This window comes from Reyranella massiliensis 521 (assembly GCF_000312425.1).
Lineage (GTDB): Bacteria > Pseudomonadota > Alphaproteobacteria > Reyranellales > Reyranellaceae > Reyranella > Reyranella massiliensis.
In genome coordinates this window covers 626,502-684,172 of record NZ_HE997181.1, presented here as the reverse complement: position 1 = coordinate 684,172, position 57,671 = coordinate 626,502, and the positions used below count along the sequence as shown (strand labels likewise).

At 62.4% G+C, this 57,671-nt stretch carries 54 protein-coding genes and 1 pseudogene (2 of these 55 cut by a window edge); 14 read left to right on the top strand and 41 right to left on the bottom strand.

Annotated features, from left to right (window positions below):
• Positions 1-1,595, top strand: the 3' portion of a protein-coding gene (locus BN60_RS03365; protein WP_083855938.1) for a sulfatase family protein. 142 nt of this gene lie to the left of the window's left edge; 1,595 of the gene's 1,737 nt are visible here — the last part of the coding sequence; its start codon lies off the left edge, out of view; the stop codon is at positions 1,593-1,595.
• Positions 1,596-1,675: 80 nt separating this feature from the next.
• Positions 1,676-2,431 carry a methyltransferase, TIGR04325 family gene (locus BN60_RS03360; RefSeq protein WP_020694576.1) on the top strand — a complete coding sequence of 252 codons (756 nt, stop codon included), beginning with the start codon at positions 1,676-1,678 and terminating at the stop codon, positions 2,429-2,431.
• A gap of 109 nt (positions 2,432-2,540) precedes the next feature.
• Here BN60_RS03360 and BN60_RS29435 read toward each other — a convergent pair whose 3' ends face one another.
• Positions 2,541-3,233 (bottom strand): HlyD family type I secretion periplasmic adaptor subunit, encoded by a 693-nt coding sequence (locus BN60_RS29435; protein ID WP_202949777.1) that lies wholly within the window; start codon positions 3,231-3,233, stop codon positions 2,541-2,543.
• On the opposite strand from BN60_RS29435, the gene BN60_RS03350 reads away from it, so the two are divergent.
• Positions 3,204-3,773 carry a LuxR C-terminal-related transcriptional regulator gene (locus BN60_RS03350; protein WP_020694574.1) on the top strand — a complete coding sequence of 190 codons (570 nt, stop codon included), beginning with the start codon at positions 3,204-3,206 and terminating at the stop codon, positions 3,771-3,773. The two genes, BN60_RS29435 and BN60_RS03350, sit on opposite strands and share 30 nt — an antisense overlap.
• A gap of 115 nt (positions 3,774-3,888) precedes the next feature.
• Here the strand turns inward: BN60_RS03350 and BN60_RS03345 are convergent, their stop codons facing one another.
• From BN60_RS03345 to BN60_RS03305, 9 genes are read right to left on the bottom strand one after another with little or no spacing between them, the layout of a single operon-like run.
• Positions 3,889-4,359 carry a hypothetical protein gene (locus BN60_RS03345; RefSeq protein WP_020694573.1) on the bottom strand — a complete coding sequence of 157 codons (471 nt, stop codon included), beginning with the start codon at positions 4,357-4,359 and terminating at the stop codon, positions 3,889-3,891.
• Positions 4,347-4,913 (bottom strand): DUF2478 domain-containing protein, encoded by a 567-nt coding sequence (locus BN60_RS03340; RefSeq protein ID WP_020694572.1) that lies wholly within the window; start codon positions 4,911-4,913, stop codon positions 4,347-4,349. The genes BN60_RS03345 and BN60_RS03340 overlap by 13 nt, the downstream gene beginning before the upstream one ends.
• Positions 4,906-5,232, bottom strand: coding sequence for a hypothetical protein (locus BN60_RS03335; RefSeq protein WP_020694571.1), 327 nt, complete (start codon positions 5,230-5,232; stop codon positions 4,906-4,908). The genes BN60_RS03340 and BN60_RS03335 overlap by 8 nt, the downstream gene beginning before the upstream one ends.
• A gap of 9 nt (positions 5,233-5,241) precedes the next feature.
• Entirely contained in the window at positions 5,242-6,078 is an 837-nt protein-coding gene (locus BN60_RS03330; RefSeq protein ID WP_020694570.1) for a peptidylprolyl isomerase, read from the bottom strand.
• A 5-nt stretch (positions 6,079-6,083) separates the two neighbouring features.
• A complete protein-coding gene (gene narI, locus BN60_RS03325) occupies positions 6,084-6,797 on the bottom strand; it encodes a respiratory nitrate reductase subunit gamma (RefSeq protein ID WP_020694569.1) in 714 nt (237 codons plus the stop codon).
• Entirely contained in the window at positions 6,794-7,510 is a 717-nt protein-coding gene (gene narJ, locus BN60_RS03320) for a nitrate reductase molybdenum cofactor assembly chaperone (RefSeq protein WP_020694568.1), read from the bottom strand. The genes narI and narJ overlap by 4 nt, the downstream gene beginning before the upstream one ends.
• Positions 7,510-9,033, bottom strand: coding sequence for a nitrate reductase subunit beta (gene narH, locus BN60_RS03315; protein ID WP_020694567.1), 1,524 nt, complete (start codon positions 9,031-9,033; stop codon positions 7,510-7,512). Before narH ends, narJ begins: the two co-directional genes overlap by 1 nt.
• A gap of 14 nt (positions 9,034-9,047) precedes the next feature.
• Positions 9,048-12,776, bottom strand: a complete 3,729-nt coding sequence (locus tag BN60_RS03310) for a nitrate reductase subunit alpha (RefSeq protein ID WP_020694566.1) — start codon at positions 12,774-12,776, stop codon at positions 9,048-9,050.
• Between the two features lie 34 nt (positions 12,777-12,810).
• Entirely contained in the window at positions 12,811-15,561 is a 2,751-nt protein-coding gene (locus BN60_RS03305) for a nitrate/nitrite transporter (protein ID WP_020694565.1), read from the bottom strand.
• 213 nt (positions 15,562-15,774) lie between these two features.
• Between BN60_RS03305 and BN60_RS03300 the strand changes: the two genes are divergently transcribed.
• The 4 genes from BN60_RS03300 (at position 15,775) to BN60_RS03285 (ending at position 19,066) form a co-directional block, all read left to right on the top strand.
• Complete coding sequence (locus BN60_RS03300) at positions 15,775-16,473, top strand: cyclic nucleotide-binding domain-containing protein (protein WP_020694564.1); 699 nt, start codon at positions 15,775-15,777, stop codon at positions 16,471-16,473.
• 87 nt (positions 16,474-16,560) lie between these two features.
• Positions 16,561-17,754 (top strand): NnrS family protein, encoded by a 1,194-nt coding sequence (locus tag BN60_RS03295; protein ID WP_020694563.1) that lies wholly within the window; start codon positions 16,561-16,563, stop codon positions 17,752-17,754.
• A gap of 420 nt (positions 17,755-18,174) precedes the next feature.
• Complete coding sequence (locus BN60_RS03290) at positions 18,175-18,543, top strand: PRC-barrel domain-containing protein (protein WP_020694562.1); 369 nt, start codon at positions 18,175-18,177, stop codon at positions 18,541-18,543.
• 19 nt (positions 18,544-18,562) lie between these two features.
• Positions 18,563-19,066, top strand: a complete 504-nt coding sequence (locus BN60_RS03285) for a DUF421 domain-containing protein (RefSeq protein ID WP_020694561.1) — start codon at positions 18,563-18,565, stop codon at positions 19,064-19,066.
• 48 nt (positions 19,067-19,114) lie between these two features.
• On the opposite strand, the gene BN60_RS03280 is transcribed toward BN60_RS03285, so the two are convergent.
• A complete protein-coding gene (locus tag BN60_RS03280; RefSeq protein WP_148283316.1) occupies positions 19,115-19,441 on the bottom strand; it encodes a hypothetical protein in 327 nt (108 codons plus the stop codon).
• A gap of 412 nt (positions 19,442-19,853) precedes the next feature.
• Positions 19,854-20,456 (bottom strand): cysteine hydrolase family protein, encoded by a 603-nt coding sequence (locus BN60_RS03275; RefSeq protein ID WP_051150078.1) that lies wholly within the window; start codon positions 20,454-20,456, stop codon positions 19,854-19,856.
• A 73-nt stretch (positions 20,457-20,529) separates the two neighbouring features.
• On the opposite strand from BN60_RS03275, the pseudogene BN60_RS03270 reads away from it, so the two are divergent.
• Positions 20,530-21,070: pseudogene (locus BN60_RS03270) on the top strand (DUF4142 domain-containing protein).
• A 78-nt stretch (positions 21,071-21,148) separates the two neighbouring features.
• The gene (locus BN60_RS31385) at positions 21,149-21,496 is read left to right on the top strand and encodes a hypothetical protein (protein ID WP_020694556.1); all 348 of its coding nucleotides are present in this window, start codon (positions 21,149-21,151) and stop codon (positions 21,494-21,496) included.
• Positions 21,497-21,605: 109 nt separating this feature from the next.
• Here the strand turns inward: BN60_RS31385 and BN60_RS03260 are convergent, their stop codons facing one another.
• The 7 genes from BN60_RS03260 to cnbZ form a co-directional block, all read right to left on the bottom strand.
• Complete coding sequence (locus tag BN60_RS03260; RefSeq protein WP_020694555.1) at positions 21,606-21,785, bottom strand: hypothetical protein; 180 nt, start codon at positions 21,783-21,785, stop codon at positions 21,606-21,608.
• Between the two features lie 345 nt (positions 21,786-22,130).
• Positions 22,131-22,424, bottom strand: coding sequence for an SET domain-containing protein (locus BN60_RS03255; protein WP_342626617.1), 294 nt, complete (start codon positions 22,422-22,424; stop codon positions 22,131-22,133).
• 487 nt (positions 22,425-22,911) lie between these two features.
• Positions 22,912-24,126, bottom strand: coding sequence for a cytochrome c (locus BN60_RS03250; protein WP_148283315.1), 1,215 nt, complete (start codon positions 24,124-24,126; stop codon positions 22,912-22,914).
• On the bottom strand, positions 24,123-24,683 hold the full coding sequence (locus tag BN60_RS03245; protein WP_020694552.1) for an SCO family protein: 561 nt from the start codon (positions 24,681-24,683) through the stop codon (positions 24,123-24,125). Before BN60_RS03245 ends, BN60_RS03250 begins: the two co-directional genes overlap by 4 nt.
• Positions 24,683-25,969 carry a hypothetical protein gene (locus tag BN60_RS03240; RefSeq protein WP_148283314.1) on the bottom strand — a complete coding sequence of 429 codons (1,287 nt, stop codon included), beginning with the start codon at positions 25,967-25,969 and terminating at the stop codon, positions 24,683-24,685. The genes BN60_RS03245 and BN60_RS03240 overlap by 1 nt, the downstream gene beginning before the upstream one ends.
• A gap of 528 nt (positions 25,970-26,497) precedes the next feature.
• Positions 26,498-27,622: a Rid family hydrolase gene (locus BN60_RS28535; protein WP_020694550.1), complete on the bottom strand. Its 1,125-nt coding sequence runs from the start codon at positions 27,620-27,622 to the stop codon at positions 26,498-26,500.
• 17 nt (positions 27,623-27,639) lie between these two features.
• Positions 27,640-28,395, bottom strand: coding sequence for a 2-amino-5-chloromuconate deaminase CnbZ (gene cnbZ / locus BN60_RS03230; protein WP_043283596.1), 756 nt, complete (start codon positions 28,393-28,395; stop codon positions 27,640-27,642).
• 122 nt (positions 28,396-28,517) lie between these two features.
• Between cnbZ and BN60_RS03225 the strand changes: the two genes are divergently transcribed.
• Positions 28,518-29,414: a LysR family transcriptional regulator gene (locus BN60_RS03225; RefSeq protein ID WP_020694548.1), complete on the top strand. Its 897-nt coding sequence runs from the start codon at positions 28,518-28,520 to the stop codon at positions 29,412-29,414.
• 134 nt (positions 29,415-29,548) lie between these two features.
• Here BN60_RS03225 and BN60_RS03220 read toward each other — a convergent pair whose 3' ends face one another.
• The 16 genes from BN60_RS03220 to BN60_RS29425 form a co-directional block, all read right to left on the bottom strand.
• On the bottom strand, positions 29,549-30,166 hold the full coding sequence (locus BN60_RS03220; RefSeq protein ID WP_148283313.1) for a helix-turn-helix domain-containing protein: 618 nt from the start codon (positions 30,164-30,166) through the stop codon (positions 29,549-29,551).
• 31 nt (positions 30,167-30,197) lie between these two features.
• Positions 30,198-30,923, bottom strand: a complete 726-nt coding sequence (locus BN60_RS03215) for an ABC transporter ATP-binding protein (RefSeq protein ID WP_020694546.1) — start codon at positions 30,921-30,923, stop codon at positions 30,198-30,200.
• Positions 30,916-31,647, bottom strand: a complete 732-nt coding sequence (locus tag BN60_RS03210; RefSeq protein WP_020694545.1) for an ABC transporter ATP-binding protein — start codon at positions 31,645-31,647, stop codon at positions 30,916-30,918. The genes BN60_RS03215 and BN60_RS03210 overlap by 8 nt, the downstream gene beginning before the upstream one ends.
• 2 nt (positions 31,648-31,649) lie before the next feature.
• Positions 31,650-32,084 (bottom strand): DUF3830 family protein, encoded by a 435-nt coding sequence (locus BN60_RS03205; RefSeq protein ID WP_020694544.1) that lies wholly within the window; start codon positions 32,082-32,084, stop codon positions 31,650-31,652.
• Positions 32,084-33,088, bottom strand: coding sequence for a branched-chain amino acid ABC transporter permease (locus BN60_RS03200; protein ID WP_043283595.1), 1,005 nt, complete (start codon positions 33,086-33,088; stop codon positions 32,084-32,086). The genes BN60_RS03205 and BN60_RS03200 overlap by 1 nt, the downstream gene beginning before the upstream one ends.
• A 3-nt stretch (positions 33,089-33,091) precedes the next feature.
• Positions 33,092-33,958: a branched-chain amino acid ABC transporter permease gene (locus tag BN60_RS03195; protein ID WP_020694542.1), complete on the bottom strand. Its 867-nt coding sequence runs from the start codon at positions 33,956-33,958 to the stop codon at positions 33,092-33,094.
• 30 nt (positions 33,959-33,988) lie between these two features.
• Complete coding sequence (locus BN60_RS03190; RefSeq protein WP_020694541.1) at positions 33,989-35,248, bottom strand: ABC transporter substrate-binding protein; 1,260 nt, start codon at positions 35,246-35,248, stop codon at positions 33,989-33,991.
• A gap of 84 nt (positions 35,249-35,332) precedes the next feature.
• Complete coding sequence (locus tag BN60_RS03185) at positions 35,333-36,091, bottom strand: SDR family NAD(P)-dependent oxidoreductase (RefSeq protein ID WP_020694540.1); 759 nt, start codon at positions 36,089-36,091, stop codon at positions 35,333-35,335.
• Between the two features lie 4 nt (positions 36,092-36,095).
• Positions 36,096-36,986: a fumarylacetoacetate hydrolase family protein gene (locus BN60_RS03180; RefSeq protein WP_177324752.1), complete on the bottom strand. Its 891-nt coding sequence runs from the start codon at positions 36,984-36,986 to the stop codon at positions 36,096-36,098.
• Complete coding sequence (locus BN60_RS03175) at positions 36,959-39,163, bottom strand: hydantoinase B/oxoprolinase family protein (protein ID WP_020694538.1); 2,205 nt, start codon at positions 39,161-39,163, stop codon at positions 36,959-36,961. Before BN60_RS03175 ends, BN60_RS03180 begins: the two co-directional genes overlap by 28 nt.
• Positions 39,150-41,252: a hydantoinase/oxoprolinase family protein gene (locus BN60_RS03170; RefSeq protein ID WP_177324751.1), complete on the bottom strand. Its 2,103-nt coding sequence runs from the start codon at positions 41,250-41,252 to the stop codon at positions 39,150-39,152. Before BN60_RS03170 ends, BN60_RS03175 begins: the two co-directional genes overlap by 14 nt.
• 114 nt (positions 41,253-41,366) lie before the next feature.
• The gene (locus tag BN60_RS03165) at positions 41,367-42,653 is read right to left on the bottom strand and encodes a TRAP transporter large permease (RefSeq protein WP_020694536.1); all 1,287 of its coding nucleotides are present in this window, start codon (positions 42,651-42,653) and stop codon (positions 41,367-41,369) included.
• Positions 42,650-43,141, bottom strand: coding sequence for a TRAP transporter small permease (locus BN60_RS03160; RefSeq protein WP_020694535.1), 492 nt, complete (start codon positions 43,139-43,141; stop codon positions 42,650-42,652). The genes BN60_RS03165 and BN60_RS03160 overlap by 4 nt, the downstream gene beginning before the upstream one ends.
• Before the next feature lie 30 nt (positions 43,142-43,171).
• The gene (locus tag BN60_RS03155; protein ID WP_020694534.1) at positions 43,172-44,170 is read right to left on the bottom strand and encodes a TRAP transporter substrate-binding protein; all 999 of its coding nucleotides are present in this window, start codon (positions 44,168-44,170) and stop codon (positions 43,172-43,174) included.
• 280 nt (positions 44,171-44,450) lie between these two features.
• Positions 44,451-44,639, bottom strand: a complete 189-nt coding sequence (locus BN60_RS03150; protein ID WP_020694533.1) for a hypothetical protein — start codon at positions 44,637-44,639, stop codon at positions 44,451-44,453.
• Positions 44,640-44,661: 22 nt separating this feature from the next.
• Positions 44,662-45,078 carry an SDR family NAD(P)-dependent oxidoreductase gene (locus BN60_RS29425; RefSeq protein WP_083855933.1) on the bottom strand — a complete coding sequence of 139 codons (417 nt, stop codon included), beginning with the start codon at positions 45,076-45,078 and terminating at the stop codon, positions 44,662-44,664.
• A gap of 309 nt (positions 45,079-45,387) precedes the next feature.
• Between BN60_RS29425 and BN60_RS03140 the strand changes: the two genes are divergently transcribed.
• Complete coding sequence (locus BN60_RS03140; RefSeq protein WP_148283312.1) at positions 45,388-46,359, top strand: response regulator transcription factor; 972 nt, start codon at positions 45,388-45,390, stop codon at positions 46,357-46,359.
• Positions 46,360-46,592: 233 nt separating this feature from the next.
• Positions 46,593-47,435 (top strand): FkbM family methyltransferase, encoded by an 843-nt coding sequence (locus tag BN60_RS28530; protein ID WP_020694530.1) that lies wholly within the window; start codon positions 46,593-46,595, stop codon positions 47,433-47,435.
• Between the two features lie 49 nt (positions 47,436-47,484).
• Here BN60_RS28530 and BN60_RS28525 read toward each other — a convergent pair whose 3' ends face one another.
• Positions 47,485-48,723, bottom strand: a complete 1,239-nt coding sequence (locus BN60_RS28525; protein WP_020694529.1) for a glycosyltransferase — start codon at positions 48,721-48,723, stop codon at positions 47,485-47,487.
• Positions 48,724-48,944: 221 nt separating this feature from the next.
• On the opposite strand from BN60_RS28525, the gene BN60_RS03120 reads away from it, so the two are divergent.
• Entirely contained in the window at positions 48,945-50,396 is a 1,452-nt protein-coding gene (locus BN60_RS03120; protein WP_020694528.1) for an aminotransferase class I/II-fold pyridoxal phosphate-dependent enzyme, read from the top strand.
• 9 nt (positions 50,397-50,405) lie between these two features.
• A complete protein-coding gene (locus tag BN60_RS03115) occupies positions 50,406-51,848 on the top strand; it encodes an FAD-dependent oxidoreductase (protein ID WP_020694527.1) in 1,443 nt (480 codons plus the stop codon).
• Positions 51,849-52,377: 529 nt separating this feature from the next.
• Here BN60_RS03115 and cuyB read toward each other — a convergent pair.
• The 5 genes from cuyB to BN60_RS03090 form a co-directional block, all read right to left on the bottom strand.
• Positions 52,378-53,088, bottom strand: coding sequence for a cysteate racemase (gene cuyB, locus BN60_RS03110; RefSeq protein ID WP_043283588.1), 711 nt, complete (start codon positions 53,086-53,088; stop codon positions 52,378-52,380).
• A gap of 78 nt (positions 53,089-53,166) precedes the next feature.
• Positions 53,167-54,177, bottom strand: a complete 1,011-nt coding sequence (gene cuyA, locus BN60_RS03105; protein WP_020694525.1) for a D-cysteate sulfo-lyase — start codon at positions 54,175-54,177, stop codon at positions 53,167-53,169.
• Entirely contained in the window at positions 54,174-55,439 is a 1,266-nt protein-coding gene (locus tag BN60_RS03100; RefSeq protein ID WP_020694524.1) for a DegT/DnrJ/EryC1/StrS family aminotransferase, read from the bottom strand. Before BN60_RS03100 ends, cuyA begins: the two co-directional genes overlap by 4 nt.
• Positions 55,436-56,770: a histidinol dehydrogenase gene (hisD, locus tag BN60_RS03095; protein WP_020694523.1), complete on the bottom strand. Its 1,335-nt coding sequence runs from the start codon at positions 56,768-56,770 to the stop codon at positions 55,436-55,438. The genes BN60_RS03100 and hisD overlap by 4 nt, the downstream gene beginning before the upstream one ends.
• 33 nt (positions 56,771-56,803) lie before the next feature.
• A protein-coding gene (locus BN60_RS03090) for an N-acyl-D-amino-acid deacylase family protein (protein WP_202949774.1) crosses the window boundary here: on the bottom strand, positions 56,804-57,671 show its 3' portion. 854 nt of this gene lie beyond the right edge of the window; only the last 868 of its 1,722 coding nucleotides appear in the window; its start codon lies off the right edge, out of view; it ends in the stop codon at positions 56,804-56,806.

Below are 57,671 nucleotides of genomic sequence, written 5' to 3'. Positions count from 1 at the left end.
ATCAAGAGCGCTACCATGCGCACTGGCCTGCAGGCCTGTCCCTACCGGGGCACGAGCGGATGGAACGCACCGGCGTTACCTTCGCAAATCATCAGTGCCCGGCGACGATGTGCACGTCGTCGCGCTCGGTCATGCTTACGGGCCTGCAGACAGCCGACAATGGCATGTACGAGAATCTCGACGTGCCTTGGATGCAAAGCCTTTCCTTCAAGCACCCCACCATCGGCCACATGCTACGCAGGGCCGGCTACTACACCGCTTACAAGGGGAAATGGCATCTCTCCCGCGAATTCGACACCCGCGCGGCCGAGCGGTTCATGACTCCCGACATGGAGAAGTATGGCTTCGCCGACAACTTCTCCCCTGGAGATCTGATCGGCCATACGCTGGGCGGATACAGCTTCGATCACTTGACTGCCGGCAGCGCCATCAACTGGCTGCGCACCAAGGGCCGCCCGCTCAGCGACGACGGCAAGCCCTGGTCCATGTTCGTGAGTTTCGTCAATCCGCACGACATCATGTATTTCAACACCGATGCACCGGGCGAGGCGGTGCAGGACACCGGCAAGCTGCGCCTGCATGCCGCGCGAGCCCCCGAGCATGCGCTCTACAAAGCGACGTGGGACGTTCCGGTTCCCGAAAGCCTGCGTCAGCCGTTCGATGCGCCCGGCCGGCCGAAGGCGCATCGCGAGTTCGACCGCGTCTGGGACTATATCCTGGGCAATGTCCCGCTGGAGGATGCACGCTGGAAGCGCTTCAACGATTACTACATCAACTGCATTCGCAACGTAGATCGGTCGATCGAGGCATTGCTCGGCGAACTCGAGGCACTGGGCCTTTCCCGGAATACAATCGTAGTCTTTACCGCCGACCATGGCGAAATGGCGGGTGCCCACGGGCTGCGCGGCAAGGGTCCTTTTGCCTACCAGCAGACCAACCACCTGCCGCTTTACGTCGTCCATCCGGATGGAGCCGGCGGCCAACAGTGCAAGTCGCTGACCAGCCACATCGACTTGGTGCCCACCCTGCTGGCCATGGCCGGCGTGCAGGCGGATCGCGTTGCCGAACTCGCCGGGCGCGAATTGCCCGGCAAGGATCTCTCGCCGCTTCTCCACAATCCGGCCAGCCAGCCGATCGAGGCGGCGCGCCCGGCTACGCTTTTTACCTACAGCGGCCTGGCCAGCAACGATGCGGCTGTCTTCGACTTCGCCGCCAAAGCCGTCATGGCGGGCAAGGACCCCAAGGAGGAGGCGAAGAAGCAGGGCTTCCGTCCGGATCTAAAGAAGCGCGGCCACGTACGCTCGGCCTTCGACGGCCGCTATCGCTTCACGCGCTACTTCGCCCCTGTCGACCACAACAATCCGACCACGCTGGACGAGCTCTTCAAATGGAACGACGTGGAGCTCTACGACCTGCAGAGCGATCCGGGCGAGATGGCCAACCTTGCCAACGATCGCACCGGGAACGCTGCGGTGCTGACAGCCATGAACCGCAAGCTGGAAGACGCGATCAAGGCCGAGATTGGCAAGGACGACGGCCGCGAGCTGCCCGACATCGCAGGGATAGATTGGGGGGTCGACAGGGTGGATCTATAGTATCGACCGCAAACTCGGGATGCCGGCAACGCGCACCGGCGATCTTGGACAGTTTTCGTTGCCTTGATTAGTTTCTGCGCATGAAGTCGAAGCTGAAATTTTTCGCGCTGACCGCCTATGGGCGCTTCCGGGCCTGGCGCCGGGAGCCGGTGCGCTTCCGCGGCGCCTTTGCCTCTTACGAGGCGGCGATGCGCAATGTCCGCAACGGCATGCCGGCTGGATATGACCACGACGCCGTGACCGACGTTTCGCGCGAATTCATGCAGCAGATTGCACTCTGGGACTACCCGATTGTGTACTGGCTCCAACGCTTGCAGCCAACCGCCCTGATAGATGCGGGCGGCCATGTCGGCGTTAAGTACCGTGCTTTCCAGCCCTTTCTCGATCTCGATCGCACCGACTGGATCGTGTACGACCTGCCAGCTCAGGTACGTGCCGGGCGGGCACAGAGGAAGCCGCACGACAGCACGCTCTCCTTTGTCGATCGGATCGAGGACGCGCCTGCTGCCGAAGCCCTTCTTGTCTCTGGCCTACTCCCCTACCTGCAGGAACCATTCACCGATCTCGTTCGTCGTTTGCAGGCTCCACCGCGCCACATCCTGTTGAACAAGGTCGTGACGCGGGACGGACCAACGATCGTAACGCTGGAGAATTTCGGCGTCGCCGAAGTGCCCTACCAGATTCGGAACGTGAAGGAGATTCCCGATGCGCTCGCGACCCTCGGCTACGAGATCGTGGACTCGTGGGTGATCGAGCAGCTTGCACATCGTATCCAGACTCATCCGGAGCTCGGCCGCTGCACCTATCGCGGCTATGTCGCGCGCCGGCGCGACTAGCCGGGAGCTCTCAATCGATTGTTCCGGCTCGGGCTGAGGACGTCGATGTTGCCGAGACATCAACTGTCCCTTGGCTGGCTGGCTGGACAACCTATTGAAGGCCCGGCTACTAGCGCTCCCGGAAAGCTCGGTTCATCTGATCGGTGAATGGCTTTACCAGATAGGATGCCGCGGTCCTCTCCTCAGTTGAGATAAAGACATCGGCGGGCATACCCGGCACCAGCCGCATGCCGTTCAACTGCCCGAGCGCGTCGTGATGCAGCTCAACTTCAGCGACATAGTATTCCTGGTTCGTTGCAGGATCGCGGGCCGACGCGGGTGAAACCATGACCACCGTCGCCCTCATCTCCGGCGTCGTGTTTCGGTCAAATGCCGTGAGCCGAATACGAGCCTGCTGGCCTTGCCGCACCTGGTCGATGCTCGCCGGGGGGATCTTGGCCTCAAGCTTGAGTTCTGCATTCTCCGGCACGATCGTGGCGATCTTCGCCGCCGGCGTGACAACGCCGCCCACGGTATGGATGAACAACTCGTTGATGTAACCGGCAACCGGCGCCCGCATCTCGGTCCGCGACAGGCGGTCCTCGATCGCAAGCTTGCGTTCGTTGAGCTCCGAAATCCGCGCATCGACGGTGCGCAACTCTCGTTGAGCCTCGGTGCTGGCGTTCTGGTCGATCGCGATGACCTGCAGCCTGATCTCGCTCATGCGCACCTTGGCCCGGGCGATTCCCGCCTCGACGTCGCCGATCTCTCCCGATATCCGCGCCCGATCACGATGGGCCGAGTAGACTCGCGTGTCACCCACACGAAGCCCGACATCCTCGTGCTCGATGTCGGCTTACCTGGCGGCGGATTGAATGCCCTTGAGGTGATCGCCTCCAGTTCTCCCGAGACGAAGGTGCTGATGTTGACCATTTCGGTCGACAGGCCCGACGTCCTCAAAGCGATGCGGCTGGGCGCGCGAGGCTATGTCATCAAGGGAGCGAGTGGCCCGGAAATCATACAGGCCATGCGCTCTATTCACAGGGGTGAGCGGCATATCACACCATCGGTCGGCGCCATGCTGTTGTCTGACATCGACCACAGCATGACGAAGACCAAAGGCCAGATGATCGAAAAACTCAATCATCGCGAAGGCGAAATTCTTACGTTGGTGGCGCAGGGCCTCAGCAACAAGGAAATCGGCGCCCGGCTTTGCTTGAGCGACAAGACTGTCAGGCACTACATGACCAACGTCTTTCAGAAGCTGAATGTCCGCAACAGAGTGGAAGCAGCTATGGTCGCCAGTAGATCCGGGCCAGGCCAGCTTCGTCGTGGCTCCGCAGACTTCGAGCGGCCGATCTGATTCCGGCCGGGCCAAACGGAACCGCATCTTCCATCGGGAAGTCGTCCGATAACGATCGCGCCCGACATCGACGGCTGCGCATGACACTTCCTATCGGGCCTCGAGGGCACATTGTTCAGCCCAAGCCTCCGTGTGCGCCCAGGACGGCCGCGCCTGCCACGACGGCGCTCACGGCCAAGAGGAACCAGTGCACGCGTTCCACTCGCCATAGGGTCCGGTCTGGATCGGAATAGCCGGCCTTGAGGAGCTTGCTACCGATCGCCGGTTCGATGACAAACAGGATCGCCATGAAAACCAGCCAGAGCAGTGCCATGGCTCCAAGCCACCATTGCGACGGCTGGACGAGTAGGTGCCAGGCGTCGAGCCGCGCCATCATGTAGAGTCCGCTGGCGCCGGCCAGCGGAACAGACAGTCTCACCTGCGTCGAAAATCGCCGTTCGGCTGCTTCGAACAGGGTTAGCCGCTGCCCGGCGACAACCCAGCGGCGCGCCAGGGGAAGGACGACCAGGGTGACGAACGACATGCCGCCGATCCAATGGACGATCGACAGGACATGGATAGCGCGTGCAATGGTCAAGTCGTCCATGAGCCGGCCACAGCATCCGGCACGGAAGCCGGGTCAGGGATCAACCTATGGGCAGCGAGCCAACGGGAGAGCGCAACATCGTCGGCCGGCAGCTCGATCGCGAGCGACCCGGCAAAGGCGCGCCAACGGTCGAGATTGCGCGCCGGCACGCCCACCAGCACAGGAATACCGAGTTCGACCGCTTCGGCCACGGCCTGGCGCAGCCCGCCGCCGTCGGCCTCGATCTTGCCGAACTTGTTGACGACCAGCAGGCGCGGTTGCTCGTCGTGCAGGCTCTGCAGCACCGCCTCGCCGATCTCCGTCAGCAGCCCGACATCGAGGCGGCAGCCGCGTGCTTCCTGGCCACGGTGCTCGGCGATGGCATGGACATCGCCGCTGGCAAGATCCTCCAGCAGGAGGTCACAGGGATGGCGGCCGACCGCCACCGCTTCGCGTTGAAGAGCTCCCGCCAGAGGCAAACCGGCAGCACGCAACGGTTCGATCGCGCGTGCGATGACGCGGTCGGGATAGATACCGTCGGCGTAGACGATGGCGGCGATGGCAAGCTCAGTCATGACACTCTCCCGTACTGCCGCCAGCGCAGGTGCAGCTGGCGGATTCCTTGCGCAGCGACCAGACGAGCATCTGGCGCAGACAGGCCGCCCCTGGATCGGCGGCGCGCTCCAACGCGGTCACCAGGGCGAGCCAGTCCTCGTCGGAAGCGTGGTCGGCGAAGTGCCGCGCCGCCGCCGCGGCATAGGTCGCAGCACTTTCACCCTGCTCGCGGCCGGCCGCATCGACGTCGACGAGCAACGGGAGATCATCGAGCGACAGCAATGCTTCGGCCGCAAAGGCATCGTCGGCGAGGCGTTCGATCATCTGGCCGAGCAGCATCGTGACCTCCTACTGAACCAGCTGTCCGGCCGAGCTACCGAGATCGACGCCCGTGACGACAGCGCGACCGGCGAGCATGGTCACGTATTGGCGCAGTGCCCGGCGATGCACGGCCTCGTCGAGGTAGTCGGCGATGCGTTGGCGCACGGCTTCATAAGGCAGTTCGCGGCCGTCGATACGCCGCTCGAGGCGCACGATGTGCAAGCCGTAGCGGGTCTCGACCGGCTGCGGATGGATGGTCTCCGGCTGCATGGTCCGAAGCGCCGACTCGAACTCGGCTACGGTCTGGCCCGGTCCGATCTGGCCAAGGTTCCCACCCTGCACCGACGAGGGACAGGCGGAGCGTCGGGCGGCCATCGCCGCGAAGTCTGCCGGACGCTCGCGCAGCTCACCGATCAAGACTTCGGCCGCATCACGGGCGGCCTTGCGGGCTGCCGCGTCACCCGGCGCCGCCGGCAACAGGATATGCGCCACCTCGTAGAGGTCAGGCGTCCGGAAACGGCGCCGGTTCTGTTCAAAGTAGCGCTGACAGGCCGCGTCGTCGGCTTCTGGGACAACCACCTCGCGCTCAATCAGAGCGCGGTCGCGTGCCTCCGCCGGCGTCTCGCGGCGGCCCTCCTCGTCCTCGATCGGTTGCGCTTCGACGCCCAGGCGTTCAGCCTCCTGGCGCAACAGTTCCCGGATCGCAAGGGCCCGCGCTGCGAGGTTCCAAGCCTCGTCGGGATCGGCCGAAGTGTGGTGCTGCGTCTCGCGGGCAATATCGGCGCTCTTGATCGCGACGCCGTTGACGCTGACCGGCACGGGGCGGCCGACGCGACGGCGGACTGGTGTCGTGACAACGACCATGGCCGTCACTCCGCCGGCTGGCGCGATGCCGGCAGATGCCGGCGCGTACGCACGACCTGGTAGCCGCGGCGGCCGAGGTACCAGACCGGCGCCGACCAGATGTGGACCAGCCGGCTGAACGGGAAGACGAAGAACAAGGTCATGCCCAGCACGAGATGCACGAGGTAGGGCCAGTCGAGTCCCTGCAGCGTATTCGCGTCGACGGGATTCAGAGTGACTATGCCCTGCGCCCAGTGGGAGAGAATCAGCATCACCGCGCCGTCCTTGTGCGCGATCGAGAACGGCAACGTGAGCAGGCCGAGGCACAGCTGGACCCACAACAGCGCCAGGATGGCGATATCCATCGCCGAGCTGGTGCGACGAATGCGGAGGTCGAACAGGCGGCGATGCAGAAGCAACGTCAGGCCGATGAAGCAGATCACGCCCGCGATGCCACCGGCCGTGACAGCGATGAGCTGCTTCTGTTCCACGGTGATGATCAGCGTGTAGAGCGACGTCGGCGTCAACAGGCCGACCGTATGGCCCAGCAGCAGGAACAAGATGCCGACATGGAACAGGTTCGAGCCCCAGGCGAGCTGACGCTTGCGCAGGATCTGGCTCGAGCTGGCGCGCCAGGTGTAGGGCTCGCGGTCGAAGCGGATCAGGCTGCCCAGCAGGAACACCGTGAGGCAGATATAAGGGTACCAGACGAACAGCAGGTGAAAGATGTAGTCTCTCATGGCGCGACTCCCCCGCTGGGTTGCATGGCGGTGCGCAGACGGTCGGCCATGCGGTCGACCGGACAACCGGCCGAGCCACCGGCTGCGCCGGCGGCCCCACCCGGCCCGAAGGTCACTTCCTGGTCGGCCCATGCCGCGTCGAGCGCCTCGAGATCGTCGGGCTCGGGATCGGGCTCGGCGCGCAGGGTCTCCAGCGTCGCGGCGTCGAGCTTCGCGCGCGAGAGCGCGAGCAGAGCGGCCATCACAGCTTCATAGGGCGAGTCGCGCTTGGCCAGGCGCTCGCGCAGCGCCGCCAGCACATTGGCCGGCTGGCGCACCAGCTCCAGCGCCGCCCTCGGCTCGCGGGTCGAGGCATATTCCAGGAACAACGGCAGGTAATCGGGCAGCTCCCGGGCGGTCGGCGTATAGCCGTTCTCCTCGTAGAGCTTCAGCAGGTCGACCATCGCCTGGCCGCGATCGCGGCTCTCGCCGTGCACGTGCTCGAAGAGATGCAGCGACAGGGAGCGGGTGCGGTCGAACAGCAGCCCGTACCGCTCCTGCAGGTCGTAGAGATCGCCCGTCGCGAGGTCGTCGATCAGGCGATGCAACGCCGCCCGCGCAGCCCGCGGCACGACGGCCTCGCTGTCGAGCACATCGCGGATCTCGCCAGCGGCGGCGACGAGTTCTGCGGTCGGATATGTCAGGAGAGCGGCGAGTGCGCGCAGGGACTTCATCACACCACCTCCATCGGGTTCTTGGGCCGGAGCTTGCCGCCGGCGAACAAGTTGCCTGTGCCGTCGTCGGGCGAGCAGCCGTTGCCGAAGCTGAAACCGCAGGCGCCGCGCAGCCTGTAGGCATCTTCGGAGCTCTCGCGTTGCGCAGTCGGGATGACGAAGCGGTCCTCGTAGTTGGCAATCGCCATCACATGGTACATCTCCTCGATCTGGCTCGGTTCGAGGCCGACGCGACGGGCCACTGCCCCATCGATCACGCCGTCCACGGTCTTGGCGCGCATATAGGCGCGCATGGCAAGCATCCGCTCCAAGCCCTTCGCTACCGGCTCCTCGTCGCCGGCCGTCAGCATGTTGGCGAGATAGCGCAGCGGGATGCGCAGCGAACGGACGTCGGGCATGGCACCATCGACTCCCATCTTCCCGGCTTCGGCCGCCGACTGGATCGGCGACAGCGGCGGCACGTACCAGACCATGGGCAGGGTGCGGTACTCAGGGTGCAGCGGGAAGGCGACCTTCCATTCCATCGCCATTTTCCACACCGGCGAGCGGCGCGCCGCCTCCAGCCAAGCATCGGGCACACCGTCGCGACGGGCCTGCGCAATCACACTTTCATCGTTGGGATCGAGGAACACGCCCATCTGCGCGTCGTACAGCTGCTTCTCGTCGGGGACTGACGCGGCCTGTTCGATGCGGTCGGCATCGTAGAGCATGACACCGAGATAGCGGATGCGGCCAACGCAGGTCTCGGAACAGACAGTCGGCTGGCCCGCCTCGATGCGCGGATAGCAGAAGATGCATTTCTCCGACTTGCCCGAAGACCAGTTGAAATAGATCTTCTTGTAAGGGCAGGCCGAGACGCACATGCGCCAGCCGCGGCACTTGTCCTGATCGATCAGGACGATGCCGTCCTCCTCACGCTTGTAGATGGCCCCCGACGGGCAGGCCGCGACGCATGCCGGGTTGAGGCAGTGCTCGCAGAGCCGCGGCAGGTACATCATAAAGGTGTTCTCGAACTGGCCGTAGATCTCCTTCTGCACGCCCTCGAAATTGACATCGGCCGAGCGCTTGGAGAACTCGCCACCGAGGATCTCCTCCCAGTTGGGCCCCCACTCGATCTTCTCCATGCGCTGGCCGGTAATCAGCGAACGCGGCCTCGCCGTGGGGAAAGCCTCGAGCTCGGGCGCCTTCTGCAGATGTTCGTAATCGAAGGTAAACGGCTCGTAGTAGTCGTCGATCTCCGGCAGATCTGGGTTGGCGAAGATATTGGCGAGGATGCGCCACTTCGAGCCGATACGGGGTTGGATGCGGCCGTTCTTCTTGCGCACCCAGCCGCCATGCCAACGCTTCTGGTTCTCCCAATCCTTGGGATAGCCGATGCCGGGCTTGGTCTCGACGTTGTTGAACCAAGCGTATTCCATGCCCTCGCGATTGGTCCAAACGTTCTTGCAGGTGACCGAGCAGGTGTGGCAACCGATGCACTTGTCGAGGTTCAGGACCATCGCGATCTGCGCGCGGATCTTCATGTCGGTTCTCCCGTTCACTTGGCCACGGCGTCGCGATGGGGCTGTTCAAGCCAATCCACCTTCACCAGTTTGCGCACGACGACGAACTCGTCGCGGTTGGTGCCGATGGTGCCGTAGTAGTTGAAACCGTAAGACAGCTGGGCGTAGCCGCCGATCATGTGCGTGGGCTTCAGCACGGCGCGCGTCACCGAGTTGTGGATGCCGCCGCGATTGCCGGTCATCTCGGATCCCGGCACGTTCACGATCTTCTCCTGGGCGTGGTACATGAAGAGGGTTCCCTCCTTGATGCGCTGGGAGACGACGGCGCGCGCAACCAGCGCGCCGTTGACGTTGAAGGCCTCCACCCAGTCGTTGTCGACGATGTCGGCTTTGGCCGCGTCGATCTCGCTCAGCCACACAATCGGGCCGCCGCGCGACAAGGTCAGCATCATGAGATTGTCGGTGTAGGTCGAATGGATGCCCCACTTCTGATGGGGCGTGATGAAGTTCAGCACGATCTGCTTCTGGCCGTTGGGCTTGCTGCCAATGACCGGCCGCGTGGCTCGAAGATCGATGGGCGGGCGGTAGACGCACAGCCCCTCGCCGAATGCCAGCATCCAGCGATGATCCTGGTAAAGCTGCTGGCGTCCGGTCAACGTGCGCCACGGGATCAGCTCGTGGACGTTGGTGTAGCCTGCGTTGTAGCAGACCTTTTCGCTCTCCAGCCCCGACCAGGTGGGTGCGGAGATGATCTTGCGTGGCTGAGCAATGACGTCGCGAAAGCGGATCTTCTCGTCCTCCTTGGGGAGCGCGAGATGGGCATGCTCGCGGCCGGTCGTACGCGAGAGCGCCTCCCACGACCGCACCGCGACCTCGCCGTTGGTCTCGGGCGCCAGCATCAGCAACACCTCGGCGGCATCGATATCGGTCTCGATGCGGGCCAGCCCCTTGGTCGGGCCATCGGCGACGACGCCGTTCAGGTTCTTGAGATGGTCGACTTCGTGGCCGGTCGGCCACGCGATCCCCTTGATACCGTTGCCGACCTTCTCCATCAGCGGTCCGAGCGAGGTGAAGCGCTGGTAGGTATTGGGATAGTCGCGCTCGACCACGTTGACGGTCGGCATGGTCTTGCCCGGGATCGGCGCGACCTCACCCTTCTTCCACTCCTTGACGTCGATCGCCTGGGCAATCTCGCCTGGGCTGTCGTGCATGATCGGCGTCAGGACCACGTCCTTCTCGACCCCCAGCACCTCCGGCGCGACGCGGGAGAAGGCCTTGGCGATCGCCTTGTAGATTTCCCAGTCGCTCTTCGCCTCCCAGACAGGATCCACCGCGGAAGTCAGCGGATGGATGAACGGGTGCATGTCCGAGGTGTTGAGGTCGTTCTTCTCGTACCAGGTCGCAGTCGGCAGCACGATATCCGAGTAGACGCAGGTCGTGGACATGCGGAAGTCGAGCGTAACCAGGAGGTCGAGCTTGCCCTCCGGGGCCTCGTCGCGCCACGTCACCTCGGTCGGCTTGGCCCTACCCTCCTCGCCGAGGTCCTTGCCCATGACGCCATGGGTGGTGCCCAGCAGATGCTTCAGAAAGTACTCGTGGCCCTTGCCCGAGGAGCCCAGGAGGTTGGAGCGCCAGACGAACATGTTGCGCGGCCAGTTCTTCGGATTGTCCGGATCCTCGCACGACATCCGGAGCTCACCGCTCTTGAGCTTCTGCGCGACGTAGTCCTTCACCTCCATGCCGACGGCCGCTGCGGCATGCGCAATACCCAGCGGATTGGCTTCGAGCTGCGGCGCCGACGGCAGCCAGCCCATGCGCTCGGCACGGACGTTGTAGTCGATGATGGAGCCGTCCCATGATCCCGCCGGCGCCGTCGGCGAGACGATGTCGCCAACATCGATCGTCTCGTAACGCCACTGGTCGGTATGGGCATAGAAGGCCGAGGTCGAGTTCTGCTGACGCGGCGGCCGCCCCCAATCGAGCGCAAAGGCAAGCGGTGCCCAGCCGGCCTGCGGCCTGAGCTTCTCCTGACCGACATAGTGCGCCCAGCCGCCGCCCGACTGACCGATGCAGCCGCACATCGCGAGCATGTTGATCACACCGCGATAGTTCATGTCGGCGTGGTACCAGTGGTTCATCGCCGCGCCGATGATCACCATGGAGCGGCCGTTGGTCTTCTCGGCATTGGACGCGAACTCGCGCGCCACCTGGATGATCTTGTCACGCGGCACGCCGGTGATCTTCTCTGCCCAGGCCGGCGTATAAGGCACGTCGTCGTCGAACGACGCCGCCACATTGGCGCCGCCCAGGCCGGTATCGACGCCGTAGTTCGCGAGGAAGATGTCGTGAACGGTGGCGACCAGCGCTTCGCCGTCCGCGAGCTTCAGCTTGCGCACCGGGACATGGCGCTTGAGGATCGACTCATGCCCCGTCGCGGCGAAATGCTCGTGCTCGGCATTGCCGAAGTAGGGAAAGCCGACCTCGACCACCTCGTCGCGCCGATCTGCCAGCGACAGAAGCAGCGTCGTCTCGCGCCCGGAGGACTCCCTCTCCTCGAGGTTCCACTTGCCGGCCTCGCCCCAGCGGAAGCCGATCGAACCGCGCGGCGCGACGATCGAGCCGGTCGTCTCGTCGATGGCCACGGTCTTCCATTCCGGGTTGTTCTGCTCGCCCAGAGCGGCATCGAAGTCGGCGGCGCGCACGAAGCGGTCGGGCACGTACATGTCGTCGCGCCGGGTGAGCCGCACCAGCATGGGCAGGTCGGTGTACTGCCGCACATAGTCACGGAAATACTTCACCTGGCGATCGACGTGATACTCCTTGAGAATCACATGGCCCATGGCCATGGCGAGCGCCGAATCGGTTCCCGCTTTCACCGACAGCCAGACATCGCCGAATTTGGCGGCCTCCGAATAGTCCGGGCAGATCACCGCGCTCTTCATGCCGCGGTAGCGTGCTTCGGTGTAGAAGTGAGCGTCGGGCGTGCGTGTCTGCGGCACGTTGGAGCCCCACAGAATCACGAAACCCGCATTGTACCAATCAGCTGATTCCGGCACGTCGGTCTGCTCGCCCCAGGTTTGTGGCGAGGCCGGCGGCAGGTCGCAGTACCAGTCGTAGAACGACATGCACACGCCACCGATCAGCGACAGGTAGCGCGATCCCGCGGCATAGGAGACCATCGACATCGCGGGGATCGGCGAGAAGCCCATGATGCGGTCGGGGCCGTGCGTCTTCGCCGTATAAGCGTTGGCGGCAGCGATGATCTCTGTCGCCTCCTCCCAGCCGACGCGCACGAAACCGCCGTGGCCGCGCTTGCTGGTGTAGGCCGCCCGCTTCTTAGGATCCTCGACGATGGATGCCCAGGCGGCCACGGGGCTCAAGGTGGCCCGCGCCTCACGCCACAGCCTGAGCAGACGCGACCGCGCCAGCGGGTACTTCACCCTGTTCCCGGAATAGAGATACCAGCTGTAGCTCGCGCCACGCGAACAGCCGCGCGGCTCGTGGTTGGGCAGGTCGGGCCGCGTGCGCGGGTAGTCGGTTTGCTGCGTCTCCCAGGTGACGATCCCACCCTTGACGTAGATCTTCCAGGAACAGGAGCCGGTGCAGTTTGCGCCATGCGTCGAGCGCACGATTTTGTCGTGCTGCCAGCGCTTGCGATAGGCGTCCTCCCAGCCGCGATCCTCGGTCGTGGTGATACCGTGGCCGTCGGCGAAGGGCTCGTTGACCTTCTTGAAGAAGGTCAGGCGATCGAGGAAGTGGGACACGACAACTCTCCCTGTGAAACGGCGGCGAAGGGGATCAACGGACGGGCGTCGCAGCCGGCGCCGCCCCGGGCGGGCGGCTACGTTCCACGTCGAACAACAGACCGCCTTTTCGGGTGTAGAAAAACCAGGTGATGGCAATGCAGCTCAGGTAGAAGGCGATGAAGCCGTACAGCGCGAACGCCGCGTCGCCGGTGATCGCGATCGACGATCCGAAGCTCTTCGGGATGAAGAAGGCGCCATAGGCCGCGATCGCCGAGGTGAAGCCGATGATGGCGGCCGACTCCTTCTCGGCCTGCATGCGGCGTGCTTCCAGCGTCACCTCCGGCATCAGCCGGTCCATGTCCTTTCGCATGATCGCGGGGATCATCTGGAAGGTCGACGCGTTGCCCACACCGCTGGCAAAGAACAGCAGCAGGAACATCGCGAAGAAGCCGTTGAAGTCGCGCTCACCCAGGAAATAGACGACGCCCAGTGCGCCGACAACCATCAGCACGAAGACCCAGAACGTGACGCGGCCGCCGCCCCAGCGATCGGCGACCCATCCCGTCAGAGAGCGCGACAGCGCTCCGACCAGCGGCCCCAGGAAGGCGTACTGCAGGGCATTGATTTCGGGGAACTGGATCTTGGTAAGCAGCGGGAAGCCGGCCGAGTAGCCGATGAAGGAGCCGAACGTGCCCGTGTAGAGCCAGCACATCACCCAGTTGTGGCGGCGCTGGAAGATCACCGACTGTTCGGCAAAGGAGGCCCTGGCCGAGGCGATATCGTTCATGCCGAACCAGGCGGCAAAGGCCGAAGCGACGATGAACGGAACCCAGATGAAACCGGCGTTTTGCAACCACAGCCGGCTCTCGCCCGATGCCTCCCTGGCGATCTGCGGTTCGCCGCCCAGCCAACCGAAGATACCGGCGGTGATCGCCATGGGCACCACGAACTGCACGACGCTGACGCCGAGATTGCCGAGGCCGGCGTTGAGCGCGAGCGCGTTGCCCTTTTCCGCTTTGGGAAAAAAGAACGAGATGTTCGACATCGAGGAGGCAAAATTGCCACCGCCGAAGCCGCACAGCAGCGCCAGCGCGAGGAACATCCAATAGGGTGTCGCCGGATTCTGCACCGCGTAGCCGATGCCGACCGCCGGGATCATCAGCGACCACGTCGCCACCGTCGTCCACAGACGCCCACCGAAGATCGGCACCACGAAGGCATAGAAGATGCGCAGGGTCGCACCGGAGACGCCGGGCAACGCAGCCAGCCAAAAGAGCTGATCGGTCGTGTAGCTAAAGCCGATCGCTGGCAGCTTCGCCACGACCACCGACCACACCATCCAGACCGCGAAGGACAGCAGGAGCGCGGGGATGGAGATTGCGAGGTTGCGACGGGCGATGCGTCGGCCGGTCTGCTCCCAGAACGCCTTGTCCTCGGGCCGCCAATCCTCGAGCGTCGCCCCCGACAGCTTGCCGACATGCTGAGGCCCGTGGATCTCCTGCATTTCGGGCAGTTCGGGCAGACGCGCGAGGGCTTCGCCGGCCTTCTCGCGCTCCATGAACCGGATCGAGGCATGCATCCAGGCAAGGGAGGCACCGGCGATCAGGAACAGGAGCATGAAGCAGCTTGTCCAGACGCCCGTGAGGTCGTTCAGCACACCGAAGGCGATCGGCAACACGAAGCCGCCCAGCCCACCGACCAGTCCGACCACGCCGCCGACCGCACCGACATGCTTGGGGTAGTAGACGGGGATATGCTTGTAGACCGCCGCCTTTCCCAAGCTCATGAAGAAGCCGAGCACGAACGCCACGGTGACGAACGGCGCCAGACCCATCTCCAGGGTAAAGGACATGGGGCCGTTGATGCCCTTCACGATGTACTCGGTCGGCGGATAAGACATCACGAAGCAGGCCGCAACCGAGACGCCGAAGGTCCAGTACATGACACGTCGTGCGCCGAACCGATCGGACAACACCCCGCCATAGATACGGAACAGGCTCGCCGGGATGGAGTAGGCCGCACCGAGCAGACCGGCGGTCACGATGTCCAACCCATAGACGCCGATCAGATAGCGCGGCAGCCACAGCGCCAACGCCACGAAGCCACCGAAGACGAAGAAGTAGTAGAGCGAGAACCGCCAGACCTGCAGATTGCGCAGCGGCGCGATCATCGCCGAGATGGGCTCGGGCTTGATGCCGGCTTTGCGCCGTGCCGCAAGCTGCGGATCGTCCTTCGTCGTCACCCAGAATAGAACGGCCATGACGACGAGCGCGCCGGCCCAAATCTCCGCGACACTCTTCCAGCCCGCCGCCACCATCACGAAAGGCGCGGCAAACTTGGTGACGGCGGCACCGACATTGCCTGCGCCGAAGATGCCAAGTGCCGTACCCTGCTTGTCCGCTTCGAACCAGGGCGACACATAGGCAATGCCGACGGCGAACGCCCCGCCCGCGATGCCGACACCCAGCGCCGCCAACAGGAAGGTCGGATAATCGTAGGCGTAAGTGAGCAGCCAGGTTGCCACCGCCGCGGCAATCATCACGCCCGTGTAGACAATGCGACCACCGTATTGATCGGCCCAGATTCCCAGGATCAGGCGGATCAGAGATCCCGTGAGGATCGGTGTGCCCACGAGCAGCCCGAACTGCGTGTCGGTGAGCCCAAGGTCCTGTTTGATCTGGATGCCGATGATCGAGAAGATCGTCCAAACGGCGAAGCAGACCGTGAAAGCCAGGGTGCTCATGCCGAGGGCAGCGATCCGGTCTCGGCTTGGCACTGTCAGCGTGTCGTCTTGATTCGGCATCTTCCCGCTCTCGTCGAGTGCCAGAGAGTCACTCCGGCTGAGCGGGATGGGCTTGACGTGGATCAAGCCAGTCTGGAGAGGTCGCTCGTTTGTCTGCTTTGTTCACATATGTGAATACTCAATCTTCACATTTGGTAACGACTGCCACGACCTTGAGGTAGGTCAAGGCCCGTGAGTGGGCGCTTGGCTATTGGAGTAGAGGGGAGGAAAGCGATGCGCGCTGCCGACTTGCCGTTCATCCGCCGTTCGCGACTCTTTGCGCTAGCGTCCGAGCAGGATCTCGCGGCCCTACTCGCAACCTGCTTCGTCCAGTCCCTCCCCAAGGGCACGACGCCCTGCCAACAAGGGGAGAAGCCGGAATTTCTTCACGTCGTGCTGTCCGGCCGGGTCGGCCTTTTCGGCGAGGGGCCCCGTGAAGCAGCGCTGATCGAGTTCTTCGGGCCTGGCGATGCCTTCATCCTGCCGGCCGTGATGCTCGACTCGCCCTATCTGATGACGGCGCGCTTGCTGGAAGAAAGCCGCCTCCTGTTTTGGCCCGCTGCGGCTTTCAGGGCCCAGATGCGGGTCAACGGTTCACTCGCCTACGGCGGGGCCCTCCTCCTGTCCAGCTATTGGCGTGCGCTCATCGGGCAGATCAAGGATCTCAAGCTACTTTCCGCGATAGAGAGGCTTTCGGCATTCCTGCTGGCGCTGGCTCCTCGCCAGACCGGCAGCGTCACGGTCACGCTGCCTGGCGGGCGACGTCTTATCGCCGGCAGACTGGGCGTCACGCCGCAGAGCTTGTCGCGCGCCTTCGCTGCATTGCGTCCACTCGGTGTCACCGGCAGCGGCCGCAGCGTATCGATCAGCGATCCCGCGCGCCTGAGACAGTTCGGTGGAGGGGGCGTCTTGCCCGATCGCTTGGGGCGCTGATAGCGTTCCGAAGTATACTTTTGCGCCAGATCAATCCGCCGAGGCGCCGATTGCGGATAGTGTGCATCAGCTTCGTCAGCCGAAAGCATGACCATGTCCGCCATTCCGCGCGTCAAGCCATACTCAGGCCCGGCCTTGTTGTCGTACGGCTTTCGCCCATTCTTTCTGCTCGGCTCGCTGTGGGCTGGCCTCGAAGTACTCGTTTGGTTGCCAGTTCTCTATGGTGACATGACGATTCCTACAGCGTTCTCCGCGCGAGACTGGCACGTCCACGAGTTGCTGTATGCCTATCTACCCGCCGTTATCGCGGGATTCTTGCTGACGGCCATCCCGAACTGGACGGGACGCCTTCCGCTGCAAGGCGGCCCGCTCGCCTTCCTGGTGCTGACCTGGCTGGCAGGACGCTATGTCATCACCTTCTCTGACAGGATCGGCTGGCTGGGTGCCATGGTCGTCGACGTCGCATTTCTCGCGTTGATGACAGGCGCCGTCGTGCGGGAAATTGTAGCTGGCAAGAACTGGCGCAATCTCAAGATTGCCGCCCTGCTCGGCCTGTTGGGTGTCGGCAACCTGGGTTTCCATCTGGAAGCGCATATCGAAGGAACCGCCGTCTACTCGGCGCGACTCGGCATCGCCGTAGTGTTGATACTGGTGATGGTGGTCGGCGGGCGAATCATCCCGAGCTTCACGCGCAACTGGCTCCTGAGGCGAGAACCAGGCCGTCTGCCCGCGATATTCGGTCCATTCGACACGGCGTGCCTGGTGTTGAGCGGTGCCAGTCTGGCCGCGTGGTGTGTCGCCCCCGAAGCCGCGGTTACGGGCACAGCGCTGATCGCCGCCGCCGTCGCCAACACGGTCCGGCTTGCGCGCTGGGCGGGCGACCGCACCTTGGCCGATCGCCTGGTGCTGGTGCTCCATGTCGGCTTCGCCTTTGTGCCGTTGGGATTCCTTCTCGGCGGCCTCGCAGCCTTCGGCATCGTCATCCCGAGCGCCGGCATCCACGCTTGGACGACCGGCGCCATGGGACTCATGACGCTCGCCGTCATGAGCCGCGCAAGCCTCGGTCATACCGGACGCCCCCTTATGGCCTCGCCTGCTCTGCAGATGGTCTATCTTGCGGCTATGACGGCCACGATCACGCGTATCGGGGCAGACGTGGTTCTTGAGTGGCGTACTCCCCTGCTGATTGTGGCTGCTTTCTGCTGGACGGCCGCATTCGTCGGGTTCGCTGTGCTGTATGCGCCGCTTCTGTGCCGCTCGCGGCGGGAGCTTGCTCAGTAGTACCGATCAGGGGGCGGCCTCCAGGCTGGTATGCCGGCGGACGTCAGGCCGTACATCTTCAGGCCCTTCCAAATTGCTGCGAGTGGCCATGCTCTGGCGTAGATGAATCATCTGCCGGTTTCGGCCTTCCGGACGACGACAGGCAGCGGGCCGTCGACGCGATAGGTGACTGTTTCGTCTGGGACGCCTTCGTCGTCGCCTCCAGTGAATGCCTGCGAATACTTGGCGCTCTCACGTCAGGACACCAAGGGCGGACTTTCGCGCATAGCCTCAGCCTGTGGGACGCCGCGGAAAGGCGCTTCTTGGAGGGTGGCGAGGATCACAATCGCGCGGACGGAGCAACGCTCCTGCAGCCATGGCGTTCGAGAGTCGTTCCGCACCGCCGACAGGCAGCGGCCATCGAACCCAAGGAGCAGAGCTATGACTGACGATATGACCAAGATCACGTCTGGCACGCTGATTGCCGCCGAGAAGGTCGAAGGGACGAATGTCTACAACCATCAGGGCGACAAGCTCGGCACGGTCGACGACATCATGATCGACAAGGTCAGCGGCAAGGCAATCTACGCCATCATGTCCTTCGGCGGTTTCCTCGGCATCGGCGAGAAGTATCATCCGCTCCCATGGTCCACCTTGAGGTACGACGAGGCCAAGGGCGGCTATGTGGTCAATCTCGACAAGCAGATGCTCGAGAAGGCGCCCACCTACGGGATGAACGAGGACTTCAGCTGGACCCCCGACTACGGGCGCAGCGTCGACAGCTACTATCGGGTCCCGACTTACTGGTAGGCAGTGCAGGAGGCTGCTTTTGGACGGCCTGGCTGAGATCGACTGGAGGGCGATCTTCGTCCCGCAGAACTCGCTGGTCGAGCCGGTCATTCGTGGAACGATCATGTACCTGGGCATCCTGGCGATGCTCAGGCTGGTCTTGCGCCGCCAGGTCGGCGGCATCGGGACGGCCGATGTCCTGGTCGTCGTGCTGATCGCCGAAGTGGCGGGAAACAGCATAGCGCCCGCCGAACAGTCGGTCGTCGAGGGCCTGCTGCTGGTCGCCACGATCTTCTTCTGGAGCTACCTCATCGAGTGGCTGCAGTTCCGCTACCCAGGCTTCCAACGCCTGATCCGCGATCCCAAACTAAAGCTAATCGACAAGGGACGCCTGCTGCGCAGGAACATGCGAAGGGAATTCGTTACCAAGGAGGAGCTGATGGCCCAGATCCGCGAACAGGGCCTTGAGGACTGCAGCGAGGTGAAAGCGGCCTACCTGGAAGCCGACGGCTCCATCAGCATCATCAAGCACAAACGCGACTAGCGCAAACGAATCCACCTGCTAGGCAAACGCTCGGTGTGCCAGCAGGCATCATCGACGCGCCGCCGCCGTCCGTGCGTCGATCTCGCCCTGGTTGGCGAGCGCCGCCGCGATCGCCAGGCGCATCGGCTCGTCCAGACTGAACACACGCTGGCTTGCCCAGCCCAGCCATCGGGAGACGGTTTTCGCCCGGACGGCATCAGCCAGCCGATCGGCGTCGGCACGCCGGGAAAAGCCGCAACTGATTTCGATGGTGTCGCCGCTCCGACCGGCAGCGACTGCAAAGGCACCGCTAGGTTCGAGCTTGTCGACAAGATCCTGCAGCAGATCGCAATCCTCTTTCAAGCGCGGCCGGTCAGCTTCGCCCACGTCGGCCACGACAATATGGACACTGCGATGCTCGTCCAGGAAAGTGTTCCAATTCGTTCTCGGCATGGCCGACCAACGGCCTGATCCGGCAATCGTTCCCAGATCGCCAGACAGCCATCGGGCACTGTAACCCAGACCGGCGAGAGAGCTATGGCAGGACACCGACCCGGCACATGATGTCCCTTACTCCGGGATCGACGGTCTCAAGCAGCGATCACAAGCTACAGCGCTGTTCGTCGGACGGCGCCATTCCATCGACACCTAAGCAATCGACACCTAAGCAGGTGCCGTCGGGCTCAATGCGGAACGGACCTCCCACTCGGGAAAACGCCGGCCGACCTGTGAAGAAGCGTTGCATCGATCGTTTCCGCCGCAACGGAGATTTTTGCGGCACTTTGGGCCGACCTTGCCCCCGGACGCATCACCAGCGTCGCAGGACATCTTCGGTCGTCGTCGCCACGATCTGCTGGCTGAAGCGCTCACGGTACAGTTTCAGCAGGGCGTCATGCGTGGCATCGCTCGCGCTGCACAGCGCATCGGTCGGCAGCACCACGCGGAAACCATAATCCACCGCCGCCATGACCGTCGCCAGCACGCAGATGTCGGTCTCTCCCCCCGTGACGACCAGCGTCGTGACGCCCCGGCGATGCAACGCGTCCGCCAGCCCCGGATGGCTGAACGCCGAATTGGCCGACTTGTCTAGTTGGTAGGCCGGGGGGACGAGCGCTCTCAGTGGCGACACCAGCTCCAGCAGTTCCGGCGCCAGCGCTCGGCGCGTTAGGTCGGGCCACGCTTCGTAGTAGTCGCGCCAGGCGCCGACGGCCTCACCTGCCGACCGGGGCGGGATGAACCTCGTGAAGATCGTACTGGACGCATGACGGCTAGCGATCTCGTGCACACACGGCAGCACCCGGGGAAGCCAAGGCACCTGCCAAGGCGTCGCTTCAGCGAACAGTCGTTGCATATCGATACAGAGATGCCGGGTGGTCCCATCAAGGGGGAAAGCTCGTGTGCGTTGGCCCATGGGTACGTAATCGAGGGCGCCAGGGGGGCGACCGGCGACGCACCAGCGACCGCAACGGAGCTAGACTATGAATATGATGCAGACCGCCCTGCTGGCATCCTCCTTGATCTTGGCCGGCATCGCCGTGTCCGCCCAGTCCATACCGGAAAAGGCCGGCATGAACTCTGCTTTCGGTATCGCGCCCAAGACCCAAGACCCAAGACTTTGTCACGCTTGCCGCGCAAAGTGACAAGCTGGAGATCGAAACCAGCAAACTTGCTATCGCGAAGTCCGACAACCCTAAGACCAAGCAGTTTGCTGAAAAGATGATCAAGGACCACACCGAGGCCTCGACCGCACTCAAGGCGCTGGTGGATGGCGGAATGGTTAAGGCCACCTTACCGACCAACCTCGATCGCCCGCACAAGGAACAGCTCGACAAGCTTGCCAAGCTGAGCGGCAACGAATTCACGAAAGAGTATGGGGCTTTCCAGGTTTCCGCGCACAAAGACGCTGTCTCGCTCTTCGAGCGGTACAGCAAGGAAGGCGACAATGCCGACCTTAAGGCTTTTGCCGGCAAGACTCTGCCGCACCTTCAAATGCACCTGAAGATGGCAGAAGAACTGCCAAAGTAACCCATAGATGTTGCCGACTTGGCATCGAGCAACTCCCCCGCATCGCCGCCGTTGTCTCGACGGCGGCGATTGAAGAGAATGAAAATGGGAACGTATCAACGGGTCCATGAGGAGCTACAGGACAAGACTGAGAATCTGCTGAGCGCACAGGAAGTCGCCGCAAGGCCCGACGCTTCCGAACGAGATCACTCCGACCTGAGAATGATCGAGCAAGATTTTCAGGCACATCAGAAAATGGCCGATCGGCTGGCTCTGCGCGATGAAGGAAAGCCCAAGCCCTCGGCCTCAGCGATCGAGAAACTGGAGGAGAGGTTAGACAATGCGCTTATCGACAGCTTTCCCGGCAGCGATCCGGTGTCATTCATCGAGCCGTCACTTGTGAAGAAAGGGGACCAGTCACTGCCTTCGGTGGCAGCTCGCAAATAGAAATGAGCTTACCAGCCCCGCCGCACGCTCTCGACTTCAGGCCTCAGGAAGGGCGGATCACAGCCCAATCGCCGGCGTCGGTTCGAAACCCACCCGGGCCAGCTCCACTTTACGACAGCTCACGAAGAGCCTGGACCTCACGGGAGTCTCTTTTCTGAGCCTCCTCGGCCAAAGTCCGCCACTGCTTTGCCTTGGCAAGCAAGTTCACCCGTTCGTCATCGGACGTTGCGACGCGCACCAGTTGTTCGCACTGGGCAGCTTCGTGAAAGCACTCAAAGGCAGATTTCATCACGCTCTCCATCGCTACAATGTGAGCGGGAGCGCGGACAGTTGAGCCGTGCCGCTGTCTCTCAGCCGCCGACGCTCAGGAAACGAGCTGGCGATGCAAGAATTACGTGCCCCTGGTGACGAGGTTGCAACTGGAACATCACAATAAGCATTGCAGGCATTCGACGATCTCTACCGTAGGTGCTGCAACAACTTCTATGTTGCGTACGACCACGTCTTTCGGCCGGACTCGCCCGGCAAGCCGGTCGTCGTCTTGTCCAACAACGACGGATGCGCGATCCCCCGATCGAGCGAGGCCGATATCCCAAGTCGCGGAGCGCTCCTCAGCGACAAGCCCCATTCTTGTTCACCCTTTCGCGGTGGGGTCGTAGCCGTAGTCGAAGGTTAGCTCCTCGCCTCTAGCGAGGCGACGAATAGACCATACCTCGACCATCCAGCGGTCGTGGACCTGAACCATCCGCCACTCACAGTTCGGCTCGGGATCGTGATTGATCAGGGAGATGTGACCGATAGCGACAAGGCCGCGTTGAGAGCAGAGAGGATGGTCAAAGTAGTTGCCGTTCAGGACCGTCTCGGTGACATGCTTGATGTCCCGCTTAGGCAGCTCCCAAGTGAAGCAGTCATCGATCTTGGTGCGCATATCAATGGTCGAGCAAGCGGTGAGCCCTAGGCCACGACCTGGTATCGCGGTAACCTGATATGGTCGGACAGTAAGAGGGATGGCAACACGCTTCACTTGCTGGTCCGCCCTCTCAACGCGCGAGTTCGCTCCGCCAGACATTGCACATTGACGTGCATCTTCATGTTGGAGCCTGCGCACACGCGCTCGATCTCGGACAGGAGTCCGTTGCTGTCGTCCTCAAATGCAGACATGGGATTCACTTTGGAGAAGCGGCTTCTAGAATTCTAAGTAGTCGAAATGAGCCTACTTCTTACCGTACAGCCGCGCGCAGGTGGCGCGTTTGCAATACCCGATCATTCTGTGGTCGATCAAAAGCACTCTAGACACTGCTTCCTGCCTGGATCTCATCGAGGCACTTCTAATGGTCAACCTCGAATCACACAAGCACGAGCATTCAGAGACGCTCTAACAGGCCGTTCTCAGACCGTTGGCCCAGCGTACCTTCCTAGCGCTGCACGCGGACGAACTCGACCCCGGCGGATTGTTGCCGTCTCGCGCGTAGAGCTTCGAGCATGGTGGTACGCGTAAGGTCGCGGCCGGCTGCGATCAAAGCCGCCTCCAGAGCAGCAGCCGTCACCCGCATATCCAGCGGGTCGCCAACCGGACGTGCCGCAATGACATCGGCCGCGACAGCCAGCAGATCACCAACCAGCGTCGGCTGAGCTTCGACCATCGACAGCGGCAGAACGAGCGTACGTCCCGCGAGATGTGAACGGTGCACGGCAGCAAACGAATGGAGCCCCGCCTCCCCGAGCAACAAGACGATCCGCTGCGTCTCGGCCGGCAGCGGTACGCCGGGCGTCAGGACAGACAGCGCCTCGATCTGCCCTCCTTGCAATGGCGCATCGGCGACGATCGACGTCCGCGGTCCGGCCAGCGCCAGCAGAGCGGCAGTGACCTCCCTGTCCCCGGCGCGCAGTGAGACGATCTCGGCCGGCATCCCGTCAGCCGGGAGGGCGCCGTACGGCGCCAGCACCGGCAGGCCTGCCTGCTGCAGCCGGCTAGTCGTTTTGCCATCGCGATCGAGCATCGGCGCTACCAACAAGAAGGGCTGCAACGTGGCATCACTCGAGGCTGGCGACAGGGAGTCCACTGCCACCGCAACGAAGTCGACTTCGCGGCCATGGATGGCCGGCCGGCCGCGCGCCTTCCAGGCCGCCGACAAGCTGTCGAGGTTCCGCTGGGCCGCCTGCCCATCACCGGCCGTTGTGGCGACGCCGATCCGTATGCGATTAGCCGACACACCAGTGCGTTCGCGATCGCTAACGGTCGCTAGGAAGCGCCAGAGCGCTTCGGCCTGCACCGCGGACACGGCGAAGCGCGGCATGGCGATTGACATTGTCCGGCCGCCGCTGTCGTGGCCCTCAACGAGCGCACGATGGAAGCGTGCGGCATCGTAGGCCGGCCGTTCCGCGGTCGTCGTACCCAGGGCTGCACCGTGGATCGCCGGAATGCGCGAGCGCCCCTCGCCGCCACCGCGGGCATCGCGACCATGACAGCCGGCGCAGGTGAGACCACGCTGCTCGATCTTGCCGATCCGGGCCGGCGACAGATCGGTGGCGCGCCCGAAGTAGAGCGCCTGCCCCTGCTCCTCGGCGCGCGGCGACGTCGCGGTCGACACCGCGATCGCCGCGACGATCACCGCCAGCTGTCTCCTCATCGCGCCGCCGACACCGCGCCGAACAGCGCCTCCGGATCGGGCAAGCCGAGGAACACCGTCACCTTGCGCCCGCCGGTATCGACCAGCAGGAACTGGATCTCGTGGTCCTGGTTCGGTCCAGGCTGGACACCGAGCCCGTCAAGCACTGCCCAGACATCGCTCGGCCGACCAGTGAGGAAGAGCCGGTCGGCATGCATCGCTTCGGCACGCTTGCGATGCAGTACCTGCGGTGTATCGGTCAAGGGATCGAGGGTGAGCGTCACCAGCCTGATGTCTTTTCGGCCGGCCTCGGCCAGACGCTCGGCGAGCATATCCATTGCGATATCGCTCGGAGGACAAATCTGCACGCAGCCTGTGAACGTGAAGGACAAGAGCACAGGCTGGGGCGCCACGATATCGGCCAGGAAGCGCACGCGCTGGCCTTTGCTGGTGAGCAGCGGTCGGTCGAGTACCCGCGCCACCCGCGGCTGCTGCTCCATCTTGAGATCCTGCGCGCCGGCCGTGGCCCCCGACAGGACGAACAGCGCAAAGCCGATGACGCCGACGAGACTCTTCATCAATCGATATCCACCGTCAGAGGGATGATGCGTCCGCTGCTGCTTTCGACCGATACGGCATATCGCCCCTGCCGTGGAAAAACGACGTCGAGCTCGATCGGTGCATCCTTGCGGACGGATACCCGGAAACGCTGCGACCAACCGAAGGCGAGATCGTCGATCCTCATCACCAGCGGCCCATCGGCCAGCCAGTCCGGCCGGTTCTCCAGCGCCAACACGAGCTTGCCCGGCTCCGCTGCACGAGGTGGCTCGGCCAGCACCCGCAGCGCCGCCGGCGGCTTTTCATCCACCCCCGGCCCGTCGACGCGGAAGCTGGCACAGGCCGTCGTGCCGCCGACGCCCGTGGTGGTCACGATTTCATAGGTCCCGCCGCGTGCCAGCCGCAGCGGCGCCTCGAACCGGCCAGGTGCGGTTTCGGCGACGCGACGGTCGAAACGCGCGATCATCTTTGGCAGGTCGCCGCGGATGGTCACAGCCGACATCGGCGCATCGCTGAGCCCGCCGCCCGCGGCGACAGCGAAGGCGACATTGGAACCGGGCCGGACGGCAAGCACACTGGCAGTCGCGGGCATCGCCACCAGGCGCCCGGCGTTTGGCAGCCCCGTTACCGGCCTGTCGGGCAGCGGCAGCCGGACGCGCCGTTCGACAGGCGAAGCCTCGGCGGCGAGCGGTGCGAGATCCACGACCGTCACCACGGGCACCGATCCATGCGTCATAAACAGTGCGGCGCCGGCACTCGCGACTTCGTGCACGATATCCGGCACGGCGGGCGCCGCAACAACACGCGCCCTCGCAAGATCGACGACCACGGCCTTCGGTGCCGCGGTCGACCAGGCGACGGCATAGCGGCCATCGTCGCGGACAAAGAGGCGATCGGCAGCAAAGTCCAGCGGCAACGGCACTGCGCGGTCCGGATCATCCTGCCAGCGGACCATCAGCCCACGGTCCGCCATCGCCGCAACGATCAGCCCGCCCCCCGCAGCAACACTCCCCGTGAAGCTGCCGGGAGCGAAGCGCTTTGTTGTCTTCTCTCCCGGTCCGAGCAGGACCGCCGAACCATCCGCCAGCACAGCGAGCAGCGTACCGTCGGCCGGCTTAGCCAGCGTCCGCACCTGCGATCCCGTCGCCGTTTGGGCACGAACTATCCCGGCAGGATCGACCTCTACCAGTCGGCCACCATCGCGACGGTCAGCAACCACGAGATTGCCTCTTAGGGTGGCGAGGAGGTGCGGCCGATCGAATCCTGCGGCGACCGATGCGCCGGTCACCATCCCCTGGTCGGTCATCCCCGAGCTACGACAACGCATCGAAGCGGCAAAGCTGCGCCGTCAGGCCGGCGACATCCGAAGCACGACGTTCTTTGTCGACTACGTCGGCCATAAGGCTTGAAGCTCGAACAGGTTCTTCGTCGTGTTCGGGCGGCTCAGTGCCGAGCTGGGTAGGCGACATGAAAGCTTCGCCACCAAGTACGCCGTGAAGCATGCCCCAAGCGATCCGCTACAGCTGCTCCATTCGGGGTTTGTTTATAGTCATGGGGCTGCTCAGTTGGTCACGGCAACTCGGTAGGTGGAGCCGCCATCTGATCTCCTCTCGGACCCTCTGGAATTGCTCGACCGATCTAGTGACATCGCAAACCGATGCGCGAGGACTACGAGGACTAAAGGAAACGTCGCAGTGCTACGACGATCTGCTTCGCCGATCGTTACCGCCGGGCAGGCATGAAGCTCCGATTGGTGGCGGAGCGTTCGTTCTTTGTATTCCACTCGAACTGTAGAACTTCTCGAGAGCACGTAGTCTTCTCGCGTTCACATTCCTTAATCAGGCACTTGGACGATCACTGCTTCCGATCCAAGACGGTGCGCAACAGCTTCGATCTGCACCAATGCCCGATACCTAGGCAACCCGCCGAGCACGGTTGCACGCGGAGGATATGGATCCGAAACATTGGCGCCATAACCGGCATTGAAATCCGCGTAAAGACGCCAGTCCGTCAGCACATTGTTGGTCCGCACTATGGACCGAGCATCCATACCAGCCTCGTCGAGGATCGCGCGTATGCGTTCCCATGCCGCCCTGGTCTGCGCTTCGCCTCCTGTTACGAGCTGACCGTACTCACCTTCGCCGACTTGTCCTCCAATATAGAGATCGTCTCCTGCCAGGACGGCGGCGGCGCCAATACCGGCTGCCCCCTTTGGCCCCGCGAGACGGCGGCCACCTCCGGCGGCGGCGATCGCCTCAATCTGCAGCAACGAGCATGGATCGGACGGGGATGCCGTCACCAACGTGCAGGCCGGCGGCTCGGTAGGGAAGGTCCTCGCGAGGGCCGCGCCAAAAGCGGGAGCGTCTCGGCTGTCGGCTAACGTGACATGTAAGTAGACAACGTCAGACCGAGAGAAGCCCCCCTGCTCGACGCCATCGCAAATACTGCGTAAGGCGACAGTGGCCTGGGCAGCAAAGTCGCCTCGGTCCGGAGCCCCGGCGGTTGAACAATAGAAGCGCCCATCGGCTCTGACGCCGACACCCGGCATTCGTACGATCGGCGCGTCAACAACTGCTACGAGATCGAGTTCGATCGCCGCCTGCGGCAGTGGAAAACCAGCGGAACCAACCACGATATGGTCCGGCGCCGTCAGGCCGAACACTTCCGCATAAAGCTCGCGATAGCGCTGCTGGTCCCTAATGTCGGCAATGTAGGTCTTCACGCGCACCGTGTGTTCAAGTCGTGCCCCGAGAAGTCCAAGAACAATCCCAACATTCTCAAACATCTTGCGGGTCTGCGCGGCGACGTCGACCAAGCCTAATGAAGTGCCCTCCAGCCGACGTTGAGCATCAGTTCCGGCCGTGGCACCCACGTGAATCAGGTTGCCCACACGCGCCGCGTGGGAAAAATGCGCGATGGGCTTCATCACGCGGTCGGTATAGATGACCTGTTTGCCCATGGACTTTTCCCGACCGACTACGCCAACACGCGCTCGCGTCGTACACCGCGTACGTCCATCTCGAAGTCGAGATCCCGAACGGGTGGACGCGCGAAGTGCCAACCAAGACCGGCACGCATGGCTCCCCGGCGGACGATCTCATCCTCGAGGAAGGAATGCACATCGTACACAGTGTACAGATGCGTCCCGGTCGCATTCGACCAGTCGAAGCCGAGCGCCTTCATACGCCGTTCCATTTCTCCCAGCACCCATCGCGCCTTCTCGCGTAACCCCTGTGGGCTGGTGTCGCCAAGGCAAATGGCATTCTCGCGGTAGCTGCCGTTTCCCTCTGGTGCCTCGCCACTACCGGAAGCGATGAAAGTCCCACCCGCAGATCCAGCGGCCGGCAGAGTATAAGAAAACGCGTAAAAACTAGGGCCTGCCGGCTTGTCGACTTCAGGACAGACATTCGTGCGGGCGATCGGATTGATGCCATCTCGCAGGATGCCCCAACGCTCAAGCGTTCCGGCATACACTCGATTGAAGGCCTCGAACCCCGTTTCAGTGAACGGTTCCGGCGACCTCAGTTCGCAGGCGCATAGTGCCGAGGCCGGGCGACCAGCAGCACGGAGATGTGCCTCGATCGCGGCGAAACCGTCTGCCAGAGCCGTCGGGGCTGGGAAACGCACCCGTTCGATCTCAAATCCCGGGAGAGCAGCGACTCCTCCCGAGTACTGAAACACGCCCTTGATGAACCTGTAGCCGCCGCTTTCCATCGCTAAAATATCGGACATTGCAACCAACCCTCACAAGCAGACGCGCGTTCGCAGGGAGACATGGACCGACCCATGCGTTGTTGCAAGAATGTAAATTGAAACGTAGCGTTCTAGTTCTTCGAACAGTAGGACGCCGTTTAATGTCCCTCACCACCTTACGCTATTTCAGTGAAGTCGTGCGTACCGGCTCGATCCGCGAAGCCGCCGAACGCCTCCATGTCGCGCCGTCAGCGGTTAGTCGACAGATGCGGAACCTCGAAACCGAATTTGGCGTACCGCTTTTCGAACGTCACGCTCGCGGGGTCGTTCCCACTTCTGCGGGCGAACTCTACGCCCGCTATGCTCGCACGGCGCTGCTCGACGAAGAGCGGATATACTCAGAAATTGATGACCTCAAAGGCCTGCGGCGCGGACACGTGGGAATCTGTTCAGTGGAAGGTGTCGTGGCCAATGGCCTAACGCATGCCATCGCCACTTTCCGCAAGCGCTTCGAAGGCGTGAGCATCAGCCTCGACATCACCGGTACCGAGTCGGTGATTACCGCTGTACGCAATGGCGACGCCGACATAGGAGTAGCCTTCACCTCCAACCCGGAGTCCGACATTCACCGTACGCTGCGATTGCGGGATCCACTCTTCGCTATTATGGCCGCCGACTACCCCTTGGCGAAAAGGCGCAAAGTGGCACTGGCGGACACGCTCGTCTATCCCATCGCAATCCCGCGTAAGCACTTCGGAATCCGCACTCTGCTAGACACGCGCTGCCGTACCGCGCAGCTCACCATGAAGCCGACTTTAGAGACCAACTCGATCGAGGCTTTACGCGGCTTCGCTCGATCAGGCTGTGGCATCACCTACCTGCCCCGGCTGACCGTCAAGCGCGAGCTCGAGGCCGGACTGGTTGTCGCGGTCCCAATGATAGACCGCGACCTTCAGCAAGCGACGGTTGACGTCTGCGTCCTAAAGGATCGCACCCTACCAACCGCCGCGGTGGGTTTCCTGCATCACTTGGAGGCAACTCTTCCGACGCTTCGCTAAAAGTGCGCGGCGAGTATGTCTAAGGTATGTTTGAAGCAATGTTGAAGCGTATCCTGCTTCTGAAATAGTTGGCGCATTCTTGCGCCCCGACCCAGGGGAAACCTCCCCCTGATTCAACCACTCAGAAACAGGCTCTAGAACGAAGGCGGCGTCGACACCCACACGACCTCGGCAATGCTATCTGAATCATTGCGCCAGCGATGGGGCAGCTCGCTGTTGAAGTAGAGGCTATCGCCCTTGGCGAGTTCGTACCACACTCCGCCGATCTCGATCTTCAGCCTGCCCCGCAGCACGATAACCGCATCCTCACCGTCGTGAGAGAAGACGGGCCCGCTCTCGGAGCGCGGCGGCGCCTTCAACCACAGCGCCGACATGCGACGCCGTAGGTCCGGCGTAAGCATCTCGTATTCTATCTGCGAATCTGGAAACACAACGCGCTTTCGACTGCCACGGCGTACGAGGCCGATGCCGACGCCGCCCTTACGAGACTCAGCGCCGAACATCAGTGAGCCAGCCGGTATGTCGAGAACATCCGCAATCCGCTTCAGGGCACTCACTGAAGGCGTGAGCAGATTTCGCTCGACCTGGCTCAGGAAACTGATCGAGAGATCTGCCTTGTCCGCGAGCTCTTGCAGGACCATCTTTCTGCCCAGCCGAGCTTTTCGGATGATGCTGCCAAGGCTACCAACGCCGACCTCAACAGGCGCAGATGCCTCCGGCTGATCGCGCTTCTTCCCAGTTGCCTTGCGCACGTTGTCTTCTCTCGCTCCGAAAGGGAGTCCCCTAGGCTGGCTTGGACAAGTCCAGCCGCCCTAGGAAGGCCTGCTGAACCGCATCTCCGACGGCGAGCTCGGACGACATTCCCTCCAGTACCACCCGTCCGTCCCTCAGGATATAGGCCCGATGACTCATAGCGAGCGAGACGGCAACGTTCTGTTCGATCAGCAGGATCGCCACGCCCTCCGAATTGATACGATGGAGCGCCGCTTCTACCTCTTCGCGCATGTGAGGTGACAAGCCTATGAAGGGCTCGTCCACCAGTAGAAGCCGCGGCTCACTCATCAGGCCGCGGGCAATTGCACACATCTGCTGTTCGCCGCCAGACATCGAGCCGGCCATCTGCCGGCCCCGCTCACGTAGCCGCGGGAACAGGCCATAGGCCTTCTCCAGGCCCCGCGCGATCTTGGCTCGCGGCGCACCCGGCCCTGCCCCGAGCTGTAGATTCTCCAGGACGGTCATCTGCGGAAACAGCCGATGGCGTTCGAGAACGTGAGACAAGCCTGTCCGGGGTAGCCGATAGGCTGGCAGCTCATGAAGCGCCACGCCATCGAAGACGATGGTGCCGGCAAACCGATCAACCAGTCTTGATATCGAGTTCATTAATGAGCTCTTGCCCGAACCATTGGGCCCGAGCAACGCCACGATGTCGCCATCGGCAACCCGAAGGGAGACATTCCATAGGACCTGATGACTGCCATAGCCGGCATCGAGCCCTTTCACTTCAAGCATGCGGTGCCTCGCTCGCGCCAAGATATGCCTGAACCACGCGCAAGTCGCGCGTGACCTGCTCCGGTGCCCCGGTCGCGATGACCTCCCCAAGATGCATAGCGATCAACCGATCGACCAGACGCTGCACTGCTTCGAGATTGTGCTCGATCACGAGCAGGGCGACACCCGTCGTCCTCACCTGCTGCAATAGTTGGATCAAGGAGTCCACAGAGGGTAGGTCAACGCCACCGAAGGGCTCGTCGAGTAGCAGCAGTCGCGGACGTGTGGCCAACGCCCGAGCAATCTCGAGCCTCTTGCGCTGGCCAGTACTAGCCCACGCCGACGGCACATCGGCGCGCCCTGCGAGCCCAACAGTCTCCAGTTGCTCGAGGGCAACCCGCCTGGCCGCCGTGATCCCCGATGCGTGCGAAAGTGCCGCAACCATGACGTTCTCCAGGAACGTCATGCTGCCAAACGGCCTCGAAGTCTGAAACGTCTTGACCAATCCTCGTCTTGCGATGGTCTCGACTGCCCAGCCGTCGATCCTCTGTCCTTCAAAGGCGACCGTTCCGGAATCCGGCCTGACCTGCCCCGCGATAAGGTTGAACAGCGTCGACTTGCCGGCGCCGTTTGGCCCAATAATTCCAAGTATTTCGCCGGAGGCAATGTCCAGCGAGACGGATTTGACCGCCTGCAGGCCGCCGAACGCTCGCGAGACGCCGCGGACGGACAGGTCTCCGGCCACGCTCAGTCCTCGATCAGTCGAATCGTGACGGCCTCTCCACCTTGCCGCCAGACACGATCACCGATCTGACGGAGCAGATCGTACTGAGAAGGATCGATGCGGCCAAACACATTCACCGGAGCGTCGCCTCGCCACTCCCGGACGATCTCCGGGCCGTAGAAAACGCCTATATTCTCAAAGCCCGTACGATCGTATGCATCGCCCCATTCCTGGAAGTAAATGACGTCGCCAATATTCGCGCGGATGCTCTGATTCTCGCGGGCCGGCTTTTCTTTGAATGCAACCGGCATTGCGAATTCACGGCCCGACCAGCGCGCCTGAAGTGCGGTGGTCTCAATTGCGCCCTCAGACACAAGCGCCCTTGCCGTCCTGGGCGCCTCGGCCAACGTCGTCATACGCAGGTTGCCGCCTCGCTGGAAAGTGAGCTCGAATCGCATCAAGTTTCTCCTTTTGCTGGAGCACCCTTGCGGTGCCGGGAACCGACAAGCCGTCGATACCAACCGACAAGACCGTCGGGTTGATACGCAGCGATGACCATGATTAGAAATCCGTAGATCAGCAGGTCCACATTCCGGCCACTGCCGGAGAAAGCGATCCTGGAATATTCGGACAAGGGCACCAGAACTGCCGCGCCAAGAACCGGCCCGACCAGCGTTCCCGCACCACCCAAGATAGCAAATAGGGCAATGAGCACCGAGATGTGCAGGCCAAGTACGCTGAATGGATCGACGAAGAGAACGTACTGCGCATGGAACGTTCCGGCTGCTCCGAGAATAGCGGCACTAAGGGCCATGGCGATCGACTTGTAGAGCTGAGGCGAGAAGCCGAGGCTGCGCAGGGCTTCCTCGTCGTCTCTCACCGCACGCAGCAAGAAGCCGAGGCGCGACTGCGACAGCCACCAGATGCCGCCGGTTACAAACACGAGCAGGCCGAGCGCCAAGTAGTAGTACGGTGTCTTGTCGCGATGGAATTGGAAGTTCAGCCACCCTTCGCGCTTCACCGGAATCTCGATACCGATGGCGCCACCGACCCAGTCCCAGACCGTGAAGATCTGAAAAACCGCCTCTGCCACGACAAGAGTGGCGATTACGAAATAGTGACCACGCAATCTGAAGCACGGAACACCGACGATCGTAGCGCAGACCGCGGGTAGCAGAATCGCCAATGGCATGCCGAGCCAAGGATTCACGCCGAACTTAAGAGACAAAAGCGCAGAGGTGTAGGCACCGAGGCCGAAATAGAGACCATGCCCGATCGAAATCTGGCCACCGTAGCCGCCAATCACATTCCACGCTTGGCCCATCGTCGCGAAAAGGAACACCAAGGTCGCCATGCGCAGCTCGAAAGGCCGGTCACCTATGGCAAGCGGCAACAGCACGAGCACAGCGAGTCCAATTATCGCGAGGATGCCGAAGCGGCGGGATGAAGGAGAACGGCTCACACCTCAGCTCCGCCCAAACAGGCCGCGCGGACGCACCAGCACGACTGCCAGATATAGAAGGTAGACTGGAACGTACTTCAACTCCGAACTCACGAAGAACCCGACCACGACCTGCAGCAGCCCGATCAACACGCCCGCCAGCAGCGCTCCATGGATCGAGCCAAAGCCACCGAGGGCCACGGCCACATAGGCCAGCAGCACGAACACCGCGCCGACCCGAGGGAAGATGTAGTAGAAATTCGAAAGCAGCGACGCGGCCACGCCTACGCAGGCGGCACCGATACCCCAGGCAAGGGCGTACATCAGCGAGACGTTGATGCCGAGCGTCGACGCGGCCTGGGAATCCTGTGACGCTGCACGCAGTTGGCGGCCCACCGACGTTCGGAACACTATGATGTAGAGCAAGACCGTGGCGATCGACGCACCGACGACTGCCGCGATCTGAGGCACCGGCAACACGACCTCTCCAAGCCTGACCACGCCCGACAACCAGCTGTTGCGAACGGCGAAATAGTCGGCGCCCATTACGAACTGGGCACCCGCTTGCAGGAACACCATCAGTCCAAAGGTGGCAAAGATCTGAGACTGCATGTTGCCGGTAAGAACCCGGCGAATGAGCAGGTAGTAAACGACCAGGCCAAAGCAGAACATCAACGCCGCGACGAACGGCAGGCTGATGACCGGGTCGACACCCCACGTGATGTACGCGAGGTACGTCGCATACATGCCGAGCATGATGAACTCGCCATGAGCAAAATTCACAACGTCCATCACGCCGTAGATCAACGTAAGCCCAATTGCGATCAATGCGAAGATGAAGCCCATCCCGAGCCCGCTGACGACTAGCTGCAAGATCAATTGCTCGGACATGGGCTCCCCCGCCTCAACCCACACCAGGTCTCAGCGCCACGCTGGACGTGGCCACACAAGCTTTGCCGCAGCAAAGTCGGCCGGCCAAACCATCTTCGGCGTGCCGTCGAGAGTTTGCACGAAGATGCCGCGCGTCAGGACGTTCTGGCCGGTCTTGTCGAACTTCACGCCTTCCCACGGCATGATCAAGGCGTCGCCCTTGATGTCGGTGGCTGCCAGCGCGTCCCGGATTTTCTCCGGATCGGCTGACTTGGCGCGATTGACTGCATCGGCGAGCACCATCATCGCGGTGAAGGCGCGGGCGGGTGTGCCGTCCATCTCCTTGCCGTAGCGCTCGCGATACATCTTCGCGATCTCGCCGACGAGTGGATTGCGCGCAGCGAGGTCGCGCGACCAGTGCTCGCGGACGAAGAAGTAGTTGGCATCGGGGCCCAACGCATCGCGGAATGCGCTCGAGCCGAAGGAGGCTCCGATCGCCATGATGCCCTGCGGATTGAAGCCATACTGCTTGTAGGTGCGCGCAAACAGGATGGCTTCGGCATCGTACGAAGCATGAAACACGGCATCCGGCTTAGCCGCGATGAGTCGTTGTACTTCGCTGGTGACATCGGCCGTTCCCTGCTGGTAGCCCACGACAATGGACTTCTTAAACTCCGGGAACTCACTGAAGTACGCGTCTACGGACTTGGCGAACTCCTGGCCCCAAAGCGTGCTTTCATGGACAACGGAGATCGATTTCACCGAGCCTCCGCTCGTTTTGTTGATGTCACGCAGGAATGTGAAGAAGTCGCGGGCCTGGGTGCGCGAACTTGGCGTGGTGCGGAAGAACCAGCGATAGCCGCGTTCCGTCAGAGGCGTCGCTTCCGACTCGCCCGACAGATAGGGGACCCCCATGCGTTCGGCGACCTGGCTGGACGTCGCGGCTACGGAACTGTGGAAGGCTCCCACAAGAGCAGCGACCTTGCGCTGTACAATGAGACGTTCCGCTTCCGCCGCGCCGGTCTCAGGCGATCCCTGATGATCCGCCGCGATCAACTCTATCGGCGCCCCGCCCAGACCCGGCAGGCCTTCATCGACGGCAAGCGGCATCTTCAGGTGGGGATATTTCTTGTTGATGATGTCGACCGCCAAACGGATGCCGTTCAGCGTGTCCTCGCCGGACTTCGCGACCTGGCCCGACAGCGGATAGAGAGCGCCGATCCTTACTGGATTGGCTGCGAGGGCCGGCTTCGCCGCTAAAGCGAGCGCGGCCCCAGCGACAAGGGGAAAACGACGACGCGTAATGGACATGACATCACCTCTTCCAGTTGGCTCCCGTTAGTGACTGCAAGTCGCGTGCCCTCGCCAGCCGGGCTCCGGTGAAGCCCGACATTTTCAACCCATATAGATTCCACCGTTCACGTTGAGCGTTTGGCCGGTGATAAACGAAGCGGCGTCTCCGGCGAGGAAAAGCACCGCTCCCGAGACCTCGTTGACCTGCCCGAAGCGGCCGAGCGGCGTCATCGCAACTAGGCGCTGTCGGAGTGCATCTGGCCAGTTGACCGTCATATCGGTATCGATGTCGGCGGGGGCCACACAGTTGACCCGTATACCCGCATCGGCCATGTGCCGAGCCAGAGACTTGGTGAGACCGATCATTCCGGCTTTGGAAGCAACGTAGGCTGGCCCCGTCGCGGCGCCGCCGATCTGGCCGGCAACGGACGCCACGTTGACGATGCTGCCGCCTCCCCTGATGCGCATGGAGGCCGCTGCCTCGCGGGCGCAGAAGAACGCGGACCGCAGATTAACCGCCAGAATGCGGTCCCATTCCGCTGCCTCCATCGTCCATGGGTCGGCGGAGCCGGCAATCCCCGCATTGCACACCAGGACGTCGATACCTCCATAAGCGGCCGCGACCTGGCCGACTAGATACGCTGGGCCATCCGGTTCGGCCAGATCGGCCGCGAAGCCGCGCACCGGCACCGAAGGATGGAGCGAGCGACCAAGCCGCACCGTCGCCTCTGCGACGGACTCCTTCGAGGTACCGGAGAAGGCGACGCTCGCTCCGGACGCGGCGAAAGCCCGCACGAGCTCGCTACCGATTCCACGCGTGCCGCCGGTGACGAGGACGACCTTGCCAGCGAGATCGGACATGCGATCAGTCCTCAACCACGCCATTGTCGAGGACGCCGACGTGCTCCACTTCGACGCGCAGCCGATCACCGGCTTTGAGAAAGATCTTGCGGAAGCCGCCGACGCCAACAGGCGTGCCGGTCGACAAGATATCGCCAGGCCTCAGCGTGACGCGAGCCGACAGAAACTCGATCAGCTCCCAAATCGAGAACACCATCAGCGATGTCTCGCCATCCTGCATCCTTTGGCCGTTGAGGTCGGTGGTCAGCCGCAGCTTGTGCGGATCGAGCGCCGCTGTCCGGCTCGCGATGCCCGGGCCGATCGGCGTCGATCGATCCAGCGCCTTGCTCGAAAGCCAATCCACGATGCGATTCTTCCCGAGCATCACCCACTGCATGTCGCGCGCGGTGACGTCGTTGACCACGGTCAAGCCGGCGATGTGCTTTGGTGCATCTTGGCGAGTGACGCGCCGAGCCGGCCGGCCGATCATAACGGCCAGTTCGCCCTCGTAGTCCATTTCGCGCGATATCGGCGGCAGGCAAATCGAGTCCCGCGGGCCGACCAGAGCGGTGGTCGGCTTCATGAAGATGACAGGCGTTGCAGGCACGTCGAGACCGGCTTCCTCGGCATGCTTCTTATAGTTCGCTCCAACCAGGTAGACCGAGGCGCCATCGTCGACGGGAGGCCCGAGACGAACCGACGCCGCCGAGTGGGTCGCCAGTCCTGACACATCGACCGATTCGCTGTGCCATCCATCCGGATTCGCCGCGACGAAGGACGATACGGTTGGATACCGAGCACTGATGTCATGCACGCTATCGCCAACCAGAAGGCCGGTGCGGAGCGGCGACGACTTGTCTTCAGAGAAACGTACGAGCATGGCGGTCCTTATTTGGAGGCGGCCGCAGCCGGCCAATTGTCAATGCGGAAGTACGGTCGTGGCGCATCTTCCAGTGCCACTTGAACATCAACCAAGCCGCCGCAAGCGCTGCAGCAGAGCTGACGTAGTCGGAATCGACCACGATCGTAGTCTTCACCGCGAACCGGTCCCGCCGCATTCAGCGGCGCATTGACCTCACGGAGATGCTCCAGCAGGTTGTCTTGAGGCCGGCAGTGAACATGGCCGCACTCGCCACAACTCACGGCGTCCTTGTCGAAGTCAATGACAAGTGTCTCGGCGACGGAGCGCCGTCCCATACCTGCGAATGAGACCGCGGCATCGCCTGGAGAAGGAACGACGGACTGCTGCAGGCGCTCGCGTCGCAGCGCGCTCCTTCGTGCTTCCGTGGCCCTGGGATCGTAGAGACCGTCTTCATTCATGACGACGCCGTAGATTTCGAGCGCAGCCTGAGGCGACACGGCTTCGCGCACCACGTCCATCGCAACGCGCTCCGGATCACGACGCAGTGGATCGCCATAGCCACCGCCGGCTTGCCAGCTGTGGTACCAGACGTCGCCGAGCTCCATGGCCGAGCGTGTGTGCTTGGGTGGCAGGATCTCGAGGCTTCCCTCGATGTCGTCCAGCCTGTCCGGCAGCGGCTTGCCAGTACTCATCCTCTCCGCGATGTCCGTGCCGAGGACGCGGGCGATGCGGATGGCTGCGCCGGGCATGCCTCCGCCCACTCCGATTGCGTTCGGCATCTCGGCGCCCGTGCCTGCGAAAAGGCCTTCGAGACGATTGTCGGGCGACCGATGCGCCGTATAAGCGAGCTCCGCCGATCGGCCGCCGCGGAACCGCCCGGGGCCACCCGAATCCCGCAGATGGCGACGGAAGAGATAGAGGACCGGATACTCAGACTCCTGATCCTCGATATTCGGCATGTTCGGCGTCGTGTTGAAGACGATGCCGGCGGTGTCCACGCCGTCGTCGTAAGTGCGCGCGCCGCCGCCGCCGCCAAAATGGCTCATCTCGGTCGCCGCGAACGGGAACCCGTGCTGGCTAATGCCGGCGAAGATCGGCGCCATCGACGTGCCCGACCATACGGCCATCGCCTGCTGACGATAGCGGTCGTCGGCCATAAGCATCTGCGAAAGGCAGCGCCACGTCACGTCGATCGTGACGATGACCGCCGAGATCGTCGCCATCGCGCAGGGCGCAGGATAGGCGCAGTTGTTGACCGTCCCGGCCGTCGTGCGCAGATCGAGGCAGTCGCGAACGCCGCGGTTCCAGGGGATGTCCCAGCACAAGTTGATGTACACGGCCGACAGGACGGCGGCCTGCAGGCCCGAGTACGTCGAATTGATGAGACCCTTGGCGTTCGGGCTTGTTCCTTCGAAGTCGAAGGTCAGCGCGTCGCCCTCCTTCGTCATGGTACAGACGATCTGGTAGATCTGAGTGTCGTGACCATCGTGGTCGATGTATTGCACATCGCGCCAGACGCCGTCGGGCAGCTCGCGAAGCCTGCTCTTGAGCTTGTCGCGGGCGTAGTCGATGGACTGCTTCATCACCTCCTTTACAGTCTCGACGCCCCAGCTTTCGACAAGCTCGAGGATCCTCCGGCGGCCGGTGTTGAGCGCGGCAACCTGGCCCTTCACGTCGAGACCGACGAGCGGATCGCGCACCTGATTTTGAATCCAGCGCAGCACATCTTCGCGCATGGCTCCGCGATCCACCAACTTCACGGGTGGCATGCGCAGCCCTTCCTGGTGAACGTCGGCGGCCTTGATAGAGAAGCCACCGGGATCCATGCCGCCCGTGTCGAGCTGATGCCCCGAGGCGCCGATCCAGCCGATTAGCTCGTCCTTCCAGTAGATCGGCGCGACGGTCGCGAAGTCGGGATGATGGATGGCGCCGAGATAGGGGTCGTTGCAGATGAAAATATCGCCGTCATAGATACCGACATCGCCGCTCAGGCGCATCGTGCTGTCCACGATCAGGGGCAGAACGTTGCCCTGCGTGACGATGTAAGGACCGACCGAGACGAGCGCCCCGTCGGGCTGCATGATCGCCGTCGCGGCATCGTTGCCGGTAATGAGCACATTGGAGCCGGAGCACCTCATGTACTGAATGCCCATCTCCTCGGTGATGCTGAGGAGCCGGTGATTGAGGACCTCGAATGTGACGGGGTCGAGTCGCGAATTACTGGCGGCCACTGCGGCCTCCCTTGTCGTCGCCTATGATGATGTGGGTGTGTCGGAACGCGTCGATCGTTGCGCTCTGGCCGGAGAGGACTACGATCGTTGTTCCTGGATGCTCGATGATCGCCGGTCCGTCGATCTCGGTGCCCGGCGAAAGCGCAGGCCCGGCGTAGACAGGTGTGGAGACCATCGACTGTTGCTGCGCGCAATAGGCCTGACGCGTTGACTTGGGAACAGCCGGCCCGCCGGTCGCCTCTTCCTTCCAGGGCGCCTTGTCCACGACACCGACCGCATCCACGCCATAGTTGATGAGTTCGACGCCGGCATCCGCAAGCCCCGATCCAGGCCCGAACAGTCGCTCGTACTCACGCTCGAAAGCCTTAGTGAGTTGCTCGATGGCAGCGTCGTCAACACGGGATGGCGCTGGAATGCGGAGCTGGTGGACCTGTCGGCGATAGCGTGCCTCTACCCAGCGATCGTAGCGTCGGCTGCTCTCCGGGACGTCCGCACGGGACAGTGCATCCGCGCCCTTCGCCTCCATGGCCGCGAAGATCGCTTCGACGCGCGCGGGATCGTTCGGCAACACGATCGGTTCGGAGAACTGGAGGCTGAAGCGGATATCCGACAGGGCGGCACCGTACGCGGAATGCACCGTCGCGAAATAGGGCACCAGCAGCTTAGTCGCGCCAGCTTCGGCGGCATACGACGCTGCGTGCACCGGCCCCGCACCGCCATAGGCCATCATCACGAAGTCGCGCGGGTCGTAACCCCGCTCGAGGGTGCACTTTCGGATAAGGTCGGCCATCTGGCTGTCCACAACCTTGCGGATGCCAGCGGCGGCGGCCATCACGTCGCCACCGAACAGCGGCTCCGCGATCTTGATGCGGATTGCCTCGACCGCCTTGTCGCGATGCAACTTCATCCGGCCACCGAGGAAACTATCGGGATCGATGTAACCCAAGGCGACGTCAGCATCAGTGACAGTCGGATCGACTCCACCCAATCCATAGCAAGCAGGGCCCGGATCCGCGGACGCGCTCTTGGGGCCAATTCGCAAACGCCCGCCGTCCACCCAGGCAATCGAGCCACCGCCTGCGCCGATGGAGGCGACATCGATCATCGGCAGGCGAAGCTGATATTGATTCAGCACAGTCTGCGTGTTGTAGCTCCAGTTGCCGCCCTCGATGACGGCGACTTTGAAGGTCGTCCCGCCAACATCAGTCGCAATGACATTGCCATGCCCCAAGCGCGTGGCCAGATGCGCGGCGCCGACGACACCCGCCGCAGGGCCGGACTCGATCGTGTAGATGGGCACAGTCTGCGAAACCGTCGCCAGGCCTCCATTGGCCTGTACAATGAGCAACTTCTGCTTGAGGCCCGCGTCGGCGAGTGTCCGCTCCAACTGGGTGAGATAGTTGTCGATCACCGGTCCGACATAGGCATTGAACACGGCCGTCGCGCTACGCTCGTATTCGCCCATGACCGGCGCGATCTCGGCCGAGACAGAGACGTAGAGCCGCGGCGCCACTCGGCGGATAATCTCTGCGGTGCGCCGTTCGTGAACCGGGTTCTGGTGCGAAAAAAGGTAAGCAATAGCAACCGCTTCGTATCCCCGCTCCGCCAGGAGACACGCCACGCGAGCCACCTCAGCCTCGTCGAGCGGCGTCACAATCTCACCATGCGCATCGACGCGCTCCGCGATCTCGAAGATATCGCGCTCGTCGACGAGCAGCCGCGGCTTCGAGGTCGCCCTGTAATGATGGCGCTCAAAGACACTCAGGCCGGCAACACGGCCTGACGCCCGCATGATGGTCAAAGTGTCACCGAAGCCACGCGTCGTCAGCACCGCTGTCCGCGCACCGGTGAAGGCGAAGACGGCGTTGCTCGACTGCGTCGTGGCATGAACCATTCTCTCTGTCCGCCCAAGCAGATCGGGCATCCCGATGTTGAGGTTTTCCGCAGCGTTCTGGAGACCGTTCAGGACGCCCTGCTGCAAATCGGAGGGCGTCGTCAGAGACTTCCCCATGACGGTGTGCCCGGTGCGATTGTCTATCGCTACGACGTCAGTAAAGGTTCCGCCGATATCGACCGCTATCGTGTACACGTTGATCTGTCTCCGGATCCTGATCGACTGGTTTTCATGATTTTCAGTATTTTCACTGAAACACTGAAACCGACCCTCCGTCAACACACTTGCAAGTCGTTTATCGGATTCGGGCTACATCAGCAGGCGGGGCAGCCAGAGCGAAGCCGAAGGTACAAACGCAAAAACTAGATAAACCGCGACAATTACAGCAACGAAAGGCATCAGCGCTTTCGTAAGCTGCTCGATGGTCACATTCCCGACGCTGCACCCTATGAACAGGCAAAGCCCCACGGGTGGCGTCAGCAATCCGATGACGAGACCGAAGACCAGGATGACGCCGAAGTGAACGGGATCGAAACCGTAGGCCAGCGCGGCCGGCAGCAGCACGGGCGTGAGAATGATGATGGCCCCCGATGTTTCGAGGAATAGCCCCACGATCAACAGCAGGACGATGACCAGGCACAGAAAGACCCAGCGATTGTCCGTGAGCGCGAGGAAGCCGTCAGCCACCGCCTGGGGAATGCGCTCGAAGGCGAGCACCCAGCCGAGCAGGTTGGCTGCCGCAACGATGAGCATGATCGTGGCCGAGGTGATCGCCGCACCGACGATCAGCGTCCACATCGCGCGCGGCTTCAGGGTCCTCATCGAAAGCCCGACGACCATGGCGTAGAGCACCGCCAGGACGGAGGATTCGGTAGGTGTCACGATACCGCCGACAACGCCACCTACGATGATCACTGGCATCATCAGCGCAAGCAGGGCCACTCGGAAGCTCGCCACGAAGTCGCGCGACCTCGCGATCCAGCCCAGGCTGACCGGACCCGGTGCTTCCAGGGGCATGTTCCGCACCAGGTAGCGATTCAGGACGAGCATCGAAAGTCCAACGGCGACGCCCGGCATGAGCCCCGCGAGGAACAGTGCTCCGATCGAAGTACCAGAGGAGATGCCATAGACCAGCATCGGAATGCTTGGTGGAATCAGCGGGCCGCACAGCGACGAAGCCACGGTGACGGCCGTAGCGAAATCGCGCCGGTACCCCTGCTTTTCCATGGCCGGGATCAGGATCGGCCCCAGCGCCGCGACGTCGGCGGTGGCCGCGCCGGTAATGCCGCCGAAGAACATGCTGCTGAGCACGTTGACTTGAGCGAGCCCCCCACGCCAGCGACCAACAAGATGGTTCGCGAACTGGACCAGTCGGCTCGTGAGCTGCGCCTCGTTCATCAGCGCGCCCGACATGATGAAGAACGGAATGCTCATCAGCACGAACTGGTCCAGACCGGCAAACAGTCTCTGGGGCACGGCGGACAGAGGCGCGATCCCGGTCGTCACGAGATAGATCGTCGTCGCGATGCCGAGAACGAAGGCAATCGGCACGCCGAGAATCAAGAGGCCGACGAACCAACCGACAAGTCCGATCATAGGGTACTCACTCCCGCGGTCGGCTTTCTGGCTCTGATGATCGCCTCGACAGCAGCGATCATGATCAGCAATCCTCCCGCCGGGATTGCGAGATTGACCCAGGCGATCTCGATCTGAAGAGCCGCCGAAAGTTGGTGCCGGGCAAAGTTGCGCGCCGCCAGGGACCAGCCCGTCCACAGAACCAGTCCCCCGAAGCAAAGAATCAGCGCATGAACCATCCGGGCACAGAAGACGCGGAAAGTCGGCGGAAGCTGCTCGACGACGGTCGTGATGGCGACATGCAGCCCCTGCCTATAGGCAACAGCAGCACCGACCATGGAACTCCAAACGAGGGCGTACCGGGCAACCTCCTCCGACCAGACGAGGCTGTCCCCCAGCAGGTATCGGCAGAAAATCTGAGCCGCCGTCACCGCCAAAGAGAGGACCAGTGCTGCCGCTGCCACAAAGACAGCGACACGTTCGAACAGAAAGTCGAGGATTGTCCTCATCGCCCAGCCGCCTTCGCAGAGCCGCCCGAGTTACTTCCTCAGGGCGACGATGTCGGCGAGCAGGTCCTCAGCCTTGAGCTGGGCCGCATACTTTGCCCAGACCGGCTTGACCTTCTCGACAAAGGCAGCCGCGTCGACCTGCGTGATCGTGACGCCTTCATTCACGAGTTTCTTGCGGATCGCCGCCATCTTGTCCTTGAACACCAGCCGCTCGTACACGGCGGCTTCCTTCATCGCCTCCTGGATGATCTTCTGATGCGCCGGCGAGAGCGTCGCAAAGAACTTGGCGCTCATGATCACAGGACGCGGCTCGGACACGAAGGTGATCTGATCCCAGTCCGTCATGTACTTGGCTACTTCGGCGACTTTCAGGGTGTCGACCGACAGAACGTCCAGGTGTGCCCCTTCGATGACGCCTTGCTTTAGGCCGGTGTAGACTTCGGGGTAGGCCATCGGCGTGGGATTCGCACCCAGCGCACGCATGGCGTCGACCAGCACCGGCGTCTCGATAACGCGGATCTTCACACCCGCAAGGTCGGCCGGGGTCTTGATCGGCTTCTTGACGGTTTCGATCGGGCTGTCGCCGGTGCTGAACCACGCCAGCACTTTGAAACCTGCCTGCTGCTCAATGCGCTCGGCCAGCTTGGCGCCAATCGGTCCGTCAGCGATTGCAGCCATGTGCGACTGGCCCTGAATCAGGAACGGCACCTGGACGATGTTGTAGATCGGCGCGAGATTGGCCATTGCGCCGGCGCCAACGCCGATCTGGATCGAGCCTTCGAGAATTGCCTCGTTGATCTCACGCTCATTTCCGAGCTGGCCACCCGGGAACAGGAGCACTTTGACAGCGCCATTCGAGCGCGCCTCGACAAGCTCCTTAAATTTCTTGGCACCGTCCATGTACGGGAACGAATCGGCGGTGATCATGGCGAAACGCAAGGTGACAGTCTGCGCGCCTGCGCTGGACGCGCAGGCGCCTGCGAGAACTGTCAACGCCAGCAATAGCTGTAAGATCTTGCTTCTCATCATCCCCCACTCCTCTCGACCGTGGCTGTCGGCTTAAGCAGCTCACCTGCTTCTGCATTTCGAGTTGGAAGCCGCACCGATTGTTGCATTGCCGATCGCTTCGACTCGCCTGGTATACAAGCAATCTTCACGCCCGACGGGCCGGCTCCGATGAAAATTCGTAGGAGAGGCCAACCATTCTTACAAGAAGCAATATTTGCTCGCCATGTACTAATTTTAGCAACACGGCAAGACTTTCAGTGTTATCAGTGTGTTGCGCTAGGCCTCGTCTTATCGACAATACTCAACCGCGGAACTTCAGCACAGCGACAAGGTAATAGTCGTTCACCGCCGAGCCATACTTCGGTTGGCGAAATGATTGATGAAGCGGGCAACGCATGGAGCCGGGATCCACGCTCACCCGCCTGTCGACGCCAGTGCAGCCGGGATTGACCGAATAACGGTACAGAACCTGCTGCGCCACGCCGAACAAGATGCGCTTCCTCTATCGGGCACTACCACGCGCGTGGCCAGTCGACCTTTTTTTGATCCCCCACGTAGGTCGATTCAAAGCAGGCGAAGGGCGCTTGTTGCGGTTGCGACGGACACCGATAACGATTTCGGATCGAAGCGCATAGGCGAACATGTCGACGAATGCCTTGGTACCGCAAGCGGTCGACGCCGTTCGTGGTCGAAAGGTCGACCTCGATTGCTTCGACGGCGCGGCCGAGCAATTCAAACTCGCGAGCGGCATCGATGAGCTTCGGATCGTCTGCAGCAATCAGGAGATCGAATCCGTGGACGGCACACTTTCGGGCGAGTTCGCATCCAATGCCGGCGGAGGCGCCGGTGACGATGGCGAGCGGCCGGGCCGAGCGGTTCTCGTCCTTGAGAGACGGTGCGGATTTGGGGTTCGTAGAGGTCGCGGTCATGGTTTCATCACCACGTTGCGCCACGCCACGCCCAATAAGGCGGTGTCGGCGCAGAAGAGCAATTGCGGGAAGCGATGGACGCGGGTCACCGCCATCAGTGCCTCGTAATGGCTCACGCGCCGTCACTTAGGACCGATAGAAAGGGTCCGCCGATTTCCGTATACCACCTATCGTTGCACCCCAAAAAGAACGGGCCTATTCGGCTTGGATGAGACGCCGAGTGCGTGAATGGCTTCTCTCTTAAATGAACAGACTTCCCAGCCTCGATTGTTCGTTTGATTACGCCGCTTCTTGGCCCGTGATCATCTGGTGGCTGAAGCGAAAATCGAACGCCTTTCGCGCCTCTTCACAAAATCACTGTCTATAGTCCGGCATGTCGGCCTTTTGAGACGGGCGATTGGGAGCCTGTTTCTAAACCGTGGGATGATTGCCGATCAGCAGAGGAAGCTCGCGCTTCTGACCTGTTTGGAACGTCGCTTGGGAATGATCAGGGAAGGGAATTCTGCAATGTTAACGACGCTCGCCAACACAACGACCCCCAGCATTCAACCTGCACTGCCGTGTGCGGTAAACCGCATCGTAGCCGTTGACGATGACGCTTTCTTCAGGGCCACGCTCACCAATGAACTTGCGGAGCACGGCTACAGTGTAGATGCCTTCCCCGATGCCCATTCCTTCCTCCAGGCCCTCCCGGGTATCGAGGATGCCGACGCGATCCTGCTCGACTGGACGCTTGAAGAATCCTGCGGGCTCGACTTGGTGCCACAAATCCGACAGAGGGGTATTCATCTCCCCATCATCTTCCTGACAGGGCGTTCATTCGCCTCAGACGAATTGAAGGCGTTCGAGAGCGGCGCCACGGATTTCATAGATAAGGCCCGCGGCATCGCCGTACTGCTCTGCCGCCTGCGCAAAATTGCACGGCCAACAGGCAAGGTATCTATCGCAGCGCGCCAACTTGAAGTTGGTGATCTTATGTTGAAGCTCCACGTGAGTCGTGCCTACTGGCAAGGCCGAGATCTTGGGCTCACGCTCGGTGAGTACAAGATACTGGAGCTGCTCGTGTCCAACGCGGGCTGTCACGTCACCTATCGCGACATCTACGACCAACTGCACTATCGTGGCTTCCACGCCGGCTCTGGCTCGCTAGGCTATCGCACCAACGTACGCTCAGCGATCAAGAGACTTCGCAGTAAGCTACGTGCCTTCCAACCGGACTTCGACCGCATCGAAAACTACGCGGCGTTTGGGTATGTCTGGAGAGCAGATAGCTTCTCTTAAAAGCCTTCCTTTATCTCCTCGCGCCCGCGGCTTGCCTCGAGAGGCGCCGGAGTTGGTGGCGATTCGGATACTCGCCTCCTCATAGCCGGCATGAGACAGGAGGCATGCCCCTTTTCCAACTTGAACGGATAGGCAAAGCCGCCACCTGGATGCAGCCGATCACGACCTAATCACGCTTGCAATATTGCAGAAAGGCCTAAAGTCGCCGACCAAACTTTCCAAGAGGTTCCGACATGGACGTGCAGGCCATTCTTCCTTTCGAAGCGCGCCGGGCTCTCCGTATGGTCCTGCCCCAATCCCTGCTAAACTGGCGAGAAGCGAAATTCTACGGTCGTTACGGCGAAGTCGAGCTGCATCTTCTGAAATTCCTCTGCCGTCGCGACGCCGACGCCATTGATGTCGGCGCAAACGATGGGTCCTACGTCCACTACCTTCGCAGGCATGCGCACAAGGTTGTGGCCTTCGAGCCGATGCCTGTGCTGGCCAGTGCCCTGCGCAAAAAATTCCCGGGGGGCGAAGTAGTGATCGAGCAGGTCGCACTGTCCGACCGTGCCGATACAGTCGAATTGCACATGCCGGTAGTGGACGGCATCGTCGTGACTGGCTGCTCGACCATTTCGACCGACGCCTCTGGTACCTACCCCGCTACGCAAGCAATTAAAGTGTCGATGGACCGCCTCGACACCGTCTACAAGGGACGTGCAGGCTTCATCAAGATCGACGTCGAGGGCCACGAACAGGCCGTGCTCGACGGCGCCCTGCAGACGATCCGCCGCTGCCGTCCTCGCGTGCTGGTCGAGATCGATGACCGGCTCTCACCCGGCGGGCTGGCGCGCGCCCGCACCTATTTCGACAGCCTGGGCTATACGGGCCACTACGTGCGCAAAGGCAAGCTTGAGCCTATCAGCACTTTTTCCGTCGAGGAGATGCAACGGCCCGATAGGCTGCCAGACCTCACAGCACCGCTCACTGAACGCAAACGCTTTGGTGCCTACATCTACAACTTCATCTTTCTTCCGGCCGAAGAGCCTACATCCACCGTCCAACGCATCTCGGCCCACCTCAGAACACTCTGAAGAAAGCAGATTGTCATCCCGATGCGGAGAAGCGTTCACCTTGGCTAAGTCAGCATCCCTCGCTTTTCTCGAGGTGATACGAACGTCTCTTTGGTTGATGCCGACAAGGTTCGGCCACCTTTCCAATCGCGTCGACGAGGCGCCGGCCGATGCGCGACCAGTCAAAAGTATCGACGCAGGCAGTCCAGGCCCGCTCCTGGTAGGCGTTCAAGGTTGCAAATTCGTCGATCAGCGCGAGTACGCCGTCGGTCATTGCCTCGTGGCTGTCGGAAAGGCAGACACTGCTTCCGTCCACGAGCGGCATTCCCGGGAGTGCCGCGCGCATGGCGCAGATCGGCAAGCGATTGAAGACGTAGTCCAGGCCTTTGAGCTTGAAGCCGCCTAGCAGATCCGGCACCAGCGCGACCCGCGCAGCAGCCATAAACGGCCGCACGTCGTCAACTGGTCCCGTGAAGGTAACGCCCGGGTAGCGCTGCCGCAGTGCATCGATATAGGCAGGCTCGGCCGTACCCACAATCTGCAGGTCGACAGCCGCCGAAGCGAGGCGGAGCGCGCTCGCGTCAAGAAACTTTTCCAAGCTGATACGCTTGGGAGGCCAGTCGTAGCTGCCGACCAGAACAGCGCGACGCGGTACGCTCCTATCGATCGTGCGTCGCTCAATGCGCGGCCCGTCGTAGCCCGGTGGGAGAAACAGCACCTGGGCGCACTTCATCGTTTCGAAGTTCTCGGCATCCTCGGGCGTGTTCGAGGTCACGAGCTTAGACACCCGCACCAGACGGCGCTCGAGCCAGCCTACCTTTGCGGCATCGAGTGCACGATAGGCCCGCCGAAGCCCGGTCGCCGCCTCGGCGATGCGGCGTGCCACAGTGGTCTCGTGGTTGTGCGCAAGGTGGATCAGGGCCGGAGGTTGCCTGCTCAGGCGACAATGACGAAGCACGGGGTCCAGCGCCCAGCCACCGGAAATGCTGTCGAAGACAATGGCATCCCAATCATGCCGCAGCAGCGCGCCGTCGAGCGCGGCGCCCGCCTGTTCCGACCAGGCGTAGAGCGCGACCTCGGGCAGTGGCGACACGATCTTTCGAGGAAGCGGATGAACTACCCGGGGATGCAGGCTCCAATGCAGGCCAGGCTCGTCCTTGGGTCCCGTGACCCTCTCGCCGCGCGCCAAGCCGATCACGTCCAGCCGGGCACCCTCCCGAACAGCCGAAGCGATCAGGCCGCGAGAATAGATGAGCTGGCCATTCGTGGGAGGACAAGGATCGGCAAGGGTCAGCCAGAGCAGGCGCATGGTCTCACGATGATCGCGCGCCGAAAGTCCAGCCAGTGATCAAGGCGTGACGACGAACCGCCGTCGAACCGCCGATGCATTTGTGCAACGCCACTCGCGTCGATGCCCGGATCACAGTCTTACCACTGGCTCTTCTTGCACCCGACACGTTGAGATATGCACCGCTCCCGAAACCGGGCGATAGAGCTCATCTCGGGCAATTCCGTGAAGGAGGTTCTCTTATGTTTCTGTCCGAACCTGCGATGCCGATGTCGAGTGGGGACGACATCGCATCGTCAGCCGACGAGGACGACTTTATCTGCAATACATCGGAGACCCTCTTCGCTGCGATCGAAAAGTGCTTGGACAATGGTCTTGGCAGCTGCCTCGTAGTCGAAGGTAAGCGGCTGGTCGGCCGCATCTCCCTCGATGACATCGCCCGCGCAGTCCACGGCGGTGCGCTTCTTAAACCCGGCCTCGACCACTTCATGGCGACCTTCGCAGACCGGCGTCGCAACGACGTTTCACGAGAAAAGGATGTGTTGCGCCCGATAGTGGATGATTACGGCCACCTTCTCGGCGTAAGCATCGAGCGCTCCGACGAATTCGTGCAGGTCGCGCGGCCCGACATGAGCCACCTTGAGTTCCGCGCAGTGCTCGACGCTTTCCTTTCGTCGTGGATCTCCAGCAAGGGGCCCTATGTCGAGAGGTTCGAGGACGAGTTTCGGGCCTTCGTCGGCTCCGCGCACGGAGTTGCCGTAACCAACGGAACGGTGGCGCTTCATCTCGCGCTCGTAGCATTGGGCATTGGGCCGGGACACGAGGTAATCGTGCCCGACCTCACCTTCGCTGCCACCATAAACGCGGTGCTCTACTGCGGTGCGACTCCGGTGATCGTCGATGTCGACCCGGTCACCTGGTGCATGAGCCTCGCGACGGTCAAAGCCGCCTGCACGTCTCGCACAAAGGCTATCATTCCCGTTCATCTCTATGGGCGGCCGGCCGAGATCGGGCCGATCGTGCAGTGCGCACGCGAGCGTGGGATTTTTGTGATCGAGGATTGCGCCGAGGCACATGGCGCGCGCTACGAGGGCCGGCCGGTTGGTCAGTTCGGCGATATTGGTTGCTTTTCCTTCTACGCGAACAAGATCGTGACCACCGGCGAGGGCGGCATGTGCCTGACCAGCGATCCAGCCATCGCAAAGTCGCTGCGCGTCCTGCGCGACCACGGAATGACGCCGAGCCGTTCCTACTGGCATGAGCGAGTTGGTTTCAACTATCGCATCACCAACTTGCAGGCCGCTATCGGGCAGGCGCAGCTCTGGCGCATTGAGAGCATCCTAGCGCGCAACAGCACCATCGCGCGGCTGTACGAGGTGGCGATGAGGGACATTCCTGGCGTCCGCTTTCCGCCACAGATGGATTCAAAGTCAATGCCCGTCGTATGGCTCACCTGCGTCCAGGTGCCGGAGGCGGCCCGCAACGAGATCTTGTCGCGTGCGCTGGAGGCCCGGCTCGAGATGCGGCCATTCTTCCATACACTCTCCTCGCTACCGCTCTACGAGAAATACGCCCGCGACTACCAACACAGCGCCCGGCTTGCCGCGACCGGCATTTGCCTGCCGACGCAGCGCGGCGTCGATCACCAAGTGGTCGATCGTGTTGCCGCAGTGTTTCGCGCTGTTCTTGCGTGAAAGTGCAACATGCCGACCTTTGCGACCATCATTGTCGGTGGCGGGCCGGGCGGCCTCGGACCGCTCCTGGCTGCCGCCCAGCAAGGCACACTCGAAGGCTGGCTTGACGCCGGCGTTGCCCTGATTGAGCGCACAGAGCACCTTGGCGGCAGCCTTGGCCGCTTCGGCATCGCTTCGGATTCTCTCGGTTCCTCGTACCTGGAGTGTCTCGAGGCGGTGAAACTTTCTCCGCCGCTCCGGCCACTGCGCGACCATGCGGTTGCGCGCGAGATGGAGACCTACCGGTACGGCTTCCCACCGCTCGCGCTGGTCGATCGCTACATGCGCCTGCTCGGCAGTGGACTTTCCGCAATGTTCGACAATCACTCTGTCTCGCGTCTCTACCGGGGCACCAACGCTACGCGCGCACGCCTGCAGGCCGAGGGCTCGGTTACGGTCGAGGTCGAGCGCGACGGCGAGACCACCATGCTGACCGCACACTCCGCGGTGATCGCCTTGGGCGGACGGCAGCAGTGGCAAGAGCGCGAGCTAGTACCCGGCTTCACGCTAAAGGATTGCAGCCTGCGACGCGTCATGCCGTCGGACAGCCTGCTACAAACGTCGGGGCTGGCGGCGGCTAGTGAGATCATCGCGCGTGCTGGTGGCCGTCGTATCCTCATCCTAGGCGGCTCACATAGCGCCTATGCTGCTGCTTGGGCACTAACACAATTACCTGCGGCCGCCGGCCTCGCCGAAGGGCAGATCGAAATTCTGCAACGGCGGCCGCCCAAAGTATTTTACCCCGATGCTCAAGCTGCCGCAGCAGACCAGTATTTGACCGAGCCTGGCGATATCTGCCCGCGGACCGGCCGCGTGCACCGTATGGGAGGGTTGCGCGGTTTCGGGCGCGAGATGTGGCGGCAGTTGGCGCACCGGCCGGGCACCGTTCCCGACCCACGCGTCACCACGCGGCTCCTTAGCCTGCCAGCCGGCCAACTTCGGGCCTTGCTAGAGCAGGCTGCGCTCGTGGTCCCCTGCTTCGGCTACAACTCGAGCACGTTGCCCGTGCTCGACGCGAGCGGAGCACCAGTTGCGCTCAGCGCGGACACTGGCAGCGTGGCTGTCGGCGATGATTGCCGCTTACTGTTGGGAGATGGCCGGGCACTCGACAGTGTGTTCGGCATCGGGCTCGGCACGGGGTACCGTCCGCCCGCATACATGGGTGGCGAACCAAATTTCGACGGCCAGGCCAACAGTCTTTGGCTTTACCAAAACGACATCGGCGCAATGGTGCATCACGAGGTGCGACGCCTCAGCTCCGAGAGGCGGCTGTCTGCTGCGCTCCGACTGCCTGTCGCGCTTGTCCGAGGATGCAGTCCTCATCATGCCTATTCGTCTCGTCAGCCACATAACTGCTCAGAGGAAAGTCAAGTACGTCCCACCTCCGCGAGGCAATATCGTACTGGGGGATGACATCTGTCTCGAAGATGCGGCGCGCAACTAGTCATTAAGGTGGTTGTGGGATCGCAAGTCCCGAGGCCGCCCTCTTACATTCGCGTCCGACGGCTCGAGCTAAAGCCGATCCGCCTTGGCAGCAGGGCCGACACTAATGCTGGCCCAAAACACTAGTGCTGATCAAACTCAGTGTTGAATGACACTTTTGCACTGAGTTGATTCCCAAGGTTGCAAGATCGCAATCTGCGAAGTTGGCGGATTGAGAGGCGATCACGTCGAGCGAGAGGTTTGTATCTGGCACGCAAATCGATCGGCAACTGGAAGCACGGGTACCTTCCTACATGTACGATGTGCTCCATCAAGGACCAGTGCGCTGGTTTCTTCGCAACCGGTCGCTCACGGCACGCGCCTACGTCACTGCTCAATGACAACGATGTCCAGTGAGAAGGCATGAGATGGGCAACCACCATTTGCTGACGTTGGCACTCAGGTTGAATGGCCTTTTTTCTACTGCGTCGTTCGCTCAGGGAATTTGTGGCCATTCGCACTAAGGCGTCGTAGGTGGACTGTGCTCTTGCCACCACCGCACGCAACTGCGCGCAAGTGCGCCGGTGCTATCCACGCACACCCTTCGGAGGTCCGATCCGACCGCGTCCAGCGCCAGGGGGGTTTCTGTGCAGGCGAGAATCACTCTCGTTGCGCCGCGGTGCAGCAATGCTTGCACTGCCTGTTCTATTAGGGGCCCCCCTTCCCGCGGACGCCCGGCCTTCACCAGCTCGATCGCCGGAAGCACCCTCGCTTCCATGTCGACAACATCCGGCAAGATGGGCCGAAAGCCGTCGGCTTGGAGGCGATCGTCGAAGAGATGCGTGGCCAGCGTAGCGCCGGTGGCAATCAGGCCGATGCACGAACCCGGTCCGAGCTGCGCTGCGGCCTCGCCGCACGAGGCATCGACAATACTGAGGAAGGGCACGGCGCAGCCATCCCGCAACTCGGCGATCCAGAAATGCGCCGTGTTGCAGGGCATGGCCAGTGCTATGGCACCAGCGGCGATGAGCCGGTCGCGTCCTGCCAACAAGGCCGGAAGCGGCGACTCGCCACCAGAAAGGATCGCCGCCGGCCGACTCGGCACGCGGGGGTCGGACTGGATCAACAACGGGACGTGACATTCGTCCCGTTCCGCGCCAGTTGCGGCAATCACCTTGGAGAAGAAGTCGGCCGTAGCCAGCGGACCCATCCCGCCAAGGACGCCGATCATGGCCATCTTCCCATGGTGCTCTCCGAACTCATTTGAAGCGGACATATCCGCCCGAGTCCCGCGTCGGCGATGCGTGAATCAGAGTGGAGTCAACCCGCCGAACGCGTCCATGTAACCGAAGAGGGCCGTGGAGCCGCCGGTATGCAGGAACACCACGTTGTCGCCTTTCCTGAAGTGTCCCTTGCGGCACAGATCGATCAGCCCTGCCATCCCCTTACCAGAATAAACCGGATCCAGCAGGATGCCTTCCAGCCGCGCCATCATGGTGACCGCCTCCACCATGCCGGCCGTGGGAATTCCGTAGCCGTCACCAACGTAGTCACAGTTGGCCTGTACTCTTTCGCGAGACACCGCGCCGGCAACCCCCAGGAGTTCGGCTGTTTTCACGGCCAGGTTGTAGACGTTGGTTTCCTGTACCTGCCTTGGCGCGCGCACACCGATCCCCAGCACCGGGATGTCGCTGCGGCTGCCCTCGAAACCGGCCACGAGGCCCGCCTGGGTGCCGGCACTTCCCGTGGCGTGCACCACGCAACCCACGTCGAGCCCCTGCGTGTTGAACTGGTCCACCAGCTCCAGCGCACACACCACGTAGCCCAGCGCGCCGATCGGGTTCGAGCCACCTCCGGGAATTATGTAGGGCTTCTGCCCCTTGCCACGCAGCTCCTCCGCAAGTTGGGACATGGCGGCGTTCATGTCGGTACCACCTGGAACCTCCTGCATCCTGGCGCCATACATGCGGTCCAGAAAAACGTTCCCAGAATGCTTGTAGCTGTCCACCTTGGACCCGGTTCGATCCTCCAGGAGAATCTCGCACTTCATTCCCATCCTGGCTGCGATCGCAACGGTCTGGCGCGCATGGTTGGACTGAGTTGCTCCCTGGGTGATGATCGTGTCGGCCCCGTGCTTCACAGCGTCGGCCATCAGGAACTCCAGCTTGCGTGTCTTGTTGCCACCCGTAGCCAGTCCGGTGCAGTCGTCGCGCTTGATGTAAAGGTTGGGGCCCCCGAGAGCCTCGGTCATGCGGGGCATGAACTCCAGAGGAGTGGGGGCGTGGGTGATGCGCACGCGGGGGAATCGAGTCAATTTCATGGCTGCTCTGTCTCCGAGGTCGAAATGCAAAGTGGGTGAGAAGGCTCGCGCGCCGCGACGATGGCCGCCGCAGTCACGATTCGACCGATTAGGTCGCATTCCGCCTCGGTCAGGTTAATCGGCAATCGCAGGTCCATCAGATGACGCAATACGGACATAGACTGATCTGACGCGAGTTCGGCCTTGAAGTAGTGCCAGTGGGAATAGTTGCTGGTAAAGGCCGTGGGCTCGGGGCAGCCGAACCACTTGACGTATAGCCCCCGCAGTTGGCACTCCTGAAGAAACCGTTCGATCCCCGCAGGCTCCAGCGCAAGGCTGAACTGGATGGAACTGGGGACGAATGCTTCCTTGGGATGGCGCCGGGGCAGCGAGACATTGGGTGCTTTGGCGAGTTCGACTTCCAGGCGTGCGTAGATGCGGTTCCACCGCGCCGAACGCTCCGGCAGCAATTCGATCTGCGGCCGCAACAAGGCAGCAGCGAGGTTCGACATGCGCATGCTGAAATTCGGCGTGATGTACTTCCAGCGGTCGAACACCTCCACGGGCGGCTTGCACCGATGCTGGTCGTACATCATGTAGCAACCCGACATGAGGATGACCTGCGCGGCCACGTCGTCATCGTCGGTCACCAGCAACCCGCCTTCGCCGGAGTTGATGTGCTTGTAGGTCTGGGTGCTGAAGCAACCCACGCGCCCCCAGGTTCCAGTGGGACGACCATCCCAAGAAGCTCCCATCGTGTGTGCGCAGTCCTCCACCAGCGCGACACCGTGGCGGTGGCAAAGGTCTTGAACCACCTCCATATCGGTGACGTGACCGCGCATGTGCGACAGCAGCAGCACCCTGGCCTTGCTGGTGCGCAACTTGTCCGCCAAGTCCTCCAGATCGGTCGTGAAGTCCGCCCTCGTCGCAACCAGCACGGGCCGCGCGCCCGCGTGCGCGATGGCACCCGGTACCGGCGCCAGGGTAAAACTGCTGGTCAGCACATCGTCTCCAGGCTTAACGCCCAGCGCCTTCAAGGCCAGAAACATGGCGGCGCCACACGAGCTGACGGCCACGCAGTACCTGCTTCCCAGGTAAGCGGCAAACTCCTCTTCCAGCAACGATGGCTCGGGAAAACCGTCGCCCTGCTCGCCGTACCGATGCAGACGGCCGCTGCGCATCAGTTCGACCGCGCGTTCGATCGTCTGCTCCGGTATCGGTTCCGCCTGGCTCATGTCCTTGCCGAACCACAGTCCGTCGGACGAGCGACTGCCCTCGTTCATGTCTGTCCCCGCCCGGCATCGTGGCCAGCGAGCACGCCAGGATCGAACGTTTCGGACGGATAGTACTTCTTCAGGCGGACATCCGCCGTTCGCGCGTGACCCTCCATCCCCTCGAGTCGAGAAATCCTCGCTGCGACTTGCCCCACTTCCCGGCTGGCCGCTCGGTTCATGCGCTGCCAGGTGACCGTCTTGATGAACTTGCCGACACTCAAGCCACCTGAATACCGAGCAGCGCCCCGGGTAGGAAGAATATGGTTTGGACCGGAGCACTTGTCTCCATAGGCCACCGTTGTCTCCTCACCGAGGAACAACGAACCGTAATTGGTCAGCCGGGACAACCACCAGTCGAGATCGGCCGCCAGGACCTGCAAGTGCTCCGGCGCATAACGATCGCTGATCTCGCAGACCTCTTCGCGCGTGGAGAGCAAGACCACGTCCGCGAAATCGCGCCAGGCGGCCTGCGCTGCGCTACGCGCGGACGCGGGCAGCGCAGCGATCACGGCCGGCATCTTTTCGATGACCTTCAAGCCCAACTCGCGCGAGGTCGTGAACAGCCAAACCGGTGAATCCGGGCCGTGCTCGGCCTGCCCGGCCAGATCCGCCGCAATGACATCTGCATCGGCAGTCTCGTCGGCAATGATCGCCGACTCCGTGGGCCCAGCCAGCACGTCGATCCCGACTTCGCCAAACAGCATCCGCTTGGCCTGTGCGACGAAGCGATTGCCCGGCCCCACGATGACGTCCGCGGGACCATCGGAGTACAGGCCGTAGGCCATCGCAGCAACTGCCTGGACACCGCCCAGTGCGAGCACCTTGCCGGCACCGCACAAATGCATGGTGTGCAAGATGGCGGGGTGGATGCCGTCGTTGCGATGCGGAGGCGATGCTGCGACGATGCCCGGCACGCCAGCGACCTTGGCTGTGCAAACACTCATGATGGCTGAGGCCGCATGGGCATAACGTCCGCCCGGAACGTAGCACCCGGCACGGTTCACCGGAATGAGCCGTTGCCCCGCGAGCAAGCCATCGACCAGTTCGGTCTCAAACTCCAGCATCGACTCGCGTTGGCGCAGCGCGAAATCCCTGATCCGGCGGTAGGCAAAGTCGATGTCGTCCCGGACCCCTTGCGACAGGCTGGCACTCGCCCGCACAAAGTCATCATTCGTGCAGACGATGTCGCCAGTCCAGCCATCGAGATCCCGGGCGTAACGCTCGACGGCTGCGCGCCCGTTCTTGCGGATGTCCTCGAGCATGCGGTGAACCGTCTCTGCCGTCGCGTTGTCCACCGCCGCGGAGGGGGGATCGGATTTCTTCAAGTATTCGACTGTCATAGCCTTTTCCTGTTTCGATCGTCGCCGAGACGTTCAACGGGTGCCGATGTTCCGAAGTACTTTGCCCGTATTGCTGGGGGTGCGACGGCCGTCGCGCATCGCGAACGCACCGTTGACCATGACGTGCGCGATGCCGACCGGGTGCTGTCGCGGCTTCTTGATGGTGACCTTGCTCGCGATCTCCTGCGCATCGAAGACCACGAGATCGGCGTGCATGCCTTTCGCCAAGAGGCCCCGGTCCTTGATGCCGATTCGCGACGCCGGCAATGAAGTGATACGCCGGATCGCCTCTGGCAGATCCAGCACGTTGCGATCGCGCACGTAATACTGCAAGAAGCGCGGAGCCCATCCATAACCGCTGAGAGAGAAAAGCTGCTCGCCCAGCCTGCCTTCCGGAGAGAGCGCCGCGGTATCGGAAATCACGGCGCAGGAAGCATCGCGCATCGCCATCTCGATGTCGTCGTCCCGGAAGCTGCGGGTTGCCCACATCATCCGTCCGGCCGCGTCATCCTCCTCTATCAGCATGTCCATCAGGGCATCGTAGGGATCGACTCCACGCATCTTGCCGATCTCGGCAAAACTCATGCCGACGAGATGCCTGTTGGTGACGGCATTGAGCAGGACCACGTCGTCCCATCGCCGCGCCTTCACGATCAGCAGCATCGGTGCCGGATTGCGCTTGACCTTCTCCCGGACGTCGGGGTCTTTCATTCGCTTGAGCGTCGACTGGACGCCACCTTCGCGCGCCCACTTCGGTAGGATCGCCATCACCGAGGTGTTGTTCCAGTCGTGCGGGATGACGTCGAACGCAATATCCTGCCCACGCCGACGGGCAGCATCGATCATCTCGAGCGTGTGCTCCATGGCATGGTCCGGCGCCCCGAACTTGGTCTGGATATGC

Bases quoted from the DNA above. Each gene is read 5' to 3' on its own strand.
- BN60_RS03120 (WP_020694528.1), top strand. From the start codon at position 48,945: ATGTTTCTGTCCGAACCTGCGATGCCGATGTCGAGTGGGGACGACATC.
- BN60_RS28530 (WP_020694530.1), top strand. From the start codon at position 46,593: ATGGACGTGCAGGCCATTCTTCCTTTCGAAGCGCGCCGGGCTCTCCGT.
- BN60_RS03255 (WP_342626617.1), bottom strand. From the start codon at position 22,424: ATGCGCACCAAGATCGATGACTGCTTCACTTGGGAGCTGCCTAAGCGG.
- BN60_RS03225 (WP_020694548.1), top strand. From the start codon at position 28,518: ATGTCCCTCACCACCTTACGCTATTTCAGTGAAGTCGTGCGTACCGGC.
- cuyB (WP_043283588.1), bottom strand. From the start codon at position 53,088: ATGATCGGCGTCCTTGGCGGGATGGGTCCGCTGGCTACGGCCGACTTC.
- BN60_RS03155 (WP_020694534.1), bottom strand. From the start codon at position 44,170: ATGATGAGAAGCAAGATCTTACAGCTATTGCTGGCGTTGACAGTTCTC.
- BN60_RS03260 (WP_020694555.1), bottom strand. From the start codon at position 21,785: ATGAAATCTGCCTTTGAGTGCTTTCACGAAGCTGCCCAGTGCGAACAA.
- BN60_RS03345 (WP_020694573.1), bottom strand. From the start codon at position 4,359: ATGGACGACTTGACCATTGCACGCGCTATCCATGTCCTGTCGATCGTC.
- BN60_RS03330 (WP_020694570.1), bottom strand. From the start codon at position 6,078: ATGGTCGTTGTCACGACACCAGTCCGCCGTCGCGTCGGCCGCCCCGTG.
- BN60_RS03245 (WP_020694552.1), bottom strand. From the start codon at position 24,683: ATGAAGAGTCTCGTCGGCGTCATCGGCTTTGCGCTGTTCGTCCTGTCG.
- narJ (WP_020694568.1), bottom strand. From the start codon at position 7,510: ATGAAGTCCCTGCGCGCACTCGCCGCTCTCCTGACATATCCGACCGCA.
- BN60_RS03195 (WP_020694542.1), bottom strand. From the start codon at position 33,958: ATGTCCGAGCAATTGATCTTGCAGCTAGTCGTCAGCGGGCTCGGGATG.
- BN60_RS03185 (WP_020694540.1), bottom strand. From the start codon at position 36,091: ATGTCCGATCTCGCTGGCAAGGTCGTCCTCGTCACCGGCGGCACGCGT.
- cnbZ (WP_043283596.1), bottom strand. From the start codon at position 28,395: ATGTCCGATATTTTAGCGATGGAAAGCGGCGGCTACAGGTTCATCAAG.
- BN60_RS03240 (WP_148283314.1), bottom strand. From the start codon at position 25,969: ATGACCGACCAGGGGATGGTGACCGGCGCATCGGTCGCCGCAGGATTC.
- BN60_RS03335 (WP_020694571.1), bottom strand. From the start codon at position 5,232: ATGCTGCTCGGCCAGATGATCGAACGCCTCGCCGACGATGCCTTTGCG.
- BN60_RS03190 (WP_020694541.1), bottom strand. From the start codon at position 35,248: ATGTCCATTACGCGTCGTCGTTTTCCCCTTGTCGCTGGGGCCGCGCTC.
- BN60_RS03305 (WP_020694565.1), bottom strand. From the start codon at position 15,561: ATGCCGAATCAAGACGACACGCTGACAGTGCCAAGCCGAGACCGGATC.
- BN60_RS03100 (WP_020694524.1), bottom strand. From the start codon at position 55,439: ATGAACGAGGGCAGTCGCTCGTCCGACGGACTGTGGTTCGGCAAGGAC.
- BN60_RS28535 (WP_020694550.1), bottom strand. From the start codon at position 27,622: ATGGGCAAACAGGTCATCTATACCGACCGCGTGATGAAGCCCATCGCG.
- BN60_RS03340 (WP_020694572.1), bottom strand. From the start codon at position 4,913: ATGACTGAGCTTGCCATCGCCGCCATCGTCTACGCCGACGGTATCTAT.
- BN60_RS03250 (WP_148283315.1), bottom strand. From the start codon at position 24,126: ATGAGGAGACAGCTGGCGGTGATCGTCGCGGCGATCGCGGTGTCGACC.
- BN60_RS03215 (WP_020694546.1), bottom strand. From the start codon at position 30,923: ATGCTTGAAGTGAAAGGGCTCGATGCCGGCTATGGCAGTCATCAGGTC.
- BN60_RS03295 (WP_020694563.1), top strand. From the start codon at position 16,561: ATGACCATGTCCGCCATTCCGCGCGTCAAGCCATACTCAGGCCCGGCC.
- BN60_RS03290 (WP_020694562.1), top strand. From the start codon at position 18,175: ATGACTGACGATATGACCAAGATCACGTCTGGCACGCTGATTGCCGCC.
- BN60_RS31385 (WP_020694556.1), top strand. From the start codon at position 21,149: ATGAAAATGGGAACGTATCAACGGGTCCATGAGGAGCTACAGGACAAG.
- narI (WP_020694569.1), bottom strand. From the start codon at position 6,797: ATGAGAGACTACATCTTTCACCTGCTGTTCGTCTGGTACCCTTATATC.
- BN60_RS28525 (WP_020694529.1), bottom strand. From the start codon at position 48,723: ATGCGCCTGCTCTGGCTGACCCTTGCCGATCCTTGTCCTCCCACGAAT.
- BN60_RS03300 (WP_020694564.1), top strand. From the start codon at position 15,775: ATGCGCGCTGCCGACTTGCCGTTCATCCGCCGTTCGCGACTCTTTGCG.
- narH (WP_020694567.1), bottom strand. From the start codon at position 9,033: ATGAAGATCCGCGCGCAGATCGCGATGGTCCTGAACCTCGACAAGTGC.
- BN60_RS03275 (WP_051150078.1), bottom strand. From the start codon at position 20,456: ATGGGCCAACGCACACGAGCTTTCCCCCTTGATGGGACCACCCGGCAT.
- BN60_RS03205 (WP_020694544.1), bottom strand. From the start codon at position 32,084: ATGCGATTCGAGCTCACTTTCCAGCGAGGCGGCAACCTGCGTATGACG.
- BN60_RS03360 (WP_020694576.1), top strand. From the start codon at position 1,676: ATGAAGTCGAAGCTGAAATTTTTCGCGCTGACCGCCTATGGGCGCTTC.
- BN60_RS03165 (WP_020694536.1), bottom strand. From the start codon at position 42,653: ATGATCGGACTTGTCGGTTGGTTCGTCGGCCTCTTGATTCTCGGCGTG.
- BN60_RS03160 (WP_020694535.1), bottom strand. From the start codon at position 43,141: ATGAGGACAATCCTCGACTTTCTGTTCGAACGTGTCGCTGTCTTTGTG.
- hisD (WP_020694523.1), bottom strand. From the start codon at position 56,770: ATGACAGTCGAATACTTGAAGAAATCCGATCCCCCCTCCGCGGCGGTG.
- BN60_RS29425 (WP_083855933.1), bottom strand. From the start codon at position 45,078: ATGACCGCGACCTCTACGAACCCCAAATCCGCACCGTCTCTCAAGGAC.
- cuyA (WP_020694525.1), bottom strand. From the start codon at position 54,177: ATGAAATTGACTCGATTCCCCCGCGTGCGCATCACCCACGCCCCCACT.
- BN60_RS03115 (WP_020694527.1), top strand. From the start codon at position 50,406: ATGCCGACCTTTGCGACCATCATTGTCGGTGGCGGGCCGGGCGGCCTC.
- BN60_RS03350 (WP_020694574.1), top strand. From the start codon at position 3,204: ATGGGCCGAGTAGACTCGCGTGTCACCCACACGAAGCCCGACATCCTC.